General features: G+C 72.1%; 53 protein-coding genes, 2 pseudogenes and 1 riboswitch (1 of these 56 only partly in view). Of the genes and pseudogenes, 21 read left to right on the top strand and 34 right to left on the bottom strand.

What is annotated here, in order from left to right; translation table 11 throughout:
* A pseudogene (locus ACLJQZ_RS22155) lies at window positions 1-183 on the bottom strand (hypothetical protein); the annotation flags it as partial.
* A 68-nt stretch (window positions 184-251) separates the two neighbouring features.
* Between ACLJQZ_RS22155 and ACLJQZ_RS22160 the strand changes: the two are divergent.
* Window positions 252-830, top strand: coding sequence for a cyclase (locus ACLJQZ_RS22160; RefSeq protein ID WP_410621822.1), 579 nt, complete (start codon window positions 252-254; stop codon window positions 828-830).
* A gap of 54 nt (window positions 831-884) precedes the next feature.
* Window positions 885-1397, top strand: a complete 513-nt coding sequence (locus ACLJQZ_RS22165) for a DUF3291 domain-containing protein (protein ID WP_410621823.1) — start codon at window positions 885-887, stop codon at window positions 1395-1397.
* 1 nt (window position 1398) lies between these two features.
* On the opposite strand, the gene ACLJQZ_RS22170 is transcribed toward ACLJQZ_RS22165, so the two are convergent.
* Together ACLJQZ_RS22170 and ACLJQZ_RS22175 are read right to left on the bottom strand one after the other, a co-directional pair.
* On the bottom strand, window positions 1399-2679 hold the full coding sequence (locus ACLJQZ_RS22170; RefSeq protein WP_410621824.1) for an alpha/beta hydrolase family protein: 1281 nt from the start codon (window positions 2677-2679) through the stop codon (window positions 1399-1401).
* Window positions 2680-2768: 89 nt separating this feature from the next.
* The gene (locus ACLJQZ_RS22175; protein WP_410621825.1) at window positions 2769-3347 is read right to left on the bottom strand and encodes an ArsR/SmtB family transcription factor; all 579 of its coding nucleotides are present in this window, start codon (window positions 3345-3347) and stop codon (window positions 2769-2771) included.
* A gap of 101 nt (window positions 3348-3448) precedes the next feature.
* On the opposite strand from ACLJQZ_RS22175, the gene ACLJQZ_RS22180 reads away from it, so the two are divergent.
* Complete coding sequence (locus tag ACLJQZ_RS22180) at window positions 3449-4222, top strand: enoyl-CoA hydratase family protein (protein WP_410621826.1); 774 nt, start codon at window positions 3449-3451, stop codon at window positions 4220-4222.
* Window positions 4223-4274: 52 nt separating this feature from the next.
* On the opposite strand, the gene ACLJQZ_RS22185 is transcribed toward ACLJQZ_RS22180, so the two are convergent.
* Genes ACLJQZ_RS22185 through ACLJQZ_RS22200 form a run of 4 tightly spaced genes read right to left on the bottom strand, consistent with a single transcriptional unit; the run spans window position 4275 to window position 6104 of the window.
* The gene (locus tag ACLJQZ_RS22185) at window positions 4275-5018 is read right to left on the bottom strand and encodes an alpha/beta fold hydrolase (protein WP_410621827.1); all 744 of its coding nucleotides are present in this window, start codon (window positions 5016-5018) and stop codon (window positions 4275-4277) included.
* A 41-nt stretch (window positions 5019-5059) separates the two neighbouring features.
* Window positions 5060-5428 (bottom strand): barstar family protein, encoded by a 369-nt coding sequence (locus ACLJQZ_RS22190; protein ID WP_410621828.1) that lies wholly within the window; start codon window positions 5426-5428, stop codon window positions 5060-5062.
* Complete coding sequence (locus ACLJQZ_RS22195; RefSeq protein WP_326943309.1) at window positions 5425-5889, bottom strand: ribonuclease domain-containing protein; 465 nt, start codon at window positions 5887-5889, stop codon at window positions 5425-5427. The genes ACLJQZ_RS22190 and ACLJQZ_RS22195 overlap by 4 nt, the downstream gene beginning before the upstream one ends.
* Before the next feature lie 11 nt (window positions 5890-5900).
* Window positions 5901-6104 carry a hypothetical protein gene (locus ACLJQZ_RS22200; RefSeq protein ID WP_247055142.1) on the bottom strand — a complete coding sequence of 68 codons (204 nt, stop codon included), beginning with the start codon at window positions 6102-6104 and terminating at the stop codon, window positions 5901-5903.
* Between the two features lie 59 nt (window positions 6105-6163).
* On the opposite strand from ACLJQZ_RS22200, the gene ACLJQZ_RS22205 reads away from it, so the two are divergent.
* The 4 genes and pseudogenes from ACLJQZ_RS22205 (at window position 6164) to ACLJQZ_RS22220 (ending at window position 10740) form a co-directional block, all read left to right on the top strand.
* Window positions 6164-7129 carry a quinone oxidoreductase family protein gene (locus ACLJQZ_RS22205; protein ID WP_410621829.1) on the top strand — a complete coding sequence of 322 codons (966 nt, stop codon included), beginning with the start codon at window positions 6164-6166 and terminating at the stop codon, window positions 7127-7129.
* Window positions 7130-7363: 234 nt separating this feature from the next.
* Window positions 7364-7990: pseudogene (locus tag ACLJQZ_RS22210) on the top strand (quinone oxidoreductase family protein); the annotation flags it as partial.
* Between the two features lie 150 nt (window positions 7991-8140).
* Window positions 8141-9190, top strand: a complete 1050-nt coding sequence (locus ACLJQZ_RS22215) for an alpha/beta fold hydrolase (protein ID WP_410621830.1) — start codon at window positions 8141-8143, stop codon at window positions 9188-9190.
* An 89-nt stretch (window positions 9191-9279) separates the two neighbouring features.
* The gene (locus tag ACLJQZ_RS22220) at window positions 9280-10740 is read left to right on the top strand and encodes an amino acid permease (RefSeq protein WP_410621831.1); all 1461 of its coding nucleotides are present in this window, start codon (window positions 9280-9282) and stop codon (window positions 10738-10740) included.
* On the opposite strand, the gene ACLJQZ_RS22225 is transcribed toward ACLJQZ_RS22220, so the two are convergent.
* Window positions 10737-11786: an NAD(P)H-dependent flavin oxidoreductase gene (locus tag ACLJQZ_RS22225; RefSeq protein WP_410621832.1), complete on the bottom strand. Its 1050-nt coding sequence runs from the start codon at window positions 11784-11786 to the stop codon at window positions 10737-10739. The genes ACLJQZ_RS22220 and ACLJQZ_RS22225 overlap by 4 nt on opposite strands.
* Before the next feature lie 116 nt (window positions 11787-11902).
* Between ACLJQZ_RS22225 and ACLJQZ_RS22230 the strand changes: the two genes are divergently transcribed.
* Complete coding sequence (locus tag ACLJQZ_RS22230; RefSeq protein ID WP_410621833.1) at window positions 11903-13678, top strand: family 20 glycosylhydrolase; 1776 nt, start codon at window positions 11903-11905, stop codon at window positions 13676-13678.
* 111 nt (window positions 13679-13789) lie between these two features.
* Here the strand turns inward: ACLJQZ_RS22230 and ACLJQZ_RS22235 are convergent, their stop codons facing one another.
* Window positions 13790-14335, bottom strand: coding sequence for a hypothetical protein (locus ACLJQZ_RS22235; RefSeq protein WP_410621834.1), 546 nt, complete (start codon window positions 14333-14335; stop codon window positions 13790-13792).
* 95 nt (window positions 14336-14430) lie between these two features.
* Here ACLJQZ_RS22235 and ACLJQZ_RS22240 point away from each other — a divergent pair, with 95 nt between their 5' ends.
* From ACLJQZ_RS22240 to ACLJQZ_RS22250, 3 genes are read left to right on the top strand one after another with little or no spacing between them, the layout of a single operon-like run.
* The gene (locus ACLJQZ_RS22240; protein ID WP_410621835.1) at window positions 14431-14877 is read left to right on the top strand and encodes a pyridoxamine 5'-phosphate oxidase; all 447 of its coding nucleotides are present in this window, start codon (window positions 14431-14433) and stop codon (window positions 14875-14877) included.
* 25 nt (window positions 14878-14902) lie between these two features.
* Window positions 14903-15484, top strand: a complete 582-nt coding sequence (locus tag ACLJQZ_RS22245; protein WP_410621836.1) for a hypothetical protein — start codon at window positions 14903-14905, stop codon at window positions 15482-15484.
* A 20-nt stretch (window positions 15485-15504) separates the two neighbouring features.
* Window positions 15505-16023, top strand: a complete 519-nt coding sequence (locus tag ACLJQZ_RS22250) for a PH domain-containing protein (RefSeq protein ID WP_410621837.1) — start codon at window positions 15505-15507, stop codon at window positions 16021-16023.
* Here the strand turns inward: ACLJQZ_RS22250 and ACLJQZ_RS22255 are convergent.
* Together ACLJQZ_RS22255 and lepA are read right to left on the bottom strand one after the other, a co-directional pair.
* Entirely contained in the window at window positions 16003-16572 is a 570-nt protein-coding gene (locus ACLJQZ_RS22255; RefSeq protein ID WP_410621838.1) for a Uma2 family endonuclease, read from the bottom strand. The genes ACLJQZ_RS22250 and ACLJQZ_RS22255 overlap by 21 nt on opposite strands.
* 132 nt (window positions 16573-16704) lie before the next feature.
* Window positions 16705-18546 (bottom strand): translation elongation factor 4, encoded by a 1842-nt coding sequence (lepA, locus tag ACLJQZ_RS22260; RefSeq protein WP_326959448.1) that lies wholly within the window; start codon window positions 18544-18546, stop codon window positions 16705-16707.
* Between the two features lie 115 nt (window positions 18547-18661).
* Here lepA and ACLJQZ_RS22265 point away from each other — a divergent pair, with 115 nt between their 5' ends.
* Window positions 18662-19282 (top strand): class I SAM-dependent methyltransferase, encoded by a 621-nt coding sequence (locus ACLJQZ_RS22265; RefSeq protein ID WP_410621839.1) that lies wholly within the window; start codon window positions 18662-18664, stop codon window positions 19280-19282.
* On the opposite strand, the gene ACLJQZ_RS22270 is transcribed toward ACLJQZ_RS22265, so the two are convergent.
* The gene (locus tag ACLJQZ_RS22270; protein WP_410621840.1) at window positions 19279-19653 is read right to left on the bottom strand and encodes a VOC family protein; all 375 of its coding nucleotides are present in this window, start codon (window positions 19651-19653) and stop codon (window positions 19279-19281) included. The genes ACLJQZ_RS22265 and ACLJQZ_RS22270 overlap by 4 nt on opposite strands.
* Before the next feature lie 23 nt (window positions 19654-19676).
* Complete coding sequence (locus tag ACLJQZ_RS22275; protein ID WP_410621841.1) at window positions 19677-20558, bottom strand: DMT family transporter; 882 nt, start codon at window positions 20556-20558, stop codon at window positions 19677-19679.
* A gap of 350 nt (window positions 20559-20908) precedes the next feature.
* Here ACLJQZ_RS22275 and rpsT point away from each other — a divergent pair, with 350 nt between their 5' ends.
* The gene (gene rpsT / locus ACLJQZ_RS22280; protein ID WP_247055174.1) at window positions 20909-21169 is read left to right on the top strand and encodes a 30S ribosomal protein S20; all 261 of its coding nucleotides are present in this window, start codon (window positions 20909-20911) and stop codon (window positions 21167-21169) included.
* A 51-nt stretch (window positions 21170-21220) separates the two neighbouring features.
* On the opposite strand, the gene holA is transcribed toward rpsT, so the two are convergent.
* Complete coding sequence (gene holA, locus ACLJQZ_RS22285; protein ID WP_410621842.1) at window positions 21221-22201, bottom strand: DNA polymerase III subunit delta; 981 nt, start codon at window positions 22199-22201, stop codon at window positions 21221-21223.
* 136 nt (window positions 22202-22337) lie between these two features.
* Window positions 22338-22471: riboswitch (SAM riboswitch) on the top strand.
* Between the two features lie 12 nt (window positions 22472-22483).
* Here holA and thrC point away from each other — a divergent pair.
* The gene (gene thrC / locus ACLJQZ_RS22290; protein WP_410621843.1) at window positions 22484-23749 is read left to right on the top strand and encodes a threonine synthase; all 1266 of its coding nucleotides are present in this window, start codon (window positions 22484-22486) and stop codon (window positions 23747-23749) included.
* A 62-nt stretch (window positions 23750-23811) separates the two neighbouring features.
* Here the strand turns inward: thrC and ACLJQZ_RS22295 are convergent, their stop codons facing one another.
* The 7 genes from ACLJQZ_RS22295 to nadD form a co-directional block, all read right to left on the bottom strand.
* Window positions 23812-26187, bottom strand: coding sequence for a ComEC/Rec2 family competence protein (locus ACLJQZ_RS22295; RefSeq protein WP_410621844.1), 2376 nt, complete (start codon window positions 26185-26187; stop codon window positions 23812-23814).
* Window positions 26184-26900 (bottom strand): helix-hairpin-helix domain-containing protein, encoded by a 717-nt coding sequence (locus ACLJQZ_RS22300; RefSeq protein WP_410621845.1) that lies wholly within the window; start codon window positions 26898-26900, stop codon window positions 26184-26186. The genes ACLJQZ_RS22295 and ACLJQZ_RS22300 overlap by 4 nt, the downstream gene beginning before the upstream one ends.
* 142 nt (window positions 26901-27042) lie before the next feature.
* Entirely contained in the window at window positions 27043-27906 is an 864-nt protein-coding gene (locus tag ACLJQZ_RS22305) for a DegV family protein (protein WP_410621846.1), read from the bottom strand.
* A 4-nt stretch (window positions 27907-27910) separates the two neighbouring features.
* Window positions 27911-28639, bottom strand: a complete 729-nt coding sequence (gene octT / locus ACLJQZ_RS22310) for a diglucosylglycerate octanoyltransferase (RefSeq protein ID WP_410621847.1) — start codon at window positions 28637-28639, stop codon at window positions 27911-27913.
* 3 nt (window positions 28640-28642) lie between these two features.
* Entirely contained in the window at window positions 28643-29257 is a 615-nt protein-coding gene (locus ACLJQZ_RS22315; RefSeq protein ID WP_410621848.1) for a histidine phosphatase family protein, read from the bottom strand.
* The gene (gene rsfS, locus ACLJQZ_RS22320; protein WP_247055190.1) at window positions 29254-29649 is read right to left on the bottom strand and encodes a ribosome silencing factor; all 396 of its coding nucleotides are present in this window, start codon (window positions 29647-29649) and stop codon (window positions 29254-29256) included. The genes ACLJQZ_RS22315 and rsfS overlap by 4 nt, the downstream gene beginning before the upstream one ends.
* Window positions 29650-29709: 60 nt before the next feature.
* Complete coding sequence (gene nadD, locus ACLJQZ_RS22325) at window positions 29710-30279, bottom strand: nicotinate-nucleotide adenylyltransferase (protein WP_410622071.1); 570 nt, start codon at window positions 30277-30279, stop codon at window positions 29710-29712.
* A 197-nt stretch (window positions 30280-30476) separates the two neighbouring features.
* Between nadD and ACLJQZ_RS22330 the strand changes: the two genes are divergently transcribed.
* The 4 genes from ACLJQZ_RS22330 to ACLJQZ_RS22345 all read left to right on the top strand — a co-directional run bounded on the left by ACLJQZ_RS22330 (window position 30477) and on the right by ACLJQZ_RS22345 (window position 36545).
* Window positions 30477-32588 (top strand): RecQ family ATP-dependent DNA helicase, encoded by a 2112-nt coding sequence (locus tag ACLJQZ_RS22330; RefSeq protein WP_410621849.1) that lies wholly within the window; start codon window positions 30477-30479, stop codon window positions 32586-32588.
* Window positions 32589-33017: 429 nt separating this feature from the next.
* A complete protein-coding gene (locus tag ACLJQZ_RS22335) occupies window positions 33018-34289 on the top strand; it encodes an MFS transporter (RefSeq protein ID WP_410621850.1) in 1272 nt (423 codons plus the stop codon).
* Window positions 34290-34421: 132 nt separating this feature from the next.
* Window positions 34422-36143, top strand: coding sequence for an arginine--tRNA ligase (gene argS, locus ACLJQZ_RS22340; RefSeq protein WP_410621851.1), 1722 nt, complete (start codon window positions 34422-34424; stop codon window positions 36141-36143).
* Window positions 36144-36155: 12 nt separating this feature from the next.
* Window positions 36156-36545: a PPOX class F420-dependent oxidoreductase gene (locus tag ACLJQZ_RS22345; RefSeq protein ID WP_410621852.1), complete on the top strand. Its 390-nt coding sequence runs from the start codon at window positions 36156-36158 to the stop codon at window positions 36543-36545.
* On the opposite strand, the gene ACLJQZ_RS22350 is transcribed toward ACLJQZ_RS22345, so the two are convergent.
* Window positions 36532-37113, bottom strand: coding sequence for a TetR/AcrR family transcriptional regulator (locus ACLJQZ_RS22350; protein WP_410621853.1), 582 nt, complete (start codon window positions 37111-37113; stop codon window positions 36532-36534). The two genes, ACLJQZ_RS22345 and ACLJQZ_RS22350, sit on opposite strands and share 14 nt — an antisense overlap.
* Window positions 37114-37171: 58 nt before the next feature.
* Between ACLJQZ_RS22350 and ACLJQZ_RS22355 the strand changes: the two genes are divergently transcribed.
* Window positions 37172-37885, top strand: coding sequence for an SDR family oxidoreductase (locus ACLJQZ_RS22355; protein WP_410621854.1), 714 nt, complete (start codon window positions 37172-37174; stop codon window positions 37883-37885).
* Between the two features lie 14 nt (window positions 37886-37899).
* Here ACLJQZ_RS22355 and ACLJQZ_RS22360 read toward each other — a convergent pair whose 3' ends face one another.
* Together ACLJQZ_RS22360 and ACLJQZ_RS22365 are read right to left on the bottom strand one after the other, a co-directional pair.
* A complete protein-coding gene (locus ACLJQZ_RS22360; protein ID WP_410621855.1) occupies window positions 37900-38442 on the bottom strand; it encodes a dihydrofolate reductase family protein in 543 nt (180 codons plus the stop codon).
* Between the two features lie 70 nt (window positions 38443-38512).
* Complete coding sequence (locus ACLJQZ_RS22365) at window positions 38513-41368, bottom strand: BTAD domain-containing putative transcriptional regulator (RefSeq protein ID WP_410621856.1); 2856 nt, start codon at window positions 41366-41368, stop codon at window positions 38513-38515.
* Between the two features lie 95 nt (window positions 41369-41463).
* Here ACLJQZ_RS22365 and ACLJQZ_RS22370 point away from each other — a divergent pair, with 95 nt between their 5' ends.
* The gene (locus ACLJQZ_RS22370) at window positions 41464-41937 is read left to right on the top strand and encodes an SRPBCC family protein (RefSeq protein ID WP_410621857.1); all 474 of its coding nucleotides are present in this window, start codon (window positions 41464-41466) and stop codon (window positions 41935-41937) included.
* Between the two features lie 8 nt (window positions 41938-41945).
* Here the strand turns inward: ACLJQZ_RS22370 and ACLJQZ_RS22375 are convergent, their stop codons facing one another.
* The 6 genes from ACLJQZ_RS22375 to ACLJQZ_RS22400 all read right to left on the bottom strand — a co-directional run bounded on the left by ACLJQZ_RS22375 (window position 41946) and on the right by ACLJQZ_RS22400 (window position 50034).
* Window positions 41946-43421: a class I adenylate-forming enzyme family protein gene (locus tag ACLJQZ_RS22375; RefSeq protein ID WP_410621858.1), complete on the bottom strand. Its 1476-nt coding sequence runs from the start codon at window positions 43419-43421 to the stop codon at window positions 41946-41948.
* Window positions 43422-43471: 50 nt separating this feature from the next.
* Window positions 43472-44581, bottom strand: coding sequence for a glutamate 5-kinase (gene proB / locus ACLJQZ_RS22380; RefSeq protein WP_410621859.1), 1110 nt, complete (start codon window positions 44579-44581; stop codon window positions 43472-43474).
* Entirely contained in the window at window positions 44578-46038 is a 1461-nt protein-coding gene (obgE, locus tag ACLJQZ_RS22385) for a GTPase ObgE (RefSeq protein WP_410621860.1), read from the bottom strand. Before obgE ends, proB begins: the two co-directional genes overlap by 4 nt.
* 109 nt (window positions 46039-46147) lie before the next feature.
* The gene (gene rpmA, locus ACLJQZ_RS22390) at window positions 46148-46408 is read right to left on the bottom strand and encodes a 50S ribosomal protein L27 (protein ID WP_155545674.1); all 261 of its coding nucleotides are present in this window, start codon (window positions 46406-46408) and stop codon (window positions 46148-46150) included.
* A gap of 55 nt (window positions 46409-46463) precedes the next feature.
* Window positions 46464-46778 (bottom strand): 50S ribosomal protein L21, encoded by a 315-nt coding sequence (gene rplU, locus ACLJQZ_RS22395; protein WP_247064489.1) that lies wholly within the window; start codon window positions 46776-46778, stop codon window positions 46464-46466.
* Between the two features lie 163 nt (window positions 46779-46941).
* Complete coding sequence (locus tag ACLJQZ_RS22400; RefSeq protein ID WP_410621861.1) at window positions 46942-50034, bottom strand: translation initiation factor IF-2 N-terminal domain-containing protein; 3093 nt, start codon at window positions 50032-50034, stop codon at window positions 46942-46944.
* A 537-nt stretch (window positions 50035-50571) separates the two neighbouring features.
* Here ACLJQZ_RS22400 and ACLJQZ_RS22405 point away from each other — a divergent pair.
* Entirely contained in the window at window positions 50572-52002 is a 1431-nt protein-coding gene (locus tag ACLJQZ_RS22405) for a S8 family peptidase (protein ID WP_410621862.1), read from the top strand.
* Between the two features lie 21 nt (window positions 52003-52023).
* Here ACLJQZ_RS22405 and ACLJQZ_RS22410 read toward each other — a convergent pair whose 3' ends face one another.
* From ACLJQZ_RS22410 to ACLJQZ_RS22425, 4 genes are all read right to left on the bottom strand, one after another.
* Window positions 52024-52854, bottom strand: a complete 831-nt coding sequence (locus ACLJQZ_RS22410; RefSeq protein WP_326943339.1) for an ABC transporter permease — start codon at window positions 52852-52854, stop codon at window positions 52024-52026.
* Window positions 52854-53660, bottom strand: a complete 807-nt coding sequence (locus ACLJQZ_RS22415) for an ABC transporter permease (RefSeq protein WP_247055223.1) — start codon at window positions 53658-53660, stop codon at window positions 52854-52856. Before ACLJQZ_RS22415 ends, ACLJQZ_RS22410 begins: the two co-directional genes overlap by 1 nt.
* Before the next feature lie 253 nt (window positions 53661-53913).
* Complete coding sequence (locus tag ACLJQZ_RS22420; protein WP_410621863.1) at window positions 53914-54858, bottom strand: ABC transporter ATP-binding protein; 945 nt, start codon at window positions 54856-54858, stop codon at window positions 53914-53916.
* A 41-nt stretch (window positions 54859-54899) separates the two neighbouring features.
* Window positions 54900-55779, bottom strand: partial view of a phosphodiester glycosidase family protein gene (locus ACLJQZ_RS22425; RefSeq protein ID WP_410621864.1) — the 3' end only. 2468 nt of this gene lie beyond the right edge of the window; only the last 880 of its 3348 coding nucleotides appear in the window; its start codon lies beyond the right edge, outside the window — the gene reads right to left on this strand; it ends in the stop codon at window positions 54900-54902.

A 55779-nucleotide genomic window follows, 5' to 3' on the forward strand; every position in this document is an offset into this window, starting at 1 on the left:
CACTCCGGGCGCCGTGTTGGCCACTCCGGGCGCCGTGTTGGCCACTCCGGGCGCCGTGTTGGCCACTCCGGGCGCCGTGTTGGCCACTCCGGGCGCCGTGTTGGCCACTCCGGGCGCCGTGTTGGCCGTTCGTGCACGGCCGCACGACTCCCCGACCGCCAGCACCGCGACCGGAACGGCCAACTCATCGTCCGGAGTGGCCAACACGCTGACCGGAGTGGCCAACACGGCATCCGGCAGCGCCACTCTCGGTGGCGCGGAACGATCATCCGCGAAGATCACCACCGCCAAAAGACGAGTCTTATTCACAGGCCGACGCCCCGATCATCGGGCCGCAGCAGGTCTCGCTGAACCAGGACGCCGACGTCACCGCGCCCGCCACCGTCGCGCCCGGCGCCGCCTTCGACGTCGTCATCGACCCGGCACCGAACGAGGTGCCCGGCGAGGTCGCCGGGAACACCGTGAAGAACATCAACACCTTCGCGCTGAAGTTCCCGATCCCCGCCAACTCCACCTACGTCAGCGCCGACCTGGCCGGTGGCTCCGGCCTCGGTTCCACCGCACCGGCGATCGCCGTCTCCGGCGGCGTCGCGACCTTGAGCTTCCCCGGCCCGATCGCCGGTGGCGCCACCTTCGAGCTGCCGACCATCACCGCGCACCTGACCGCGGGCGCGGCCGGCACCATCGAGACGAAGCTGTCCGGCACCACCTACAGCGACCCCGGCCTGACCTTCAACGCGGTGGCGGGCACCTTCATCGGCGACATCACCGCGCCCACCGCCTGCTTCCCCAACCCCAGCCCGGTCTTCACCACGACGACCATCGGCTGACCACCGCGTGAAAAAGCCACCCTGCGGACGGCTAACCGTCCGTAGGGTGGCCTCATGGGGTACGAACTCGCAGAAGTCAACATCGCCCGGATGAAAGCGCCGATCGACGACCTGTCCTTCAAGGATTTCGTCGACGCGCTCGAGCCCGTCAACGCCCTCGCCGACGCCGCACCGGGATTCGTCTGGCGGCTGCAGACCGAGGACGACAACGCGATCTCGATCCGCGCCTTCGAATGGGACGTGCGCGGCACGTCCGGTCTCCTGATCAACATGTCCTCCTGGACGTCGGTGGCGACCCTGGCCGCCTTCACGTACTCCCCGGGCCACCTGGAGATCCTCAAGCGCCGCCGCGAGTGGTTTCACCACGTCAAGGACGTGATGACCGCGCTGTGGTGGGTGCCGGCCGGCTACCGGCCGACACCCGCCGACGCCGAAGAGAAGATCAAGCACCTGCGCGTCCACGGGCCGACGCCCGAGGCGTTCACGCTGAAGCAGCACTTCCCCGCCCCGGACGCGGCCGTCGTCGAGGCCCGCGAAGGCGACCCGGACTGGCTCTGCCCGGCCTGAGTCAGGGCAGCAGCAGTCCCCAGTAGAGCGCCCACGGCAGGAAAGCGACACCGGCGGCCACCGGAAGCACCCGGCGGCCGGCCGGTTTCGCCACCGTGAAGCCGAACACCACCACCGTCGCGACGGCCAGCGCCTGCAACGCCAGCCACGGCAGCGGACGGCCGAGCAGCACCGGCCCGAAGTCCTTCATCCCCGACGCCTGCGCCCAGCCGAGCAGAGCGAGGAACCCGGCGACGGTCACCAGGCCGAGACCGCCCAGCCAGCGAGCCCGGCGGACCAGCGCGACCACGAACCCGGCGAGCAGCACGAGCAGCACGATTCCCTGCGCCCACACCGATTCCCACCACGCCAGGGGTGCGAGCACCTCGGTCGGGCGCTGGGTGAACGACGGCGTCTCGACGTGCACGCCGTGCCGGTCGGCCAGCCACGCCGCGACGGCCGCGGGGTAGCCGGGCACGACGCTCGGCAGCCGGTCGAACCCGGCGTCGGTGGTCGCATAGAGGTCGGGACCGCCGTCGGCGACGAACCGGATGGTGTGGTCCGGGTTCGCGCGCAGGGCGTCGGCGAAGATCCGCGAGCTCTCCACCGGCGCGTGGCTGACGTCGAGGTCGCCCCACAACGCCAGCATCGGCTGCTTCAGCCGTTCGAGCACCGGCACCGGGTCGTAGTACGCCTCGGGGAACAGCCCGGCGCCGACGGCGAAGCGGGTGCCCTGCACCGGCAACGTCCGCAGCAGCGAACCCGAGATCCCTTGGTGGCGCAGCACATTGCCCCAGTACCACGACGTCTGGCGGCCGCCGCCCATCCCGGCCGAGCCCTCGGTGATCACGTAGGAGACGGCCGGCGAACGCGTGGCGGCCAGAGGCGCGACCCAGCCGCCTTCGCTGACGCCCCAGACGCCGACGTCCGCCGGATCGACCCCCGGCTGGGCGCGCAGCGCGCCGACGGCCGCGATGAGGTCGTCGGCCAGCACGCCGTAGTCGCGGCTGGTCTTCGAGTACCCGGTCGTGCGGCGGTCGTAGACCAGGGTGGTGACGCCGAGGCGGGTGAACATCCCGACCTGCACGCGCAGGTCGTCGCGCACCTGCCAGTCCGAACCGCCCTGCAGGACGATCGCGGACTTCGGCGGGCCGGCCGGGCGGAACACCGTGGCGTGCAACGGGATCCCGCCGGCACCGGTGAAGGTGAGGTCGTTCGGTGGCTGGGCGGACGCCGTCGACGGCGTGACCGCGCCCAGCAGGAGGACCACGGCAGCGAGCCGCGATTTGCCCCAGGGCAGCATGAAGTGTTCTCCTTGCTTCGGGAGATCGTGAGCGGTTTTCCGTTTCCTGGGTGCCGAGTGGCCGCTCGGCACCCAGGGCCTTCCTCGGGTCAGTCCAGGCCGGCCTCCTTCTTCTCGGCCGGCGCGGGGAACGCGAGCAGCCGCGTCTCGACCCGGCGCGCGTCCGGCGGGGTTTCGCCGTCCGGGCGCTGGTAGCGCCGCAGGAGCGCGAAGTAGGCCTCGAAGAAGTCGGCGAGTTCTTCGAGGTTGACGCGGATCGCGCCGCGCGAGTACGGCACGGCGTCGGCCCACTCGCCCAGCTCCGGCCGTTCCCGCTCGAAGCGTTCGTACAGCTCGGTGTCCCCGGCGAGCCAGAGCCGGTGCAGCTCGCCGATCGCGGCCTTCGCCGGATCCTCCTGGTCGCCGGGCGGCGGCAGGCGGATGTCGTGCTCGACCGCGCGCCACCAGCGTTCCCGGCCGTGCGCCCGCTCCGGGATCTCCGCCACGAAACCGTTGTCCGCCAGCACGCGCAGGTTGTAGCTCGTGCCGCCGCTGGTGACGCCGAGCTGCTGGGCGAGCGTCGTCGACGTCGCCGGGCCGCCGGCCGTGAGCAGTTCGAGGATCCGCTGGCGCAAAGAGTTCGCGAGGGCCTTCAACGCCTTGAGATCGGCGGTCCGCGGTTCGGGCATACCGCCACCGTAGCCCTGCACGAGTTTTCGTGCACGTATTTTCGTGCAAGTGCCCGGGCTCACACCGGCCGCACGGCCCGGGGTGTGTAAAGGTGTCGGTCATGGCTGACGAACTGGTGCACTACGACGTGGTGGGCGGCACCGCCACGATCACCTTGGACTCCCCGCACAACCGCAACGCGCTCTCGGCGCAGCTGCGCCGAGAACTGTCGGGCTACTTGGTGAAGGCCGCCGTGGACGACGCCGTGCGCGTGGTCGTGCTGACCCACACCGGGCCGGTGTTCTGCGCGGGGATGGACCTGAAGGAGGCCCGCGGCGCCGGCGCGGGCGACCAGGGCGTCAACGAGTTCCCGAAGATCCTCGAGCAGCTGTGGAGCAGCCCGAAGCCGGTCGTCGCGCGGCTGGCCGGGCCCGCGCGGGCCGGCGGCATCGGCATGGTCGCCGCGTGCGACATCGCCGTGGCCGTGCCGGAAGCGACGTTCGCCTTCTCCGAGGTGCGCATCGGCGTCGTCCCGGCGGTCATCTCGCTGACCGTGCTCCCCCGCCTCAACGCGCGCGCCGCGCACGAGCTGTTCCTCACCGGCGACACGTTCGACGCGCGCCGCGCGGTCGCGATCGGCCTGCTCAACTCCGCCGTCCCGGCCGACGAGTTGGACGGCGAGGTCGCCCGGTTCGTCAAGGCACTGGCCCAGGGCGGCCCGAACGCGCTGGCCGCGACGAAGGCGCTGCTGAGCCGCCCCCGCCCGGCGACGCCGTCGGACGGCTTCGAGGACATGCTCGGCCTCTCGGCCAAGTTCTTCGCGAGCGAGGAAGGCCAGGAGGGCATCCTGGCCTTCGCCCAGAAGCGCAAGCCGAACTGGGTCCCGCAGGACTAGCCGGTGCGGCGTTCGGTGCGGCCACCGCACCGAACGCCGGCCGCGCGAGCCGTCACCCGGCGAGGAACGCGGCGAGGTGCTCCACCACCGCCCGCGGGGCGCTCTCGTCGGGGGCATTGTGATCCGCCCCGTCGAGCAGCTCGACCCGCGCTCGCGGGATCACGCGGCTCAGCGGCTCGAGCACCCCGAGGAGATAGTCCGGGGTCTTGGTGCCGCCGAGCAGCAGTGTCCTCGCCATGACCTCGGCGTACGTCGCGCCATCGGAGTCGTACCGCGCGACCTCGGTCAGCTCCGGTGGCGTCGTGGGCATGAGATCCCGCATCTCGACGCCGCTCTTGCCACCCACCAGGAGAGCGGCGAGCGCGAGGAACACGACTCTCGGGGTCGAGCCGGGCAGCGGAGTCAGGCGCGTCCGGTGCAGGAACAGGGCCATGGCCCGGGTTCGCCGGCCGGCCGCGAGCAGCCGCTCGAAATCGGGCAGGAACGACAGGTCGAACGAGCCGTTCAACGACACCGCCGGCTCGTACACCACCAGCCGGTCGAGGGACCGGTCCGCGCGCGCCGACTGCAGGGCCACCAGGCCGCCGTAGCTGTGGCCGAAGACGAGGTGCGCGTCTTCGGCCTGCTGGACAGCGCGAAGATCCTCGATCTCACGCTCGAGGGTGTAGTCCGGGCCCTGCGGACCGCTGGCCCCGCGCCCCCGGCGGTCGATCACCGAGACGGCGAACCGATCGGCGAGTTCGCCGGCCAGCCGGTCGTAGTTGTGCGCCATCCGGTTGTTGCCAGGGACGATCACGAGCCCCGGCCCGGCACCGCGATGGGCGTAGTCAGGCGCTGTCAGGCGTCCGGCAGTACCACCGTGAGCCGCCACGAGCCGGCGCTCGGGCCGCTCGGCCCGAGCGTGCGCTGCGCGTCCGAGAGCACGCTGCGGATCGCCAGGTAGGTCTTGGGTTCGGCCTTGCGCAAGGCCTCCGAGCCCGGCCAGATGAGCACGTGCTCACCCGGCGGCAGCCACGACAGGTCGGTCAGGCAGTCGTAGAGCGCGTCGAGGTTGTGCCCGAAGTAGTCCGGAAAGGACAGTGCCTCGGCGAACGCGCTCAGCGTGCCGGCCTTGTCCACTGCGGCCTGCGCGTTCACCAGGTGCGGGTACGCGCCCCGCCCGAAGGCCTCTTCCGCGGCGGCTTTCGCCTGCTCCGCGGCGGTCATCGGGCCGGGTCCACGACGACGAACGACGAGTAGTGGTCGCCGGTGTAGAACAGCTCGTGCGCCCGGCCGGAGATCAGCCGGCGGGCGCCGCGGTCGGCACTGCCCGGCGTCTTCACGGTGTACTCGTGGTAGTAGCCGGATTGCTTGCCGGGCAAGCGCTTCTCCCGGTTCTCGAACACGACGTCGTCGTTGCGGGGGTAGGGGTACGGGCCGCCCGCCTTGATCAGCTTCCAGGTGTCGGCGGCCTGCGTCGGCAACGTGGACAACGCCTTGACCGGCAGGCCCGAGTCCGTGCCCGGCACCGCCGAGCCACCCTGGGCGGGCGCGGCGGAACCGGCGCTCGTGGTGGGTGCGGTCGAGGAGTTCGACGAGCCGCCGAGGTTGTCCTTGACCAGCCAGCCCCCCAGCACCAGCACGAGGAGGCCGATCAGCGCGGCGGTGATCCGCCTTCGGTTGAACATGGTTCGCGAGCCTATGCCGAGCGGTCGGGGCGGTCGTCGTCACGCCCCGGGGTGAGTCGTCTGGCGAAGAGGCCGACGACCTTGTCGAGGACCCAGGCGGCGGCCAGGCACAGCGGCACCACGACCACCATCACCAGCACGAACTGGACCGGGAACCACGCCTGGGCGAGCCACAGCTCGACCCCGTCCCACCAGTCGGCAAGCCCGTTGAACACGATGTGAGCCTACGCGCGGTCTCGTGCCGTCGCGTCTCAGGGGCGGTAGGTTCCGGATCATGTTCGCCGTCTACGCGCAAGAACCCAACGCCGAAAGCCCCTTGGACTCGCTCGTCGTCGGCGAGCGCCCCGAACCCGACGTGCCCGACGGCTGGGTCCGCGTGCACGTCAAGGCGGCCAGCCTCAACATGCACGACCTCTGGACGCTGCGCGGCGTCGGGATCAAGCCGGACCAGTTCCCGATGATCCTCGGCTGCGACGGCGCCGGCACGCTCGACGACGGCTCCGAGGTCGTCGTCCACTCGGTGATCAACGCGCCGGGCTGGCAGGGTGACGACACCCTCGACCCGAAGCGCACGCTGCTCACCGAGAAGCACCAGGGCACCTTCGCCGACCAGGTCGTCGTGCCGGCGCGCAACGTCGTCCCGAAGCCGGCCGGGCTGAACTTCGCCGAGGCCGCCACCATGGGCACGGCCTGGCTGACCGCCTACCGGATGCTGTTCGTGAAGTCCGGGCTGCGGCCGGGGCAGACGATGCTCGTGCAGGGCGCGTCCGGCGGCGTCGCGACGGCGCTCGTGCAGCTCGGCCGCGCGGCCGGGTTCCGGGTCTGGGTCACCGGGCGCACCGAGGAGAAGCGCGCGCTCGCCACGAGTCTCGGCGCGCACCAGGCGTTCGAGTCGGGCGCGCGGCTGCCCGAGCGCGTCGACGCGGTGTTCGAGACGGTCGGCAAGGCGACCTGGTCGCACTCGGTGAAGTCGCTCAAGCCGGGCGGGATCATCGTCGTCTCGGGCTCGACGAGCGGCCCCGACGCGAACGCGGAGCTGCAGCGCGTCTTCTTCCTGCAGCTGCGCGTCTCCGGATCGACCATGGGCACCCGTGACGAGCTCGCGGATCTGCTCGCGTACCTCGATCTGACCGGCGTGCGGCCGCAGATCGGCGCGGAACTTCCGTTCGCCGAAGCGGCCAAGGGCTTCCAGGCGATGCTGGACGGAGACACCGCCGGGAAGATCGTCTTCACCCGCTGATCGCCGTGACCTGGGCGAATCCGCCGCGGATCCGCCCAGGTCACCGCTTTTACCGGCTACTTCGTGAATTGTCAACGGACTCTTATCGAGATCTGGTCGTTAGCACCGAAGGTCCACCAGAACTCCACTCCGGCCAGCTAATCTGGAGTCATGACCGCGACGAAGCGGCCCGTTCCGGCTGAACCGGGCGGCCGGCCCAGCAGCGACCCGGACCCCGTCCGGGTCTCCTTCCAGGTCGTCGTGCCGGCGCGCAACGTCGTCCCGAAGCCGGCCGGGCTGAACTTCGCCGAGGCCGCCACCATGGGCACGGCCTGGCTGACCGCCTACCGGATGCTGTTCGTGAAGTCCGGGCTGCGGCCGGGGCAGACGATGCTCGTGCAGGGCGCGTCCGGCGGCGTCGCGACGGCGCTCGTGCAGCTCGGCCGCGCGGCCGGGTTCCGGGTCTGGGTCACCGGGCGCACCGAGGAGAAGCGCGCGCTCGCCACGAGTCTCGGCGCGCACCAGGCGTTCGAGTCGGGCGCGCGGCTGCCCGAGCGCGTCGACGCGGTGTTCGAGACGGTCGGCAAGGCGACCTGGTCGCACTCGGTGAAGTCGCTCAAGCCGGGCGGGATCATCGTCGTCTCGGGCTCGACGAGCGGCCCCGACGCGAACGCGGAGCTGCAGCGCGTCTTCTTCCTGCAGCTGCGCGTCTCCGGATCGACCATGGGCACCCGTGACGAGCTCGCGGATCTGCTCGCGTACCTCGATCTGACCGGCGTGCGGCCGCAGATCGGCGCGGAACTTCCGTTCGCCGAAGCGGCCAAGGGCTTCCAGGCGATGCTGGACGGAGACACCGCCGGGAAGATCGTCTTCACCCGCTGATCGCCGTGACCTGGGCGAATCCGCCGCGGATCCGCCCAGGTCACCGCTTTTACCGGCTACTTCGTGAATTGTCAACGGACTCTTATCGAGATCTGGTCGTTAGCACCGAAGGTCCACCAGAACTCCACTCCGGCCAGCTAATCTGGAGTCATGACCGCGACGAAGCGGCCCGTTCCGGCTGAACCGGGCGGCCGGCCCAGCAGCGACCCGGACCCCGTCCGGGTCTCCTTCCGGCGCTACGCCGGAGTCCGCACCCGCGTCCTCGAGGTCGGCGATCCCGTCCAGGACCCGGAGCAGTCCCCCGCGCGACGCTCGTTGCGCCGCCGGGCCGCCGCTCCGCACGTGCGGCCGTCCGCGCCGAGGCTGGTGCTGCTGCACGGTTACTGCGACAGCGCCGACACCTGGCGCCCCGCCCTGGAGCAGCTCGCGGCCGCCGGGATCCCGGCGATCGCCGTCGACCTCCCCGGGTTCGGGGACGCCCAGCCGTTGCGGCCCGGCCCGATGCTGCCGCAGCTCGACGCGTTCACCACCGCCGTCGTCCGCGAGCAGGCCGTGCTCGGGTCGGTCGTGCTGGCCGGGAACTCCCTCGGCGGCACCATGAGCCTGCGTGCCGCCCAAAATGCCCGGCTGCCGCTCTCCGGCGTCGTCTCGATCGCCGCACCGGGCTTCGTGGACTCGTGGCTGATCCGCACGATGGCGCGCTACCCGCTGCCGCTGCGGCTGTACTCGTCGCTGCCCGTCCCGGTGCCGGGCTTCCTGGTGCGCAAGGTGGCCGAGCAGCTCGTCCCGCGGTTCCTCTACGCCGACGCGCACGCGGCCGACGTCGCCCAGGTGCAGCGTTTCACCGCGCTCTTCCCCGACTACCGCGCGACCAAGAGCCGCCTGGAACAGGCCCGGCAGCTCGTCGCCGAACTGGCCGACGCCTACCGGCTCGACTCCGTCACGGTGCCGCTGCTGGTCGTCGCGTGCGGCAAGGACAAGCTCGTCACCGCCGCGTCCGGGCGTCAGCTGCACACGCTGGTGCCGCACAGCAGGCTGCTGGTCCGCGAGGACTGGGGGCACTGCCCGCAGCTGGACGCCCCGGCGGAGATCGCCGAGCTGCTCACGTTCTTCGCCGCGAGCGCGGTCCGGACCACCCAGGCGAAGCGCGCCGCGGCGAGTGCCGCCGACGGCGTGAGCGAGGACACCGCGGCGGGCTGATCGGTCGCGCTGTAGCCCGGTGGGGTTGCCGGTAGGTTCCCCCGCTGGGTCCGTGATCCGGGCCGTTCACCGACGTTCGGGAGACGATGATGTCCGCTCCAGGAGGCCTGGGCAGCAGCTCCGGCATCTTCCGGCGCAAGCCGATCGACCAGATCCCCGACACCTCCGAAGCCGCGGGCCTCAAACGCACCCTGGGCTTGTGGCAGCTGACCGCCATCGGCATCGGCGGCATCATCGGCGCGGGGATCTTCGCCCTCGCCGGCAGCGTCGCGCACGGCGACGACGCCGCGGGCATCCCCGGCGTCGGCCCGGCCGTGCTCATCTCGTTCCTCATCGCCGGCGTCGCCAGCGCCGCGGCCGCGTTCTCCTACGCCGAGTTCGCCGGCCTGATCCCGAAGGCCGGCTCGGCCTACACCTACGGCTACGCGGTGCTCGGCGAGGTCGTCGGCTGGTTCATCGGCTGGGACCTGCTGCTGGAGTACACCGCGATCGTGTCGGTGGTGGCGATCGGCATCTCCGGCTACTTCAGCTTCCTGCTCGGGCAGCTCGGGCTCGACCTGCCCGTGTGGATGCTGGGCGCGCCCGGCACCGGGCCCGGCCACAAGGTCGACCTGTTCGCCGCGCTGCTGTGCCTGCTGATCGCGTACCTGCTCAACCGCGGCATCCGCAGCGCGGCCCGGTTCGAGACGGTGATGGTCGGGATCAAGGTCCTGATCGTGCTGGTCGTCATCCTGGTGGGCTTCTTCTACGTCAAGACCGGCAACTACACGCCGTTCGCCCCGGCCGGCTTCGGCGGCGCGGTGACCGGCGCCGCGACGGTGTTCTTCGCGGTGTTCGGCTACGACGCGATGTCGACCGCGGCCGAGGAGTCCAAGGACGCGCAGCGGCACATGCCGAAGGCGATCATCTACTCGCTGGCCATCTCGATGGTGCTGTACGTGCTGGCCTGCCTGGTGCTGACCGGCATGCAGAAGTACACCGAGATCGACCCGAAGAGCGGCTTCTCGACGGCGTTCAAGTCGGTCGGCCTCGACGGGCTGGCCACCGTGATCGCGATCGGCGCGATCATCGGCATCCTCACCGTGCTGTTCACGTTCCTGATGGGCGCCACCCGCGTCGGCTACTCGATGAGCCGCGACGGCCTGCTCCCGCCGTGGTTCGGCAAGACGCACCCGAAGACCCAGGTGCCGAGCCGGATGACGTGGATCCTCGGCGGCGCGTCCGCGATCATCGCCGGGGTGCTGCCGATCGGCGAGGCCGCCGAGCTGACGAACATCGGCATCCTGCTCGCGTTCGTCGTCGTCTGCGTCGCGGTGATCGTGCTGCACTACAAGCGGCCGGACCTCAAGCGCACGTTCAAGACGCCGGGCATGCCGGTGGTGCCCGCGGTCGGGGTCGTGTTCTCGATCTGGCTGATCACGTTCCTGCAGCCGGCGACCTGGGTGCGGTTCGCCGTCTGGTTCGTGATCGGCATGGTCATCTACTTCGCCTACAGCAAGCGACACTCCCTGATGAACCGCACGGGCGGCGAGGTCGAGAAGACGGACTAGCGGATCCGGTCGAGGCGTGCGGCGGCCGCGCGCGCCTCGACCTTCAGCCGCTCGACGATCACCGCCGCCGAGGCGTCGTAGCCGAGCGGGTAGGTCTGGCCCGCCCACAGCGAGATGGCCTCCGGGTCGCCGGCCGCCGCCGACGCCTTGCGCACCGGCCCGGCCATGCGGTTGATCTGCGGGTACGCGGCGGGCGCGCCGTCGGACAGCTCGTCCATGAACCGGTTGACCAGCCCGCGCGCCGGCCGTCCGCTGAAGGCGCGGGTGAACGCCGTCTCGCGCTCGGCGACGACCAGGGCCTTGCGGTGCGCCTCGGACGTGCCGGCCTCGTCCGCGCGCAGGAAGACCGTGCCCAGCTGGGCGGCCGCCGCACCGGCGGCGAGCACGGCCGCGACGTCGCCGCCGTGCACCAGGCCACCGGCCGCGACGAGCGGCACGTCCACGCGGGCGGCGACGAGCCGCAGCAGCGCGAGGACGCCGTACTCCGCGCCGCCGCCGGGCCGATCGGCGTCGTCGGTGAACAGCGACCGGTGCCCGCCCGCCTCGAACCCCTGCAGGACCAGGGCGTCGGCGCCGAGGCCCGCGGCCCGGACGGCGGCTTCCGGCGTGGTGACGGTGACGAGCACCTTGCCGCCGGCCTCGTGCAGCCGGACGACGTCCGACGGCGACGGCGGCCCGAACGTGAACGACACCACCGGGACACGCTTCTCGAGCACGACGTCCAGTTTCGCCGGGTACGCGTCGTCGTCCCACTGCGCTTCGCCGAGCTCGACGTCGTAGTCGCGGGCGACGGCGAGCAGGCGTTCGCGGTAGGCCGTGAGGTCGGCGCCGGTGTCCGGCTGCGGGACGAAGAGGTTGACGCCGAACGCGCCGGCGGTCAGCTCGGCGGTCCGGTCGATCTGCGCGGCCAGGGCCGCGGGCGTGAGCATGCCGGCCGAGAGGAAGCCGAAGCCGCCGGCTTCGGTGACCGCGGCGACCAGCTCGGGAGTGGTCGGACCACCGGCCATCGGCGCGGCGATCACCGGGAACGTCAGCTCGTCGAACATGCTCCGAGCGTAGTCCCGCGCAAACCACCCGGATTGGTCTAGACCAGGAAGTCCGGAAATGCGACGATCCGGGCAGGTGCGACGGCGATGTCGTGCCCTTCCCGCCAGGAGGACCGGTGAAGACAGCCCGCACGCGGCGCCTCGGCCGCGCATTCGCCGTAGTGGCCCTGGTCGGCGCCAGTACGACGGCCGCCCAGCTCACCCCGGCCGCGTCGGCCGCCACGCCCGCGCTGCAGTCGATCGTGCCGGTGCCGGTGTCGGTGACCGCGGCGGCCGGCGTCAGCTTCCCCCTGGTCTCGACGACGAAGATCGTCACCGAGGCCGGATCGGCGCCGGCCAAGGACGTCGGCACCTACCTCGGCGGCGTCCTGCGGCCGTCGACCGGCTACGCGCTGCCGGTGTCCGACGCCCCGGCGTCCGTGCCGGCCGACAGCATCGCGCTGCTGCTGAGCGGCGCGCCGTCCTCGGTCGGCGCGCAGGGCTACCAGCTGGTGTCGACGGCGTCGTCGGTCACCGTGCGGGCCCAGACGGCCGACGGGCTCTTCGCCGGCGTCCAGACGTTGCGGCAGATGCTGCCCGGGAGCGTCGAGAGCGCGTCGGCCCAGCCGGGGCCGTGGAGCGTGCCGGGAGCGACGATCGTGGACTACCCGCGGTTCGGCTACCGCGGCGCGATGCTCGACGTCGCCCGGCACTTCCACCCGGTGGCGACGGTCAAGCGCTACATCGACCAGCTGGCCCAGTACAAGATCAACAACCTGCACCTGCACCTCGCGGACGACCAGGGCTGGCGCATCCAGATCGACAGCTGGCCGCGCCTGACGACGTACGGCGGCAGCACCCAGGTCGGCGGCGGCGCGGGCGGTTACTACACGAAGGCGCAGTACACGGACATCGTGAACTACGCGCTCTCGCGGCACATCACGGTCATCCCCGAGATCGACATGCCGGGACACGTCAACGCGGCGCAGGCGTCGTACGCGGAGCTGAACTGCAACGGCGTCGCACCGGCGCTGCGGACGGACACGGCGGTCGGCTACAGCTCGCTGTGCATCTCGAAGGACATCACGTACACGTTCATCGCGGACGTCCTGCGCGAGCTGGCGGCCCTGACCCCGGGCCCGTACCTCCACATCGGCGGCGACGAAGCCTCCTCGACGTCGGCGGCGGACTACGTGACGTTCGTGAACAAGGTGATGCCGTTGGTGGCGGCCACCGGCAAGTCGGCGATCGGCTGGCACGACATCGCGAAGGCTTCCTTGCCCGCGGCTGCGACTCCCCAGTTCTGGGGGACTTCCACCTCGGACGCGGGGGTGTCGACGGCGGTTTCCCGCGGCAGCAAGGTGATCCTGTCGCCGGCGAACAAGGCGTACCTGGACATGAAGTACAACAGCTCGAGCCCGATCGGCCTGTCGTGGGCGGGCTACATCGAGGTCCAGGACGCGTACGACTGGAACCCGGGCGCGTACCTGTCGGGCGTGGGCGAATCGGCGGTCCGCGGCGTGGAATCCCCGCTGTGGGCGGAAACGGTGGTCACCCCGGCGGACATCGACTACCTGGCCTTCCCCCGCTTGGCAGCGCACGCGGAGCTGGGCTGGTCCCCGTGGTCGACGCACGACTGGACCACGTTCCGCACCCGCCTGGGCGCCCAGGCCCCGCGCTGGACAGCGCAGTCGATCAACTTCTACCGCTCGTCGCAGGTGGCATGGGACACGGGCGGCACGACGACCCCGGGCACGTGCACGGACCCGGCGTGGAGCGCGTCGCAGGTGTACACGGGCAGCAACGTGGTCTCCCACAACGGCCACAAGTGGACGGCGAAGTGGTGGACACAAGGCGAGGAGCCGGGGACCACGGGCCAGTGGGGAGTATGGACCGACAACGGCCCCTGCTGAGCCGTCCCGACCCGCCGGCCTGCCCGGTGGTCCGGGCGGGTTTGCGGGCGGGTTTGCGGGCGGGTTTGCGGGCGGGTTTGCGGGCGGGTTTGCGGGCGGCCGAGGTGTACTTCACCCGGCCATGATCGTCGCGGCCAAGGCCATTCGGTGGTCCTTGGTCCAGGGTGGGCCCAGTGCCGCCCGGGGGCCGTGCAGTACCTCGTCGGCCCGTGGGCCGAGGATGGCCGCCGCTTGGCGCTCCACGTCCTTGGCCTCGTAGAGGTGCACCTGCCAGCCGCGGGCGTGGGCTAGTTCGGCCAGGACCTGGCGGTACATGACCGAGTCGGCACGGGCCTCGTACGGGACGCGGCGCTGGACCGCGATGTCGTCGGGGAAATCCGGCGGCCACGACCTGAGCGACACCGACACGATCGGTGCGGGCAGTGCGGCGGCGAGCCGGTCCAGCTCGGCCGACGCCGCCCGGGCCGCCCATGCGCGTACCTGCGCGACCAGTTCGGCCGCGGCGGCGTCGTCGAGGTGCTTGCCGTCGTGGTGGATCGGGGCCGCCGCCACGCCGGGCTCGACCAGCTCGATCCGCCGGCGGTCCACGACCCGGTGGTCGGCCGACGCCGTGACAGCCACTGCCCACCCGAAGTGGTGGGCGATGCCCAGCCGCATGGAACGAGGCTTCCCCGGCCGGTGCGGACAGTCAAGGCCGCACTCCACCCCGTGAAACCGGAACACCCGGCGCCGCGACCGGGTTAGCTTGGGTCATGAGCGTTGATCTCGAGCAGGTTCGCACCCTGTCGCTGCAGGAAAACGGCCTCGCCACCATCTCCACGACGCGTGCCGACGGCACCGTCCACTCCTCCGTCGTCAACGCCGGGGTGTACGAGGACCCGGTGACCGGGGCTCCCGGCGTCGCGTTCGTCGCCCTCGGCCGGGCGCACAAGCTCGCGTTGCTGCGGCTGGCCGGGCACGCCACGGTGACGTTCCGGCGTGGCTGGAACTGGCACTCCGTCACCGGCGCCACTCACCTGATCGGGCCGGACGACCCGGACCCGGCGTTCGACGCAGCCGGGCTGCCGAAGCTGCTTCGCGACGTCTTCATCGCCGCCACCGGCACCCACGACGACTGGGCCGAGTACGACCGCGTGATGGCCGAAGAGCGGCGGGTTGCGGTGTTCGTCAAGGCGGACCGGATAATCGGCAACCGCTGAGCCCGTCCGGCCCCAGGAGCGTCCGTTGTCCGAGTCCCCGCCCCGCGTCACCATCCCGGCGAAGGTCCTCATCGGCCTGCTCGCCGTCATCGACGCGGGCTTCGGCGCGGCCCTCGCCCTGGGGCTGGTGCGCGGCCTGCCCGGCTGGCTGATCGCCGGCGCCTACGCGGCGACCGTGCTCGTCGCGGTGCTGATCTTCCGGGCGTCGCGCGCCCGCGTGCTCAAGCGCGGCTTCGACGGCCTGCGCGACCTCACCCTCGGCGACGAGGGCATCCGCCTGCCCGCGGGCACGATGAGCACCCGGCTGGTGCCGTGGGCCGAGATCGCCGACGTCACCGCCCGCCGCTCGGCCCGCTTCGGCGACGGCTACCTGCGCGACGCGATCTGGCTCGACCTGGTCACCGGCGAGGGCGTCGAGAGCTCGGTGCAGTGCTTCGCGCCGCGCGGCCGTCTCGAACCGGCGCCGACGCGAAGACGGCAGTTCGACCAGACCGCGATCCTCGACCCCGCCCTGTTCAACGCCGTGATCGACCGGCTCCGCCGCGAACTGCGCCACCGCCGGCTGCACGCCGACACCCGCGGCGAACCCCGCCTCCGGCGTCGCTGACGCTCAGGCATACTTCCGCCATGAGCGAATGGCAGCGCATCTCACCTCCCGAGGCGCACCGGCATCTCGCGAAGCGCAACGCCGTTGTCCTCGGCGCCATCGGTCTCGCCCTGATCGGGGTGTCACTCTCCCTCGGTCACGTGCCCCAGGCCATCTTCCTCCTCGTGTTCATCGCCGTCGCCGGCGTCGTGATGGCGCTGAGCGCCCTCTCCGGAATTCAGGCCGGTCCGAGCGGTCTTCGCCTCCGGCGGTTCCTGACCGTCCGTGAGCTGCCGTGGTCCGAAGTCGCCGACGTCACGACCGCGCCCGCGCAGCACCTCGGCGCCGACACGTCCTACACCGCGCTCTGGATCGTCACCGCCGCCGACGAGCGGATCCAGACCCAGGTGGTGCGCTACGACCACCCGCAGCAGGGCGAGCGGGTGAGCACCCGGCGCTGGCTCAAGCTCGGGCCGACCGAGTTCACCGGCGTGGTCCAAGAGCTGCGCGACGTGCGCCAGGCCCAGGAACAGCCGGGCTCAGCCGAGCCGGCCCAGTAGCTCCCGCGGCACGATCCGCACCGGGAACGGCCGCTCGGCCTCGAAGACCTCGTCGCCCGCGGCCTTGGCCACCTGCTGGTAGTTGCCGTCCACGTCCAGCTCGAACACCCTCAACGCGGGCTCGGTCGGGTCGATCACCCAGAAACTGGCGGTACCGAGCCGCTCGTAGATGGCTTTCTTGAGGTTCCAGTCGTAGATCGCCGTGCTGGGCGACAGCACCTCGACAGCCAGCACCGGGGGTGCCGGGAGATCCTTCTCGGTGAAGTCCTGGTCCCTGCCGACCAGGACGTCCGGCTGCAGTTCGATCTTGTCGCCCGAGTGCACCGCGAACGGTGCTCCGACGACGTATAACTCAGCTGGACACACGGACTCGAGCACACCGTAGAGCCGATACCCGATTGTCTGATGTCTGAGACCAGGCGCGGGACTCACGATGAGCACCCCGTCGATGAGCTCGTATCTTCGCCCGTCATCCGGCATCCCCTCGAGGTCCTGCACCGTCAGGGGGCCCGAGTCGGCGGGATGCTCGATGTCTGCCATGACCGTCATGGTGCTCTCCTTTCGCTCTTCGCACCAGAGCACACCAGAGGGCACCGACAGAAACGGCGTCGAACACGGGTTCGGCGCCTGCATTCACACGGAAGCGTGAATACAGGCGCCGGTGTCACATCAGCGGAACACTTACTTCTTGCTCTTCCCGGAGTCCTCAGTGGACAGTGCGGCGACGAAAGCCTCTTGCGGGACCTCGACCCGGCCGACGGTCTTCATCCGCTTCTTGCCTTCCTTCTGCTTCTCCAGCAGCTTGCGCTTACGCGAAATGTCACCGCCGTAGCACTTGGCCAGAACGTCCTTGCGGATCGCGCGAATCGTTTCGCGCGCGATGATCCGGGCGCCGATGGCCGCCTGGATGGGGACCTCGAAGTTCTGCCGCGGGATCAGCTCGCGCAGCCGGTTCACCATGCGGTTGCCGTAGTTGTAGGCGTCGTCCTTGTGCACGATCGCGGAGAACGCGTCCACGCCCTCGCCCTGCAGCAGGATGTCCACCTTGACCAGGTCCGCCGCCTGCGTGCCGGCCTCTTCGTAGTCCAGCGACGCGTAGCCGCGCGTACGCGACTTCAGCGTGTCGAAGAAGTCGAAGATGATCTCGCCCAGCGGCATGTTGTACCGCAGCTCGACCCGGTCCTCGGACAGGTAGTCCATGCCGAGCAGCTGACCGCGCTTGTTCTGGCACAGCTCCATGATCGTGCCGATGAACTCCGACGGCGCCAGGACGCTGACCTTGCTGACCGGCTCCAGCACCTTGTCGATCTTGCTGCCGGTCGGCCAGTCCGACGGGTTGGTGACGTGGATTTCCTTGCCGTCGTCGAGCACCACGTCGTAGACGACGTTCGGTGCCGTGGAGATCAGGTCGAGGCCGAACTCGCGCTCGAGCCGGTCGCGCGTGATCTCCAGGTGCAGCAGGCCGAGGAAGCCGCAGCGGAAGCCGAAGCCCAGCGCCACCGACGTCTCCGGCTCGTAGTCGAGCGCGGCGTCGTTCAGCTGGAGCTTGTCGAGGGCCTCGCGCAGCTCGGGGTAGTCCGAACCGTCCACCGGATACAGCCCGGAGTAGACCATCGGCTTCGGCTCGCGGTACCCGGCCAGCGCGTCCTTGGCGCCGTGGCGTTCGGACGTCACGGTGTCGCCGACCTTGGACTGGCGGACGTCCTTCACGCCGGTGATCAGGTAGCCGACCTCGCCGACGCCGAGCCCCTTGCTGGGCTTGGGTTCCGGCGAGATGATGCCGACTTCCAGCAGCTCGTGGGTGGCGCCGGTGGACATCATCTTGATGCGCTCGCGCGGGGTGATCTTGCCGTCGACCACCCGGATGTAGGTGACGACGCCGCGGTAGGTGTCGTACACCGAGTCGAAGATCATCGCGCGGGCCGGCGCGTCCGCGTCGCCCTGGGGCGCCGGGACCATCTTCACGACCTCGTCGAGCAGCGCGCCGACGCCGATGCCGGTCTTGGCCGAGACCCGCAGCACGTCGTCGGGCTCGCAGCCGATGATGTGGGCCAGCTCACCCGCGTACTTGTCGGGGTCGGCCGAAGGCAGGTCGATCTTGTTGAGCACCGGGATGATCTGGAGGTTGTTCTCCAGCGCGAGGTAGAGGTTGGCCAGGGTCTGGGCCTCGATCCCCTGCGCGGCGTCGACCAGCAGGACCGCGCCTTCGCACGCCTCCAGCGCCCGGGAGACCTCGTAGGTGAAGTCGACGTGGCCCGGGGTGTCGATCATGTGCAGGACGTGGTCCTGCCCGTCGACCTGCCAGGGCAGCCGGACGTTCTGGGCCTTGATCGTGATCCCGCGCTCGCGCTCGATGTCCATCCGGTCGAGGTACTGCGCGCGCATGGCCCGCTCTTCCACGACGCCGGTGAGCTGCAGCATGCGGTCGGCCAGGGTGGACTTGCCGTGGTCGATGTGCGCGATGATGCAGAAGTTCCGGATGAGCTCCGGAGGCGTGAAGGTCGTGTCGGCGAACGTCGTCACTCGAATGAGTCCTCGGAAAGTCGGGGATGGCCACCTCTATGCTCCCATGGCGCTCCGGGTGCGGGTGGGGGTCATCCCCGATGCGAGCCCACGTGATCCGTGGTGCCCTCGAAGTATGAGCACATCGCACCAGCCGGCACCACCTCCCCAGCCCGATCCGGACGGCCTCGCCCGTGTCCTCGACCGTGTCTTCGGTCACCCTTCGGGCCTGCTCGGCCGCCTCGGCGGCCGGCTCATGGCCCGGGGCAACTCCGCCACCGAACACCGCGTCGTCGACCTGGCGAAGCTCGAGCCGGACGAGACCGTCCTGGTCGTCGGCCCCGGCCCCGGCGTCGGGCTCCACGCCGCCGCACAGCTGGCCGGGCGCACGATCGGCGTCGACCCCTCCCCCGCGATGCTGGCCCTGTGCCACGAGCGCTGCGGTGATCAGGCCGAGCTCCGGGAGGGGTCGGCGGCGCACACCGGCGAGCCCGGCGAGTCCGTCGACGTCGTCCTCACCGTGAACAACGTCATGCTCTGGGACGACCGCGCGGCCGGCTTCGCCGAGCTGTTCCGCGTCCTGCGCCCGGGTGGCCGGCTGCTGCTGTCCGCGCACGAGAAGTGGCTGCCCGTGAGCAGGCACGTGCTGGCCGACGAAGCCGCCGAAGCGGGCTTCGCCGACCTGCAGACGTGGACCTGGGAACCGCCCGGCTTCACCGCGCTCGCCGCGCAGCTGCGGGCCGTCAAGCCCGCCTAGCGGGTGTCCGTGCGGATCGGGTGTCCTTCCGGCACCTCGACCAGCACGATGCGCGTGCCGTCCGGATCGGCGATCCAGGCCTCGTCCAGGCCCCAGGGCTCGCGCTGGGCGTCCCGCACCGGTGTCAGGCCCTTCGCCTTCAGCTCGGCCAGCTCGCCGGCCAGGTCGCGGACCTGCACCCAGAGCACGAGATCGGGCGACGCGCCCGCCTCGCCCGAGCCGGACACCTCCAGGGAGCCGTGCCCCAGGAAGAACACGGTGCCACCGGGGAACTCACGCTCCACGGCCAGGCCGAGGGTGTCGCGGTAGAACGCGGTCGACGCCGCGGCGTCGCGCGGGCGGATCAGCAGCCTGCTCTTCAGGACTTCCATCCGACCATCCCTACCGGAGGTCCTCAGGCCGCCGCAATCGCGACGATGCCGGACAGCACGATCACGGAACCGGCGAGCCGCCGCACGGCGTCGCGCTCGCCCAGCACCAGCCACGCGGCGAGACCGCCCAGCACGATGCTCAGCTCCCGGGCGGGCGCCACCAGGCTGACCGGCGCCATCGTCAGGGCGAACAGCACGAGGATGTAGGCGACGGGCGACAGCAGCCCGACGATCAGCACCTCGCGCCGCTGCTCGCGCCAGAGCCGCGTCACCTCGGACCGGCCCGCCCGCGCGCTCGGCAGGAGCACGGCGCTCTGGATGAGCGTGCCGAGGCCGAGGTACACGATCGGCGGCATGCCGATGCCGGTCACCGAGTGCGCGTCCCAGAGCGTGTAGCCGGCGATGACGGCCCCGGTCAGGACGCCGTAGAAGATCCCGGCACGCCGGGCCTTGGCGGCGGCCGGGTCGTCGGCGGCGGCGCCCCGGCGGCCGGTGCTGATCACGAGCACCCCGGTGATCACCAGGAACGCGCCGAGCAGGCCCAGCCAGCCGGGCCGTTCGCCGAGGACGAGGACGGCGGCCAGCACCGACAGCAGCGGCCCGGTGCCCCGCGCGACGGGGTAGACGACGGAGAGGTCGCCGACGCGGTAGCCGCGCTGCAGGACGATGCCGTAGGCGACGTGCAGCACCGACGTGCCCGCCGCGGCCAGCAGCCAGCTCCACTGTGGACGTTGCGGCTCGACGGCCACCAGCACGACCGTCACCGGCAGCAGGGCGACGGCGGAAACCGTGTAGTAGAGCCAGACGAACTGGGTGCCGCCGGAGCGGACCCGCTTGGCGGCGAGGTTCCACGCGGCGTGCACGACGGCCGCGACGACGACGAAGGACAGTGCGGTGGTGTTCACAGGACCCCTTACGGGTTTTCGCGCGCGCGAAAACCGGGTCCTCCAGGCTTTTTCCCCGTCAGATGAACGGCGGGCCTTCCGGACCCGCCGATGGTGCCGCTCGGACCAGACCCACCGGATCCTGGTTGTCCTGCTGGCTGGGGGGACCGGTGACGGAACCCTAGGCACTACCGCCGTCCACCGTACTCCCGGTGATCCACGCCTGGCCGGACGCGCTCGCGGCGGGCCGGGGCCGGGCTGTTAAAGTTGCTGCTCGTTGCCGTGCGGCATTCCGTCATGGAGGAAACCCGCTTCAGCGGGGCCACACCAGCGCGGCGGCGAATCTCACCGAGTGAAAGCAGGAGCGCCTCATGGCCAACATCAAGTCGCAGATCAAGCGCATCACCACGAACGAGAAGGCGCGTCAGCGCAACCAGGCGATCCGGTCCTCGGTGAAGACCGCGATCCGCAAGGTCCGCGAAGCCGCTGACTCCGGTGACAAGGCCAAGGCCGTCGAGCTGCAGCGCGACGCCGCCCAGAAGCTGGACAAGGCCGTCTCGAAGGGCGTCATCCACGCCAACCAGGCCGCCAACAAGAAGTCGGCGCTCGCGAAGCGCGTCAACTCGCTCTGAGCAAGCTGATCTCTGGAGAAGCCCCGGCCCCGGCCGGGGCTTTCTTCATGCTCAGCGGTCGCCCTTGGCCGCCGCCACCTGCAGGACCGCGCGTTCCAGCGCGTAACCCGGGTCCGCCGCGACGCCCTTGACCTCGGCGTTCAGCCGGGCGACCACCCGCATCGCCGTGGCGAGGCCGTCCTGGTTCCAGCCGCGGGACTGGCCCTGGGCCTTGCGGACCTTCCACGGCGGCATGCCCAGCTCCCCGGCCAGCTGGTTCGGGTTGCCGCGGCCCGCGCCGGAGACGCGGGCGATCGTGCGGACCGCGTCGGCCAGTGCGTCGGCGACCAGGACGTAAGGGACGCCGAGCTGCATCGCCCAGCGCAGCGACTCCAGGGCGGCCGCGCGGTCACCGCTCACCGCCTTCTCCGCCACCGCGAACCCGGTCACGTCGGCGCGGCCGCGGTGGTAGCGGTGGACCGCGTCCGCGTCGACCACCCCGCCGGCGTCCGCGACGAGCTGCATCGCGGCCGAGGAGAGTTCCCGCAGGTCGGAGCCCACGGCGTCGATGAGCGCCGCGACCCCGGCCGGGTCGATCTTGCCGCCCGCCCGGCGCACCTCGTGGCGCACGAACTGCTCCCGCTCGGCGGGCTTGGTCAGCTTCGGGCACTCCGTCACCTCGGCGCCGGCCTTCTTCAGCACCGCCGGGAACGTCTTGCCCGCCTTGCTGCGCCCGCCGCCGGTGTGCACGACGACGAGCACGATCCCGGCCGCCGGGTCCTTCAGGTACGACGTCACGGCGTCGGCCAGCTCCTGCGAGATGTCCTGCGCCGACTCGAGGACGATCACCCGGCCTTCGCTGAACAGCGACGGGCTGACGAGTTCGGCCAGCTCGGGAGCTGTGAGATCGGACACCCGGGCCCGCGTCAGCTCGGCCGTCGCGTCGATCGCGCGGGACGCGGCCAGCGTCTCGCGGACGGCCCGCTCGATCAGCAGTTCTTCCTCACCCAGGACCAGGTGGAGCGGGGCCGGGGCGGTGGCTTGCGCGGTCACCCGGGAATCTTCTCACTTGCTGCATCGTGCGCCCGCTCCGGTGATGTCGAGCGGCCACCATGGCACGGCTCGAGTGCCATGTCGTACGGTGTCCTGGAGGCGGCGCGCTTTCTCGCGCGCTCCGACAACTGAATACCGCTCATCCAGAGGGGCAGAGGGAACGGCCCGACGAAGCCCCGGCAACCGGCGTACAGCCTGTCATCCCGCGATCGCGGGATAGCTGACGACCACGGTGCCAATTCCGGCCCGCTTCGGCGGGGCAGATGAGGAAGGAACCTCGCGATGACCGCAACCCTCGGCACGACCTCCACCACCAAGACCCCGGATCTCGGACCGGCCGTCGAACTGGTGTCGAAGGAAGAGGGCCACCGGCAGCCGCTCGCCCCCGAGTTCGTCTCCGCCGAAGACTTCTCGCCGCTCGAGGTCGCCTACGACTTCGGCCGCGTCCGCCGCGAAGACATCGAGGCCGGCCCCAAGAACATCTGGCGCTACAAGAAGCTCCTCCCGGTTCCGTCCAACATCGAAGAGATCCCGAACACCGAGCCCGGCGCGACGCGGCTGATCCGCGCCGACCGCCTGGCCAAGGAGCTCGGCCTCAAGCGCCTGTGGGTCAAGGACGACACCGGCAACCCGACGCACTCCTTCAAGGACCGCGTGGTCGCCGTCGCGCTGGCCGCGGCCCGCGAGTTCGGCTTCGAGGTGCTCGCCTGTCCCTCGACCGGCAACCTGGCCAACGCCGTCGCCGCCGCGGCGGCGCGCGCGGGCTGGAAGTCGGTCGTGCTGATCCCCAAGTCTCTCGAGCGCGCCAAGATCCTCACCACCGCGGTGTACGACGGCGACCTGATCGCCGTCGACGGCAACTACGACGACGTCAACCGGCTCGCCACCGAGCTGGCCGGTGAGCACCCGAGCTGGGCCTTCGTGAACGTCAACGTCCGCCCGTACTACTCCGAGGGCTCGAAGACACTCGCCTTCGAGGTCGCCGAGCAGCTCGGCTGGCGGATCCCGCCGCAGATCGTCGTGCCGATCGCCTCCGGTTCACAGCTCACCAAGGTGGACAAGGGTTTCCGCGAGCTGGGCCAGCTCGGCCTGGTGGACGCCAGCCCGTACAAGGTGTTCGGCGCCCAGGCCACCGGCTGCTCGCCGGTCTCGGCCGCGTTCCGCGCCGGCCAGGACGTCGTCCAGCCGGTGAAGCCGGACACCATCGCCCGCTCGCTGGCGATCGGCAACCCGGCCGACGGCCCGTACGTGCTCGACATCGTCAACCGCACCGGCGGCTCGATCGAGGACGTCACCGACGAAGAGGTCGTCGAAGGCATCCGGCTGCTGGCCCGCACCGAGGGCATCTTCACCGAGACGGCCGGCGGGGTCACCGTCGCCACGGCGAAGAAGCTGATCGAGACGGGCAAGCTGGACCCGGACGCCGAGACCGTCCTCCTCATCACCGGCGACGGCCTCAAGACCCTCGACGCCATCGAGAACCATGTCGGCCCCAAGGCGACCGTGCCGGCTTCGGCCGCGGCCGTGAACAAGGCCCTCGGCTACTGACGTCTCCCCGCCGGGGCGAGCCACGCTTGCCCCGGCGGGAACTCGTTGCCGGGCAACGGAAGTCAGCGGCGGGGCGGGCCGCGTGGCTCGCCTCGGCGGGCTATCGCCGGGCCCGACGGGTCCGGGACCACAGCGGTGTCGCCGTCGACGTCGGTCCGGGTCACCAGGGCACCCAGCGCCGTCAGAGTGTCTACTGTGGACTTGCTCGGGTGGCCGTAGGTGTTGCCCGCGCCGACGCTGATGAGCGCCGCGCGCGGGGCCACCGCGGCGAGGAAGGCCGGCAGCGAGTACCGCGAGCCGTGGTGGGGCACCTTGAGCACCTCCGCTTTCAGGTCTCCGACATCGGCCAGCAGGTCCGACTGGGCCGCCAGTTCGACGTCACCCGTCATCAGCACCCGGCCAGCGGCCGTTTCCGCCCGCAGGACGACCGAGCTGTTGTTGATCGTCGTGCCGTCCTGCAGGCCGGCCGAGCGCGACGGCACGTACCGCGGCCCGAGCACGTCGAGCGCCAGCCCGGGCAGGTCGACCCGCTCTCCCGGGCTCAGCTCCACCAATGGCACGCCGCGACGGGACGCCTCCGCGGCGACCTGCCGCCACGCCCACTCCGGCGTGCGCCCCGGCCCGACGGCGATCCCGCCGACCGACCGGCCGTCGAAGACCGACGCGAGCCCGCCGATGTGGTCGGCGTGCAGGTGGCTCAGCACCAGCAACGGGATGCGGTCGACCGACAGCCGGTGCAGGCACTCGTCGACCGGCCCCGGCTCGGGCCCGGTGTCCACCACCACGGCCCGCCCCGGCTCGGCCGTCGCCAGCACGACCGCGTCACCCTGGCCGACGTCGCACTCGACCATCGCCCAGTTCCGCGGCGGCCACGCGGGCGCGAGCACCCGCACCGGCACGAACACCAGCAACGCGCCGACGATCAGCACCGCCAGGAGCAGCCGGACCCGCCGGTACCGCGCGGCGAACACGAGCACCGCGAGGACGGCCGCCGCGAGCAGCGCGCCCGCCCAGCCGCCGGGCCAGGGAACGACCGCGCCCGGGGCTCGCGCGCCGTGCCGCGCCACGAAGATCAGCCACTCGGCCTCCGGGCCGGCCAGGTGCACCAGGAACGTCCCGGCGCCCGGCCACCACGGCCCGACGACCGTCGCCAGCACCCCGAGCACCGTCGCCGGCGCGACGACGGGCGCGGCGAGGACATTGGTCACCACCGACACCAGGCTCACCGTGCCCGCCATCCCGGCCAGCACCGGCGCCGTCACCACGAAGGCGGCGAGCGGGATCGCCAGCCCTTCGGCGAAGCCCGGCGGGACGCCGCGGCGGACCAGCACGCCCGCCCAGCGCGGAGCCAGCAGGACGAGCCCGGCGGTGGCGAAGACCGACAACGCGAACCCGAAGTCCGTGGCCATCGCCGGATCCGCCACGACCAGCACGCAGACCGCGAAGGCCAGCGCGGGCAGCGCCGAGCCCCGCCGGCCCAGTGCCAGGGCCAGCAACGCGACCGCCGCCATGACCCCGGCACGCAGCACACTCGGTTCGGGACCGACCAGGACCAGGAACCCGGCCAGGCACAGGCCCGCCGCGACGGCCGACAACCGCGGGCCCAGTCGAAGCACTCGCAGCAGAAGCAGGACCGCGCCGCACGCGACCGCGAGGTTTCCCCCGCTGACCGCCGTCAGGTGAGCGAGCCCCGCCGTGACGAACTCCTGCTCGACCCGAGGGGACAATCCGCTCGTGTCGCCCAGGACCAGGCCCGGTAGCAAGCCCGCGGGTTCCTCCGGCAGGGTCTGGCTCAGGTCGTGCAGGCCGGCTCGCAGTCCGGCCGCGGCCTCCTGCCACCACGGCGCCGGGCCCGGCTCACCCGGCGGGCCACGCACGGACAGCACCGCCACGGTCAGGTCCGCGCCACGCGGCGGCATCAGCAGGCCAGCCACCGAAACATCCTGGCCTGGCAGCACGCCCGCCCAGTCCGCGACCGGCGCGAGCAGCAGGACCCGCCCGGACGAGACGACCGGCCGGCCGTCGACAGACGCGGTGCGCACGTCGGCGGACAGGACCACGGACCGGGCGCCCGCCTGCCGATCGGCGTACCCCGCGCTCCGCACCGGCTTCGGCCGCTCCGCGACGACCACCCTGAGCGTCGCGGGCAGTCCCTGGGCCGCGGCCGCACGCAGGCCGTCCCGCTCGGCGTCGTGGATCCGCCAGGCGATCGGACCGGCGGCGACCAGGCCGAGCACCAGCAGCGCCGCCGCCGCGCCGCGCACCCGGCCACGCGCCCGCCAGAGCAGCACCCCGGCCGGCACGGCCGCGGCGAGACCGACGGCGACCGCCGTCCACCAGCCGAGCAGCAGCCCGGCCAGGGCGGCGAGCCAGCACGCGAGCGCCGCCGGGACCAGCCGCATGTCCTGCCGGGTGTCGGTCGTGGGAATGGTGCTCATCCGACCGTCACCTGCTCGCGGAGCTTCTCGAACTTGCTTTCGCCGATGCCGTCGACGTCGCGCAGTTGCTCGACTTTCGTGAAGCCGCCGTGCTCCGCGCGCCACTGGACGATCCGCTTGGCCATCACCTCGCCGACGCCGGGCAGGGTGTCCAGCTGGTCCGGGCTCGCCGCGTTGAGGTCGACCTTCCCGCCGCCGCCTTCGGGGGCACCGGGCGGTGCGACGGGCGCCGGGATCCCGACCGCGAGCTGCTCGCCGTCGGTCACCTTGCGGGCGAGGTTCACGGCGCTGAGGTCCGCGCCGGGGTCGGTTCCCCCGGCGGCGCGCAGCACGTCGGCGACGCGGGATCCCTGGGGCACGGTGACCAGGCCGGGCGACCGGACACGGCCGATCACGCTGACGACGAGACCGGCCTTCGGTGCGGCCGGAGCTTCGGCCGCGGGTTTCGCGCTGGGCAGCGGAGGCGGTGGCTCGGGCGCCGGACGGCCGCCCAGCAGCGCGACCGAGCCGAGGACGAGCACCACGACGGCCACGAAGACACCGGCGAACGCCCAGCGGCGCCGGCCCGCGCCGGTCGCTCCGCCCGGCAGCCAGCGCCGGACCAACCGACCGCCGGGCCCGACCGTGCTCGCGTCGGGCGAGAGCTGGTCGGCCAGCCAGGCGAGCCGGTCGTTGACGGGGAGGCCCGGATCCCGGGCGGGCTGCTCGAACACACGATCGACGTTAGGGGCCGCGGGGAGGCGGGCGACAGGGGTGGCGCCGCGTCCTGTGGACAACTGGGGTGTTGTGGACGGATGCCGCCGGCCGGGCCCGGGAACGGCGGTTTTCGTCGTACCCGGATGAGATGCTGGAGGGTCAGGCCTCCGGCCGGGCCGGCACCGTGCGCTGCACGACCACGCCCAGCACTCCGGGCCCGGTGTGCGCGCCGATCACCGCGCCCAGCTCCGAGACCACGCAGCCCGCCGACCGCGGCACGGCTTCTTCCAGCCGGTTCGCCAGCTCGACCGCCCGGTCCGGCGACGCGAGGTGGTGGACGGCGAGCTCGACGTCGTCGTCGTCCGCGGCCCGGGCCGCCAGTTCGACCAGCCGCGCGATCGCCCGGTTCATGGTCCGGACCTTCTCCAGCGGCAGGATCCGGCCGTCGGACATGTGCAGCACCGGCTTCACCGCCAGCGCCGTCCCGAGCAGCGCCGCCGCCGGGCCGATCCGGCCCCCGCGGCGCAGGTACTCCAGGGTTTCCACGACGAACAACGTCGACGAGCACTTGGCCGCGGTCATCGCCGCCGCCTCGACCGCCTTCGGATCCGCGCCGGCCGCCGCGGCGTCCGCGGCGTGCAGCGCGGCGAACCCGAGGCCCATCGCGGTCGTGCGCGAGTCGACCACGCGCACCCGGTCCGGCCCGACCTCCTGGGCCGCCAGTACCGCCGCTTCCCAGGTGCCCGACAGCTCACGGGAGAGGTGGATGGAGACGATCGCGTCCGCGCCGTCGGCGAGCGCCGCGCGGAACTCCTTCGCGAACTCGGCCGGGGTCGGCCGGGACGTCGTGACGATCTTGCGCTGGCTCATCGCCTCGGCGACCGCCGCCGGGCCGGTTTCCACGCCGTCGAGCGACACCACGCCGTCGACCAGGACGTGCAGCGGCACCACCCGGACCTCGTGCCGTTCGGCGAACCCCTCCGGCAGGTGGGCGGTGGAATCCGTGACTACGGCGACCGACACGCCGTCAGCCTACGTGGCCGGGGGTCGCCACCGGGGCCAGCAACACGGACATCGCCTCGCCCACGGCGGCGTGCCCGGCCCAGCCCCAGTGCATGCCGTCCGGGTTGCCCTCGCCGCTCAGGACGTGCTCGCCGACGACCTCTTTCAGGTCCAGCAACGGTACGCCGGCGCGCGCGCCCCAGGCCCTCATCGCGGCCTCGGCAGCCGGCCGCGCGGTGTGCACACCGCCGTAGGCCGCGGCCCGGTGCACCGACGGCAGCATCCCGAAGATCGGCAGCTCGGGACGCAGGACACGCAACGCTTCCACGGCGGTGTCGAGGTACTGCACGGTCAGCTTCACCGGCAGCACCCGCGGACGGCCGCGGAACGCGACCGACAACCGCGGCTGCGCGGCGAGATAAGCCCTGCGCGCCACCCGTCGCACCGAATCGGGGCGCAGGTACTTCAGCCCGCCGCGCAAGTAGGTCGGCAACGGCGAAGGCAGCGTGTCCATGCTCCCGATCGCCAGCACGACGGCGTCGACGTGGTGCAGGTCGGCCCAGACGCGCGGATCTCCGGTGAGCGACCACCAGACGTCGCGGGCGGTCCAGCCGATCCCGGCGACCAGGTCGGCGGTGCCGCCGAGGGCCGCCGCCGCGATGTTCGGCCACAGCCGCGGTTCGTCCGCGGCGCAGGGCCCCTCGGGGCCGTGAAAGCTCAGCGAATCGCCGAACACCAACAGGTGTGGGGCCATCGGCTAGCCGGTCATCCCCGCGTTGTAGGCGTGCAGCCGCCACTTGCCGTCGCGCAGGCCGAGCTCGACCCAGTGGCAGTTGGCGATCCCGCCGAGGGACGGCCAGATCTCGACCGGCAGCTTCAGCAGCCCCGCTGTGAGGGCGATGATCAGCCCGCCGTGCGCGGCCAGCAGCACGGTGTCGCCGACGTCGGAGTTGGCCTGCTGCAGGTCGGACACGACCTCGCCGGCGCGCTCGGCGACGTCGAGCCGGTTCTCGCCGCCCGGCGGGGCCCAGGTCGCGTCGGTGCGCCAGCGGGCGCGTTCACCGGGGTACTCGGCGTCGACCTCGGCGCCGGTCTTCCCCTGCCACTCGCCCAGGTGCGTCTCGCGCAGCCGCTTGTCGATGCGCAGCGGGACGCCGATGGCTTCGGTGAGCACGGTCGCCGTGTCGGTCGCGCGACGCAGGTCGGACGCGATCACGAGGTCCGGGGAGAACCGGGCCAGCGCGGGGACGGCGAAGCGAGCCTGGTTCCAGCCGACCGGGGTCAGCGCCGAGTCCAGGTGACCCTGCATCCGCCCGGCGGCGTTGTAGTCCGTCTCGCCGTGGCGCCAGAGCACCAGCCGCCGCGGGCTCACCGGGCGTCCGCGTCCTCATCGGCGGGCGGCTCCTCGAGACCGGCCACCTCGATCCGCGGGCAGTCCTTCCACAGCCGTTCGAGGCCGTAGAAGCTGCGCTCCTCGACGTGCTGGACGTGCACGACGACGTCGACGTAGTCGAGCAGGACCCAGCGGCCCTCGCGGGCGCCTTCGCGGCGGACCGGCTTGTGCCCGGCCACCCGCAGCTGCTCCTCGACGTTGTCGACGATCGCGCCGACCAGGCGCTCGTTGGGCGCGGAGGCGATGACGAAGGCGTCGGTGATGACGAGCTGCTCGGACACGTCCAGCACGACGACGTCGCTGGCCTTCTTGTCCGCCGCCGCGTGTGCGGCCGCTACGGCCAGCTCTCGTGCCTCGGACGTGGCTGTCACGGTGCTCCTTTTCCGGATCGGGTTCGCCCGAGAAGAGTACCCGCCGCGACCAGCGGTGCTTCAGTCGCTCTTCCGGTAGAGATCCTTCTTGGTGATGTAGCGGACGACGCCGTCGGGAACGAGGTACCAGACCGGCTCCCCGCGCTCGACGCGGTCGCGGCAGCCGGTGGACGAAATCGCCATCGCGGTGACCTCGACGAGACTCACCTTCCCGCTGGGCAGGTGGTGCGAATTGAGCCGGTAGCCGGGCCGCGTGACGCCGATGAAGTGCGCGAAGTCGAACAGCTCGTCGGCCTTGTGCCAGGTGAGGATCTGCTCGAGCGCGTCGGCGCCGGTGATGAAGTAGAGCTGGTCGTCGGGGTACTCGGCGTGGAGGTCGCGCAGGGTGTCGACGGTGTAGGTCTGGCCGGCGCGGTCGATGTCCACGCGGCTGACCGAGAAGACCGGGTTGGACGCGGTCGCGATGACCGTCATCAGGTAGCGGTCCTCGGCCTTGGTGACCTTGCGGTCGGTCTTCTGCCAGGGCTGCCCGGTGGGCACGAAGATCACTTCGTCGAGCCCGAACCGGGACTGGACCTCGCTCGCCGCGACGAGGTGGCCGTGGTGCACGGGGTCGAAAGTGCCGCCCATGACCCCGATCCGCCGTGGTGACATGGGACCCGAGCCTATACACCGGACCCGTGGGCCGTCCGGTCCAGCAGCACACCTCGCCCGACCGTGCAGGAACTGTGATTCAGCTCACATTACGGCCGGTATTCGACACGAACGGTCCGTTCGCGCCGCCGCCGATTCCCGGTTCGTCGGTGCCATGGGGTAGACGTGGGGACGTGGACACCACCAGCACCACCCCAGCACTCCGCGACCGCGCCGAGACCCTTCTCCGGGCGCTCGCCGGCGACTCGGCGAAGCTGCGCGAAGACCAGTGGACGGCCATCGAGGCCTTGGTCGCGGAGCGGCGTCGCGCGCTCGTCGTGCAACGCACCGGGTGGGGCAAGTCGGCGGTCTACTTCCTGGCCACGGCTCTGCTGCGCGAACAGGGCAGCGGGCCGACGGTGATCGTCTCGCCGCTGCTGGCCCTGATGCGCAACCAGATCTCGGCGGCGGCGAAGGCCGGGATCCACGCGGCGACGATGAACTCCGCGAACCCGCAGGAGTGGGAGCACGTCCAGGCGTCGGTCGCGGCCGGCGAGATCGACGTCCTGCTCGTCAGCCCCGAACGGCTGAACAACCCGGACTTCCGCGACAACGTGCTGCCGAAGCTGACCGCGAGCACCGGCCTGCTGGTGGTCGACGAAGCGCACTGCATCTCCGACTGGGGCCATGACTTCCGGCCGGACTACCGGCGGCTGCGCACGCTGCTGGGCGACCTGCCCGACGGCGTGCCGGTGCTGGCGACCACCGCGACGGCGAACGACCGCGTCGTCACCGACGTCGCCGAGCAGCTGGGCATGGGCAGCGGCGGCGACACGCTCGTGCTGCGCGGCAGCCTCGACCGCGAGAGCCTGCGGCTGTCGGTCTGCCGGCTGCCGACGTCGCAGGCGCGGCTCGCGTGGCTCGCGGAGCACCTGGCCGAGCTGCCGGGGTCGGGGATCATCTACACACTGACGGTCGCGGCGGCGCACGACGTCGCCTCCCTGCTGAAGGACCGCGGCTACCCGGTGGCGGCCTACACCGGGAAGACCGACCCGGCCGACCGGCAGGCGGCCGAGGACGACCTGCTCGGCAACCGCGTCAAGGCGCTGGTCGCGACGTCGGCGCTGGGCATGGGGTTCGACAAACCGGACCTCGGGTTCGTCGTGCACCTCGGGGCGCCGTCGTCGCCGATCGCGTACTACCAGCAGGTCGGCCGCGCCGGGCGCGGTGTGGAGCGCGCGGAGGTCGTCCTGCTGCCCGGCGAGGAGGACCGGGCGATCTGGGCGTACTTCGGGTCGCTGGCGTTCCCCGACGAGCTGCGGGTGACGCAGGTGCTGAACTCGCTCGCCTACGCCGACCGTCCACTTTCGACGGCCGCGCTCGAGCCGTCGGTGGAGCTTTCCCGCTCCCGCCTGGAAATGGTGCTCAAGGTGCTGGACGTCGACGGCGCGGTCCGGCGCGTGAAGGGCGGCTGGGAGAGCACGGGCGAAGACTGGCAGTACGACCGCAGCCGCTACCAGCGCGTCGCGGAAGCGCGTGACCGCGAGCAGGAAGCGATGCTCGGTTACCTGGCGACCGGCAGCTGCCGGATGGAGTACCTGCGGCGTCAGCTCGACGACCCCGACGCGGCGCCGTGCGGGCGGTGCGACAACTGCACCGGGCAGCACTGGGACACGTCGGTGACCGACGAGGTCGTCAACGCGACGCGGGAACGCCTGCAGCGTCCGGGCGTCGAGGTCGCGCCGCGGAAGCAGTGGCCCACCGGGATGTCCTCTTTGGACGTTCCGGTCTCCGGCCGGATCGGCGCCGACGACCAGGCCGAACCGGGGCAGGTCCTCGGGCGGCTGACGGACGTCGGCTGGGGCAACCGGCTGCGGGAGCTCGTCGGCCCGACGGCGCAGGACGCGGACGTGCCGGACTCGGTGTTCAAGGCGTGCGTACAGGTGCTGGCCGGGTGGCAGTGGTCGGAGCGGCCGGTGGCGGTGGTCGCGGTGCCGTCGTCGTCGCGACCGCGGCTGGTCTACAGCCTCGCGACGCGGCTGGCGGACATCGGCAAGCTCGACTTCCTCGGGGCGCTCGACGCGGACGGCCCGCCGCCGCGCCAGGCGAACAGCGCGCAACGGCTCGCCGACCTGTGGCGGCGGCTGAGCATGCCGGCCGACCTGGCCGCGGCGTTGCCCACGGGGCCGATCCTGCTGGTCGACGACGTCATCGACACCGGCTGGACGATGACGTTGGCGACACGGCTGCTGCGGCGGGCCGGGGCGCCCGCGGTGCTGCCGTTCGCGCTGGCCAGCACGGCCTGATCCCGAGGCGCCTGGCGGATTCTGCTGAGGAGGCGTACTGGCGGGCGGGCCGACGCGCGTGCTTGAGCCCCGATTTCGCGTGACCGGCGGCGGAACTCGCGTGATTGCGCGCGGATCTCGCGTTTTCGAAGGCGGTTCTCGCGTGTTCGGGCGGGCATCGCGCGTGATTGGGGAGGCATCACGCGTGATCAGAGGGACGACACGCGTACCCAGACAGCGAACTCGCGTACCTGAGCGGTCGGCTCGCGTACCTGGAGGGTCGGGTCGCGTACCTGGAGGGTCGGGTTGGGGAGGTGGCCGACAAGGCGCTGAGCTGGGCCGTCGAGCAGACGGCGGGTTCCGCCGACTGAATCGGGCGGTCGGGATCTTTCGTACTGCGGGGGGATGTGGCAAAGTCGCGTTCCACCTTCGGGGGACGTGGAGGCTGCCATGACCGTGCGGGTCCAGCACCGGCTGCCGGTGCGCAAGCTGTTCGCGGCGAGCGCGGGCAACGCGCTGGAGTGGTTCGACTGGACGATCTACGCGACGTTCAGCATCTACTTCGCCGGCGCGTTCTTCCCGTCCGGCAACGACACGCTCGCCCTGATCAACACGTTCGCCACCTACGCGCTCGCGTTCTTCTTCCGCCCGCTCGGCGGTGTCCTGCTCGGGCGCTTCGCCGACACCCGCGGCCGCAAGCCCGCCATGATCCTCACCATCGTGCTCATGGCGGGCGGCTCGGTCGCGATCGGCGTGCTGCCGACGTTCGCGCAGGTCGGCTGGCTCGCGCCGCTCCTGCTGCTGCTCGCCCGGATCGCGCAGGGGCTCTCGCTCGGCGGTGAGGTGTCGAACGCGTCGGCCTACCTGGGCGAGATCGCGCCGGCCGCGCGGCGGGGCCGGTACTCGGCGTTCTTCTACATCTCGACCGGCTCCGCGGTGCTCGTCGCGACCGTGCTCGGGTTCGTGCTGTCGCGGACGCTCGACAAGGCGCAGCTCGCGTCCTGGGGCTGGCGGCTGCCGTTCCTGCTGGGCGGCGTCTTCGGCATGGTCGGACTGTGGCTGCGCCGCAGCCTCGCCGAGACCGAGCTGTTCGAGCAGACGAAGACCAAGGCGCGCAAGCTCGAGCGGCCGCTGCTGACCACGCTGACGCACCACCCGAAGGCCGTCGGCCGGCTCGTCGGGTTCTCCATGCTCTCGACGCTCTGCTACTACACGTTCTTCAGCGCGCTCACGTCGTTCGCGGTGAAGAACCGGCACGCCGACGCCGGCGCCGTGTTCCTCGCGCTGTCCGTCGGCACGGTGCTGTTCATCGCGCTGCAGTACCCGATGGGCGCGCTCGCGGACCGGGTCGGGCGGAAGCCGCAGCTGCTCGTGTGGTCCGCGGCGACCGCCGTCGTGATCGTGCCACTGTCCACTTTGATCGGTCCGGACGTCGGCGGCCTGCTCGTCGTGTTCTGCGTCGGGCTCGGGCTGTACACGGCGATGACGTCGATCGCGCCCGCGATCATGAGCGAGCTGTTCCCCACCGAGCTGCGCGGGCTGGGGATCGGCGCCTGGTACAACCTGACCGTCGCCGTCTTCGGCGGGACCGCTCCCCTGCTCATCACGGTGTTCGGCGCGATCTCGCCGACGCTCTACTTCTGGTATGTCGCCGCCGGTGCCGCGATCGCGTTCGCCGTGATCCTGACCCTGCCGGAGACGAAGGGCAGCGAGCTGGGGTAATCCCTTCGTCGCCGGTCGGTCGCGCTCGCTAGGCTGTGACATCCGGGGCTCCGCCCCGTGCCGGGGGCTTCGCCACACTGACCCCCTCAAGCAGTTGAGGCTTCCGCTGACCGAGCCCGAAGGAGGGACACCGTGCACACCGCCGACGTTACCGAGGAGCTGGCGCGCCGCGTGGTGGCCGCCGCCGGCCGGGCCCTGGACGTGGAACTGACGCCGGAGCAGGCGCTGGTCCAGGCGTCGCCGCGTGACGGCGTCGACTACCAGGCCAACCTCGCGATGAGCCTCGGCAAGAAGCTCGGCCGGCCGCCGCGCGAGGTCGCGACGCTGATCGCCGGCGCCGTGGAGCTGGACGGGATCGCGGAGCCGCCCGAAATCGCCGGGCCGGGCTTCCTCAACTTCGTGCTGCGCAAGGACTGGCTGGAATCGCGCACGGCCGCGGTGCTCGGCGACGCGCGGCTCGGCGTGCCGAAGACGGCCGGGCCGCGCACGATCGCGCTCGACTACAGCAGCCCGAACGTCGCGAAGGAGATGCACGTCGGGCACCTGCGCTCGTCCGTGATCGGCGACGCCCTCGCGCGCCTGCTGCGCTTCGCGGGCCACGAAGTGTTGCCGCACAACCACCTCGGCGACTGGGGTACGCCGTTCGGCATGCTCATCGAGCACCTGCTCGACGTCCCGTCCGAGCAGCGCGCGATCGCCGACCTCGACGCGTTCTACCGCGAAGCGCGCCGGAAGTTCGACAGCGACGAAGCATTCGCGACGCGGGCGCGCACCCGCGTCGTGCTGCTGCAGAGCGGCGACGAAGACACCCTCGCCGTGTGGCAGACCCTCGTCGACGAGTCGACCCGGCACTTCGACGAGGTCTACGCCCTGCTCGGGATCTCCTTGACGGACAAGGACATCTACGGCGAGAGCTTCTACAACCCGTACCTCGCCGCGGTCGTCGACGATCTCGAAGCGGCCGGGCTGACCGAACTCAGCGACGGCGCCGTCTGCGTGTTCCCGGAGGGGTTCCGCAACCGGGAAGGCGACCGGCTGCCGCTGATCGTCCGCAAGCGCGACGGCGGCTACGGCTACGCCGCCACGGACCTGGCCACCGTCCGGTACTGGACGACCGAGCGCGGCGCGACCGACCTGCTCTACGTCGTCGGGACTCCGCAGGCGCAGCACTTCGCGATGGTCTTCTCCATCTGCCGCACGGCGGGCTGGCTGACCGGGCACGCCGAGCACGTCGGCTTCGGCACCGTGCTGGGCGCGGACGGCAAGACGATGCGGACGCGGGCCGGCGAGACGATCAAGCTGGTCGACCTGCTCACCGAAGCCGTGACGCAGGCCGCCGTGGTCGTCGCCGAACGCAGTGAGCTCGACGCGGCCGGGCAGGCCGCGGTCGCCCGCGCGGTGGGCATCGGCGCGGTCAAGTACGCCGACCTCTCCGGCGACCGCGAGCGCGACTACGTCTTCGCCTGGGACCGCATGCTCGCCAAGGAGGGCAACACCTCGGTGTACCTCCAATACGCACACGCGCGGACGCGCTCGATCCTGCGCAAGGCGGGCGGCGAACCCGAAGGCACGCGGATCCTGCTGGACGAGCCGGCGGAACGGGCGCTCGCGCTGAAGCTGCTGCGGTTCGGCGAAGCCCTCCAGGCCGCGACGAGCGCGTACGCTCCGCACAAGCTCTGCACGTACCTTTACGAGACCGCGGTCTCGTTTTCCCGGTTCTACGACGATTGTCCGGTCCTCAAGGCACCGACCCCCGAGCTGCGCGCGTCCCGGCTGCGGTTGACTACGCTGACGGCGCACACGCTCGCGCTCGGGCTTTCCCTGCTCGGCATCGACGCGCCCGACCAGCTCTAGCGGGAGACCACTGTGGAACTGCCCGGCGACCTGCTCGCCCTGCTGCGCGAGCCCAGCCTCTGCTTCCTGGCGACGTCGATGCCGGACGGCTCGCCGCAGCTCACCCAGACCTGGGTGGACACCGACGGCACGCACGTCCTGGTGAACACCGTGCTGGGCCACCAGAAGCAGCGCAACATCGAGCGTGACCCGCGGGTGGCGCTCAACGTCGCCGACCGCGAGCGGCCGTCGCGCTACTACGCGATCCGCGGCCAGGTCGTCGAAATGACCGAAGACGGCGCCGTCGAGCACATCGAGAAGCTGGCGCAGCGGTACCTCGGCGGGCCGTACCCCTGGTGGGGCGGGCGCGACCAGACGCGGCTGCTGCTGACGATCAAGCCGGACCGGATCAGCGGGACGTAGGCGCCAGCAGCGCCACCAGTTCGTCGGCCAGGCCGGGGCCGATCGGCTCGAGGGTCGCCAGGAGCCGGTACCAGAGCGTGCCGAACACGACGTCGATCACCGTGCCGGGGGTGACCCCGGGCGGGAGTTCGGCGCGCCCGCGGGCGCGCTCGACGATCTCGCCGAGCGCGTCGCGGCGGCGGACCAGGAAGTCTTCGCGGAAGCGCTTGCCGAACTCCGGGTCGATCTGCGCCTGCGCCATCAGCGCCCGCAGGGTGTCCGCGACCTGCGACTTCGTGTCCAGCGCGTAGGTGCGGTCGAGGAAGAGCGCGAGGTCGGCGCGGAACGACCCCTCGTCGGGGATCGGGACCTGCAGGTCCGCCTTCGTCGCGAGCGCGTCCAGGAGCACGTCGGCCTTCGACGGCCACCAGCGGTAGATCGTCTGCTTGCCGACGCCCGAACGCGCGGCGATGCCTTCGACGGTCAGCGCGCCGTAACCCGACTCGGCGACCAGTTCGAGCGTCGCGACGAGGATCGCCAGCTTGCTCTGCTCACTGCGCTTGCGGCCGGGACGGGACTGGTCGGTCATGGGATCCGATGGTACCGTCAATTTCGAAACGAGACGTACCGGTTCGAAATGAGGAAGCATGAGTATCGCTCTTGTCGCCGGCGGCACCTCGGGCATCGGCCTGGCGACCGCGCGACGGCTGCACGACCAGGGTTACGACGTCCACATCACCGGGCGGGGCAAGGAACGCCTCGACGACGTCGCCGCGAGCGACCCGCGGCTGACCGGGCACCGGGCCGACGGCGGCGATGCCGCGGCCATGGCCGCGCTGGCCGGGTCGCTCGGCACCATCGACGTACTGGTGGTGAGCCTGTCCGGCACCGAAGGCCTGGGGCCGATCGCCGAGCTGGACCTGGCGATGCTGCGCCGCGCCTTCGACGCGAAGTTCTGGGCGCACCTGACGACGATCCAGGCCGTCCTGCCGCACCTGGCCGAGGCCGGCTCGATCACCCTGCTCGGCGCGATCAGCGCCCGGGCCTCGATGCCCGGCACGGCCGGGATCGGCGCGCTCAACGCGGCGGTCGAAGCCCTGGTCAAGCCCCTGGCCGTCGAGCTGGCGCCGCGCCGCGTCAACGCCGTCTCCCCCGGCGTCGTCGACACGGCGTGGTGGAGCGGGTTCCCGGCCGAGATGCGGGCCGGGTTCTTCGCCCAGACGGCCGCGCAGGTGCCGGTGCGGCGGGTCGCGACCGCCGACGACGTGGCCGAGGTGGTCGCCCTGGCGGCGACCAACCCCAACCTCAGCGGCACCGTGCTGGAAGCCGACGGCGGCGCCCACCTGGTGTCCGTCGGCTGACGCACCCCAAGCCGTCAGCTCCGGGGCTCGGACAGGACGAGGACCACCGTGCCGCTCGCGAACGTGCGGGTCTCGACCTTGCCGAACATCCCGGTGACGCCCGCGCCGAAGAGCTGCTCGCCGGCGCCGCGCAGCACCGGGTGGATCCACAGCCGCAGCTCGTCGAGCAGCCCGTGCGTGACGAGCGTGCGGGCGACGGGACCGTAGCCGTACACCAGGATGTCCGCGCCCGGTGCCTGCTTCAGCTCCCGCACGGCATCGGGCAGGTCACCGGTCAGCACGGTCGTGTTGTTCCACTCCGGCGAGGTCAGGGTGGTCGAGGCGACGTACTTGGCCATCTTGTTCATGGTGTCGCTGAACTCGTCACCGCTGCGGGCCGGCCACGCTTCGGCGAAGCTGTGGTAGGTGGCCCGGCCCATCAGCAGGGCGTCGCTGGCGCGCAGCTGGTCGAGCGCGAACGCGCCGGCGGCCTCGTCGAAGTAGTCCAGGGACCACAGGTGCGGCTCGGAGACGACGCCGTCGAGGGTCACGTAGGTCGAGTTGACGATCTTGCGCATCGGAGTCTCCCGGGTTCGGTTGCAGGGCCCCGAGATTCGGCGGCAACGCTTCCGGTGGGCTATCGACGCGCTATCGGCCGCCGCTCGCGTGCTGCGCGACGTCGGCGAGGAGCAGCTCGGCCTGGCGAGCGTGCTCCGCGGCCGTCACGGCGTCCCCGGCCAGCTCGCCGAGCCGCCGGTGCGCCCGCGCCTGCAGGTGCCGGTCGCCGGTCACGCCGGCCACGGTGACCGCCTCGGTGAACCGGGCGGTGGCCGTGACGGCGTCTCCCGCCGCGACGGCGACCCGGCCCTGACCGAACAACGCGTACCCGACGCCGATCCGGTCCCCCAGACCGGAAGCGATCTCCAGGACCCGGTCCACCGCCACCCCGGCGGCGCCGACCCGGCCGGCGGCGAGGTCGACGTCGGCGCTGCGGTAGAGGATCTGCGCTTCGGTGCGTGACGCACCCGCGTCCCGCGCGAGCCGCAGCGCCTCGGCCACCTGGCCGGCGGCGTCACCGAGCGCGCGAGCGTCGAGGTCGAGGCGGGCGAGTTCGGACCGCGCGTGTGCTTCGCCGCTGCGGTCGCCGGCCGCGTGCAGGAGCGGCAACGCCTCGGTGGCGCAGGCCCGGGCCGCGGCGAGGTCGCCGTTCAGCCGCCGGACCGTGGCCAGCTGCCGGAGCGTCGCGCCGACGCCGTGGCCGATCCCGGCGGCGCGGAACCCAGCCAGCGCGGGTTCGAGGAGCCGGGCGGCGTCGTCGGGGCGGCCCTGGTGGACGAGCAGGGCGCCCAGCGAATAGCGGGCCGCGGCGGCGCCGACCGCGTCACCTGCCCGGTCCGCCGACGTGATCGCGAGCTGCGCGATCTCCCGCCAGTCGTCGAAGTAGCCGCGGATCTCGAACAGCGCCGCGGCCGTGACGGCCAGCTCCCAGCACAGGTCGTCCCACTCCGCGGCCGCCGCTTCCCGCACGGCCGTGACGAGCGCGAAGCGCTCTTCGTCGACCCACTGCAACGGCGCCCGGCGGACGGCGGCCGTCGCCGAGGCCGGCGGCTCCCGGCGGGGCGCGGTCCCGCGCAGGTCGAGGCGATCGCCGAACTCGGGGCGCTGGGCCTGCTCGGCGAGGCCGAGCCAGCCGGAGCCGAGGCGGCGCAGGGCCGCCGCGTGCTCGGCGACGCTGTCCTCGGCCGCCGCGCGCTCGGTCGCGAAGACGCGCACGAGGTCGTGGAACCGCCAGCGCCGGGACAACGCCGAGGGCGGGGCGCCGTCGGCGATCAGGTTGGCTTCGAGCAGTTCCGCGAGCGCGTCTTCGGCCGCGACGTGCGGGAGGTCCAGCAGCGCGCCCGGCGCCCAGTGTGGCAGGTCGGGGTGCCGTGGGGTGGCCATCCGGCGGAACAGGGACCGGGCCGGGTCGCTCAAGCCGTGGTAGGACAACGCGATCGTCGACCGCAGCTGGACCCCGCGGAAGGACAGCTCGTCCAGCCGCCGTTTCTCGTCGGTCAGCCGGTCCAGCAGGTCGCCGAGCGCCCAGTGGTCGCGGGACGCGAGCTTCGCCCCGGCGATGCTCAGCGCGAGCGGCAGCCGGTCGCACGCGGCGACGAGCGCCTCGGCCGCCTCCGGTTCGGCGCTCAGCCGTTCGTCGCCGACGAACGTCGCGAGCAGCCGCAGCGCGACGTCCTCCTCGAGCACGTCGAGCTGGACGCCGGCCGCGCCGGGCAGGCCGGTGAGCCGCGCCCGTGACGTCGTGAGGACCGCGCAGCCGGCCGAGCCGGGCAGCAACGGCAGGACGTCCGCCTCCCGCCGGACGCCGTCGAGCACGACGAGGACCCGCCGGTCGGCCAGCCGCGTGCGGTACAGCTCGGCGCGTTCGCGCGGATCGCGGGGCAGCAGCTCCTCGGCCATGCCCAGAGCGCGCAGGAAACTGCCGAGCACCCGCGCCGACCAGGTCGTGCTGTCCTCGGCCGAGTCGTCGTGCAGGTCGGCGTAGAGCTGCCCGTCCGGGAACTGCGCGGCGAGCTCGTGCGCGGCCCGCACCGCCAGCGCCGACTTGCCCACGCCGCCGGCGCCGGAGATCCCGACGACCCGGACCGCGAACGGCGTCTGCGGGTCGGCGGGACCGCACAACCGCGCGCTGATGGCGCGCAACGCGGCGTCGCGGCCGGTGAAGTTGGTGGCGGGCGCGGGCAGCTGACGCGGCACGGGCGGCGCGACGACGTCCCGCACGGCCGGCCGCTCCCCGGCCAGGATCGCGGCCTGCAGGTCACGCAGCTCCGGGCCCGGTTCGACGCCGAGCTCGTCGACCAGGACGTCCCGCGCCCGCCGGAACGCGGTCAGCGCGTCGGCCCGGCGGCCGTCGCGGTGCAGCGCCCGCATGAGCAGCAGGTGCAGGTGCTCCCGCAGCGGGTGCTCGTCGACCAGGGCGGTGAGCTCGGGCAGGACGTCGTCGCCGCGCTCGAGCCGGGCCCGGACGCGCTGCTCGACCAGGTCCAGCCGGCGTTCCGCGAGCCGGGTGGCCGCGCGGGTCAGCGCATCGCTGTCCAGGCCGGCGAACGCGGGACCGCGCCACAACGCGAGCGCCGCTTCGCAGGCGTCGTCGTCCGTCCGGGCCCGCACGGCCAGCTCCGCGAACCGCGTCAGATCGAGGTCTCCGGCGGCGACGTCGAGCCGGTAGCCCGGCGCGCGGGTGGTGATCGTCGCGAACCCGCCGGCATCCCGCAGCCGGCGGCGCAGCGCGGACACGCAGATCTGGACCTGCGATCGGGCCGTCGCCGGCGGCTGCTCGCCCCAGAGCGCGTCGACCAGCCGGTCGGCCCCGACCTCGCGGTTGGCGTCGAGCGCGAGCACGGCGAGCACGACCGACTCGCGTGGGCTGCCCACGGGCGTGGCCGGGGACCCGAGCTCGGCGGGTCCGAGCAGGCGGAGTCGCGGCGGCGTGGCGGGCTCGGTCATCGCCACCAGTGTCGTCCATAGCGGATCGATAGCGGCCGGATGGGCCGTCCGGCGAAGGTGGCTCCGGTAACCGAAGAACCTGAGGAGTGGTCCGGATGTCCGAAATGGAAACAGTGGAAACTGTGGAAACGCCGCACGAGCTGGTGCTCACCGACACCTTCCCGGTGTCCCGCGACGAGGTGTGGGCGGCGTGGACCGACCCTGCGCGGTTCGCGAGCTGGTGGGTCGGCCCCGGCTTCCGCACCCACGACCTGGTCATGGAGGTCGAGCCGCGCGGCCGGTTCGCCGCGAAGCAGTCGTCCGAGGCCGGCGACTTCACCATGCCGTTCGCCGGGTTCTACGTCGACGTCGTCCCGGGTGAACGGCTGGTGCTCGGGCTCAGCGACGACCCGTCGCCGGACGAGCCGATGCGCACCGAGATGACCGTGACGCTGACGGAGGTCGACGGCGGCACCCGCCAGGAGTTCCGGCAGACCGGCGTGGTGACCGACGAGCACTTCGCGGCGCTGGAAGCCGGGACGCGGGTCTTCTTCGACCAGCTCGGCGCGCAGCTGGCCGGCCGGGGCTGAGCGCGGTCTCACAGCCCGGCCAGCTCGCGCCGCTTGATCTTCCCCGACGGTGTCGCGGGCAGCCGGTCGACGAACCGGACCAGCCGCGGCCGCTTGTACGGGGCGAGGTGCGGGGTCGTGAACGCGATCAGCTCGTCGGCCGTGGCGGTCTCGCCGGGGCGCAGGACGACGTACGCGCAGGCCAGCTCCCCCTTGACGGCGTCCGGCACCGGCCCGGCGGCGACCATCGCGACGGCCGGGTGCCCGGCGAGCACCCGCTCGATCTCGGCCGGGTAGACGTTGTAGCCGCCGGTGATGATCAGGTCCTTCTTGCGGTCGACGACGAACAGGTGGCCGGTGGGGTCCCGGTAGCCGAGGTCGCCGGTGCGCAGCCAGCCGTCCGCGTCGATCGTCTCGGCGGTGGCTTCGGGCCGGTCGTGGTACCCGAGCATCACGACGGGCCCGCGCACCATCAGCTCGCCGCGGACGCCGTCCGGCGCGTCGCGGGCCGGATCGTCGAGGTCGGCGACGCGGATCTGCACGCCGGGGTAGGCGACGCCGATGGAGCCGAGGACCTCGGGCGCGTGCGGGCTGTGCGTGGTGGCGTGCCCGGACAGTTCGGTCATCCCCCAGACCTGCAGCAGCGGCGCGCCACTGCGCTCTTGCCAGGCCCGCATGGTCGTGACGGCGATCGTCTGGCCGCCGACCGTGCTGCGGGTCAGCGACGAGAGGTCCGCGCGCGCGAGGGCCGGGTCGGCGAGCAGCATCGCGTACATCGCGGGCACGCCTTCGAAGATGGTCGCGCGGTGCTCTTCGATCGCGGCGAAGACGTCTCCGGGTGAGAACCGTTCGCGCAGCACCACGGTTCCGCCGGCGCAGAACGTGCTGTGCACGGCGACGTTGCCGTAGACGTGCGGGAGCGGCAACGCGGTGACGACGACGTCGTCTTCACGGCGGGCGTGCATCGTGGCGGTGAGCGCGCAGTTGACCAGGACGCCGTAGTGGCTCTGCACCGCGCCTTTCGGGTGGCCGGTGGTGCCGGAGGTGTAGGCGATGGTGCACGGACCGTCCACGTCGACCGGTTCCCGGGGGGCCGCTTCGAGCAGGTCCGCGAACGGGACGGCGTCTTCGCCGTTGTCGAGGTCCACGACGAGCTCGACGCCGGTGACCCGCTCGCGCAGCGCGCTGGTCGTGATCACGGCCGCGGCCCGGCAGTCCTGGGTGACGTAGCCGAGTTCTTCGGCGGTGAGCAGGGCGTTGGCCGGGTTGACGAGCGCGCCGGCCCGCAGGACGCCGTGGTAGGCGGCCAGCCATTCCCAGCGGTTGGGCGCGTAGAGCGTCACGACGTCGCCGGGGGTGATGCCGCGGTCACGCAGGCCGCCGGCCACGGCCGCCGCGGCCGCGTCCAGCTCGCGATAGGTCAGCGTGCGCGTCGCGGTGACGAGCGCGGTCCGGTCGGGGTGGCGCCGCGCGGCGGTGCGGAGGATGTCGGCGGGGCCGGTCATGCGCGGAGCCTAGAACGGGGCGTTCGGGACAGGTCCCCGATCAGCGGCTTTCAGCGGCGCAGCGGGACGAGGTCGTCGGCGTGCACGACCTCGCGTCGTTGCTCCGGCGGCAGCTCGGGGGTCGAGCGGCCGATCAGGTCCGGCAGCTCGGCCGCGTCGAACGCCACCACTCCACGCGCCACCGCGCGGTCCTTCGTGTCGACCAGGTCGACGACGTCGCCGGCCTGGAAGTCGCCCTCGACGCCGACGATGCCGGCCGCCAGCAGGGACCTGCGGCGGCGGACCACCGCCGTCACCGCGCCGTCGTCGATGCGGAGCTTGCCCGTGGTATCCGCCGCGTAGCCCAGCCAGAAGCGGCGGGCCGACAGGCGGGTGTCCGCCGGCGCGAACGCGGTTCCCGGCGACGCCGTCGTCAAGGCCGGGGACGCCTCCGACGCCGCCGCGAGCAGGACCGGGATGCCCGCCCCCGCCGCGGTGCGGGCCGCAGCCAGTTTGGACACCATGCCGCCCGTGCCCAGCCCGGAGCTGGACATGCCGACCGAGATACCGTCCACATCGGACTCCGAGAGCACCTCGGCGAGCTTGCGGGTGGCGCCCTCGCGCGGGTCGCCGTCGTACAGACCGTCCACATCGGACAGCAGGATCAGGGCGTCGGCGCCGATCAGGTGCGCCACCAGGGCGGCGAGCCGGTCGTTGTCGCCGAAGCGGATTTCCTCGGTGGCCACCGTGTCGTTCTCGTTGACCACCGGAACCGCGCCGAGCGCCAGCAGCCGCGAGAACGTCCGCTGCGCGTTGCGGTAGTGCGAACGGCGCACGACGTCGTCGGAGGTGAGCAGCACCTGCCCGACCGTGAGTGAATACCGCCCGAACGACTCGGCGTAGGCGTGCGCCAAGGCGAGCTGCCCGACGCTCGCCGCCGCCTGCTGGGTGGCGAGGTCCTTCGGCCGCTTGCCGAGCGAAAGCGGCGCCAGGCCGGCGCCGATCGCGCCGGAGGAGACCAGCACGATCTGCGTGTCCCGGCCGACCCGCTCGGCGATCGCGTCGACCAGCGCGTCGAGCCGGGCCGCGTCGAGGCCGCTGCCCGCGGTGGTCAGCGCCGAGGAACCGACCTTGACCACCAGCCGCCGGGCGGCGGCGATCGCCTCCCGCGTGCCGCTCACGCGTCCAGGTCCCCGTCGGCGCCTTCCGGCTCGTCCGGGCCGTCACGCCGGATCCGGCGGGCTTCCTTGCGCTCGGACGCGCCGATCCGGTCGTGGTTCTCGAGCCGGACGTCGGTGCCGCGGCCGGACAGGTGCATCGCGACGCTCGGTGTCGACGGCTGCCACTCGAACTGGACGTCGCCGATCGTGACCGGGCTGCCCGGGCGCGCGCCGAGCTTCGCCAGCTTGTCCTCGACGCCGAGGCGGTTGAGGCGGTCGGCGAGGTAGCCGACGGCTTCGTCGTTGCCGAAGCTCGTCTGGCGGATCCACCGCTCCGGGCGCGAGCCGCGCACGATGAAGGCGCCCTCTTCTTCCGGATCGACCTCGACGGTGAACCCTTCGTCGTTGACGGCGAGGGGCCGCAGCACGATCGTCTCCGGCTCCAGCACCGGCTGCATCTCGCGGTACTCCTCGACCACCTTGGCGAGCGCGAAGGTCAGCTCACGCAGGCCCTTGCGCGACGCCGTGGAGATCTCGAACACCTGGAGACCACGGGCTTCGAACTCCGGCCGGACGAACTCGGCGAGCTCGGCGGCTTCCGGGACGTCGATCTTGTTGAGGACGACCACGCGCGGGCGCTCTTCGAGCTTCCCGCCGAGGCCCGGCGTGTACTTCGAGAGCTCCAGCTCCAGCGCGTCCACATCGGACACCGGGTCGCGGCCGGGCTCCAGCGTCGCGCAGTCGACGACGTGCACCAGCACCGCGCAGCGCTCGATGTGGCGCAGGAAGTCGAGCCCGAGGCCCTTGCCTTCGGACGCGCCGGGGATCAGGCCGGGGACGTCGGCCATCGTGAAGACGGTGTCGCCACCGGTGATCACGCCGAGGTTCGGCACGAGCGTGGTGAACGGGTAGTCGGCGATCTTCGGCTTGGCCGCGGACAGCACCGAGATCAGCGAAGACTTGCCGGCGGACGGGAAGCCGAGCAGGCCAACGTCGGCGACCGAACGCAGCTCCAGCACGAGGTTGCGGGCTTCGCCCGGCTCGCCCAGCAGCGCGAACCCGGGCGCCTTGCGCGCCTTCGACGACAGCGCGCGGTTGCCGAGGCCACCGCGGCCGCCCTGCGCCGCGACGAACGTGGTGCCCGGGCCGATCAGGTCGGCGACCATCTCGCCGTCTTCGGTGAACACGACGGTGCCGGACGGCACCTTCATCACCAGGGTCTCCCCCGCCGCACCCGCGCGGTCGCCGCCCTGACCCAGCTTGCCGCTGCCCGCCTTGGCGTGCGGGCGGAAGTGGAAGTCGAGCAGGGTGTGCACGTTCGGGTCGACGACCAGCAGGACGTCACCGCCGTTGCCGCCGTTGCCGCCGTCCGGGCCACCGAGGGGCTTGAACTTCTCGCGGTGCACCGAGGCGCAGCCGTTCCCACCGTCACCGGCGGTCAGGTGGATCACCGCGCGGTCCACGAAACGGGACGCCATGACTTGCCTCTTTCATTCGCGAGCAGGGGATACACAAAACAAACGAGGGGTGGCACCGGATATTCCGGTCCCACCCCTCGTTCGAGGTCTAGCGTCGAGAACCGAAGACTCAGGCCTCGACTGGCACGACGATGTTGATCGTCTTGCGACCACGCTTCTCGCCGAACTGGACCGCACCGGCGGCCAGGGCGAACAGCGTGTCGTCGCCGCCACGGCCGACGTTCACGCCGGGGTGGAACTTGGTGCCACGCTGGCGGATCAGGATCTCGCCGGCGTTGACTTCCTGGCCGCCGAAGCGCTTGACGCCGAGGCGCTGCGCGTTCGAGTCACGACCGTTGCGGGAGCTGGACGCACCCTTCTTGTGTGCCATGGCGAATGCCCTTCTTTGAAGATCGCAGTCAGTCTTGCGAAGATCCGGAAAGTCCTCAGATGGAGATGGCGGTGACCTCGACGCGGGTCAGCTTCTGCCGGTGACCCTGACGCTTGTGGTAGCCCGTCTTGTTCTTGAACTTGTGGATCCGGATCTTCGGACCCTTGGTCTGCTCGACGACCTTGCCGGTGACCGAGACCTTCGCCAGCGCGTCCACGTCCGTGGTGACATCGCCACCGTCTACGTACAACACGGCGGGGAGAATGTGCTCGGTGCCCGGCTCGCCCTCGAGCTTCTCGACCTCGACCACGTCGCCGACGGCAACCTTGTACTGCTTGCCGCCGGTCTTGACGATCGCGTACGCCGACACGGAAGTCTCCTGCATTACTCGACAATGGGTGGGGGCCCCGCGCGATCGGCCCGCCTCCGGGAAGGCGGTCCTGCACTCACGCAGGCGGCCTACTCTGGTGGTAGGCCGTACTACAGGTTACGTGGGGTGCCCCGGTGCGTTACCACCGGGGTCCCCCTGGTGTTCAGTTAGCGCTCTGCTCCGAGGCTTTCACCGGCGGCCCGGCCGGGCGTGACGCGGCCCGGCGCGGACGGCGCCGGGTGGAGCGCACGGCCGGTTCGGGCACGCTGACCTCGGGTTCGGCGACCGGCTCAGCGGCCTCCGAAGACTCTGTGACGGGCTCTTCCGCCGGCTCGGGCGCCGACGAACGCTCGACGGCCGGCGGCTCCTCGAGCGGCGCCGGCGTCTCGTCCGCCTCGGTGGTCACCGGGACGTCCGCGACCTCGGTCGCCGGCTCCGGGGCCACCACGGCCTCGTCCGGCGTCTCGGTGGCCTGACCGGCCTCCGCCGTGTCGGTCACCTCCGGGACGGGCCCGTTGCCGTTGAGGGCACCGTGCTCGTGCGGCTGCTCCTTGGCGGCCTTGGACGCGTTGGCCATCGCCGCCACCGCGGACGCGATCGACTCGCGCTTCTCCGGCGGCGGGACGGCGTGCACCTCGGCCTTGGCGGCCTCGGCCTGCTCCTTGGCGGCTTCCTCGCCCTTGCCACCGCGGCCGCGCGACCGGCGGGAGCTCTTCTCCCCGCCGCCGTTGCCGCCGTTGCTGCCACCGCCACCGTTGCCGCTGTTGCCGCCGTTGCCCCCGTTGCCGCTGGGAGAGTGGGCGGCGGTGCCGCCGGCCGTGCGCTGCGGCTCGGTCGAGACGACCACGCCGCGGCCCTTGCAGTGCTCGCACGGCGTCGAGAACGCCTCGAGCAGCCCGGTGCCGATCTTCTTGCGGGTCATCTGCACCAGGCCCAGCGAGGTGACCTCGGCGACCTGGTGGCGGGTGCGGTCGCGGCCGAGGCACTCGGTGAGGCGGCGCAGCACCAGCTCACGGTTGGACTCGAGCACCATGTCGATGAAGTCGATCACGATGATGCCGCCGATGTCCCGCAGCCGCAGCTGGCGGACGATCTCCTCCGCCGACTCCAGGTTGTTGCGGGTCACCGTCTCCTCGAGGTTGCCGCCCGAGCCGGTGAACTTGCCGGTGTTGACGTCGATGACCGTCATCGCCTCGGTGCGGTCGATGACCAGGTACCCGCCCGAGGGCAGCCAGACCTTGCGGTCGAGGGCCTTGGTGATCTGCTCGTCGATCCGGTGGTCGGCGAAGGCGTCGCCGGTGCCGGTGTAGCGCTTGAGGCGCTCGCCCAGCTCCGGCGCGACGTGCCGGACGTAGTCGTCGATGGTGTCCCAGGACCGGTTGCCCTGGATCTCCAGCTTGGTGAAGTCCTCGGTGAAGAGGTCACGCACGACCTTGACCAGCAGGTCCGGCTCTTCGTAGAGCATGGTCGGCGCGCCGCCCTTGCGGCCGGAGCCGGCGTCGGCCTTCTCTTTGATGATGTCCCACTGGGCCTTCAGGCGGTCGACGTCGCGGCCGAGCTCCTCCTCGCCGATGCCCTCGGAGGCGGTGCGGATGATCACACCCGCGTCCTCCGGGACGATCCGCTTGAGGATGTCCTTGAGCCGGCGGCGCTCGTTCTCCGGCAGCTTGCGGGAGATGCCGGTGGCGCCGCCCGCGGGGACGTACACCAGGAAGCGGCCGGGCAGCGAGATCTGCGTGGTCAGCCGGGCGCCCTTGTGCCCGACCGGGTCCTTGGTCACCTGGACCAGCACGGAGTCGCCGGTGGACAGCGCCTGCTCGATCTTGCGGGCCTTGCCCTCCAGGCCGGCGGCGTCCCAGTCGACCTCACCGGCGTAGAGCACGGCGTTGCGGCCGCGGCCGATGTCGATGAACGCGGCCTCCATGCTCGGCAGCACGTTCTGGACGCGGCCGAGGTAGACGTTGCCGACGATCGAGCCGGAGCCCGACTGCGTCACGAAGTGCTCGACCAGCACGCCGTCCTCGAGCACGGCGATCTGCGTGGAGTCGCCCTTCTCGAGGACGACCATCGTGCGCTCGACCGCCTCGCGGCGGGCGAGGAACTCGGCCTCGGACAGGATCGGGGCGCGGCGGCGGCCGGCCTCGCGGCCGTCACGGCGGCGCTGGCGCTTGGCCTCGAGCCGGGTCGAGCCGCGGACGCTGCGCACCTCGTCGCGTGCCGCCGGGCGCTCACGCTCGGCGCGTTCGGCCTGCTCGGCCTTGGCCTGGCGGACGTGGGTGACGGTGTTGGGCGGGTCGTCGGTGCCGGTGTCCCCGGCGTCGTCGCCGTCCGAGCCCTTGCGGCGGCGACGGCGACGACGGCGCTTGCTGCCGCCTTCACCGTCACTGTCGCCGTCGTTGTCGGAGTCGTCGCCCTCGGGCTCTTCCGCGACGTCCGACTCGTCCTTCGCGGGCTTTTCGTCCGTGTTGCCATTGCGGGAGCGGCGACGCGCGGGCGGCGGCGGCTGCTCCTCTTCGGCCTGAGCGTCGTCGCCCTCGTTCTCGTCGCTGCCGTCGGCGCCCTTGCCCCGGCCACGGCCGCGGCGGCCACGGCGGCGGCGGCGACGGCTGTTGGCGTCGTCACCGTCGTCGTCGGAGTCGATGGCCGACGTGGTGTCCTCGGCCTCTTCTTCCTCGACGATCTCGGGCTCGGGCTGCTGGCGCTTCTGCTTCACCGGGGCCGGAGCCGGGGGCTCCGCGAACGGGTCGGCCGGCTTGCGCGCCGGCTTGGTCGCGGCGGGTTCCGGCGGCAGGAAGACCGGCGACGGCGCGGCGAACACCGGCAGGTGCGCGCGGCTCTTCTGCCGCGGGCGCGGCTTCTCGGTCTCGGCGGGTGCCGGCTCGGGTTCCGGCTTGCGCCGGGTCCGCCCGGTGGGCGCGACCTCGACGTCACCGCCCGAGGTGGGGGCCACCTCGACGTCGCCACCGGAAGCGGGCGCCGCTTCGACGTCACCGCCGGAAGCCGGCGCGACCTCGACGTCGCCGCCGGAGAACGCCTCGGCGACCTTGAGGGCCACTTCCCGGGTCACGCTCGACTGCGCGCTGCGGACGCTTTCGCCCAGTTCGGCCAGCTTCGCGAGGACGTCCCGGCTGTGCGACTCGAGCAGCTTGGCCAGCGCGTGCACCCGGATCCGGGCGGGCAGGTCGGCCAGCGGGCCGGTCGTGGGTGTGGCGGGATTCCCGCCGGTGTGCTCGGCGGGTGTTTCCGCGTTCGACATGTGTCTCCTCCGCCCCCGGGCGCGTCTGCCGGTTCAACCCGGCAGGGACGCGGCCGCGCAGGGGCCCCTTTCTGTTCGTTCCGCCGTGGTGGTCACCAGCGGCGGGAATCCTTGCCCGACGACCGGGCGCCGCACCACCGACTCCCGATGGCGCGCAACCCGGTCAAAGGTCTGCTCGGCGGGTGCCTGCCCAAGCCTCGCGGCCCCCGGGCCGCCTGCCACGTCGTCCAGCCGCCCGGCTTGCGGGCGGCGACGCGCGTGGTGCTGGTTCATGCACTTCACCGGGCCACAATGCCGCAGGCAGCACCTCTCACGTGCGCCCCGCGGCCCAGCGGCCACCCCGAGTATCCCACACCCGGTGACCGCACCGGTGTACTCGGTACCTCACGCAGGCCGCCCGGGCGTGCCGCGGCGCACCGGCCGGGCGAACTTGGCCACAGAGCTTGTCCGCCGGGCGCGGGGTGGCTAGCGTGCGGCTCGGGGTGACCGGGCGCACGCGCGCCGGCACCCGCGTTCCGGCGTCCGGTGGGAGGTCAAGTGTCCCTGCTGGCGCGGCCGCTGCGGGCGGCCGTGTGCACCGTGCTGGTGCTTTCGGGATGCGTCACCGCCGGTCCGGCGGCGGCCGGCGAGCCGTCCTGCGCCCACGGGCGGACCCTGCGTTACGTCGTCACCTTCGACCGCGGCACCGCCGAGTCCGCCGCCCGGGCGCAGATTTCCGGCGCCTGTGGCGCCACGACCGTGTACTACCCGCAGATCGCCGTCGCCGTGGCCACGTCCGGCGATCCGGGGTTCGGTCCGCGGATCGGCCTCGACCGGACGTTCAGCGCCCAGGGCGAGCGGCTGGCCGCGCAGCGCGCGACCGACCCGGTCAAGCCCCAGCCCGCGCGGGCGACGCTGGCCGCGACCGACCCGGCCCGGGTGCCCGGCACGGACCTGAGCTCCCGGCAGTGGGACATGCAGGCGATCAACGCGGGCTGGGCGCACCGGGTGTCCGAGGGCAGCCGCGACGTCGTGGTCGGCGTGCTCGACTCGGGGATCGACCCGGCCCACCCGGACCTGGCCGCGGCCCTCGACCGCGACGACTCCGCCGGCTGCCTCACCGGCGCCCCCGACCAGGACCGCGGCGCGTGGGCGCCGACGACGTCGGTGCACGGCACGCACGTGGCCGGCATCATCGCGGCGGCCGATGACGGCCACGGCGTCACCGGCGTGGCGCCCGGCGTGCGCGTCGCCTCGGTGAAGGTGATCGACGACCGCGGGTACGCCGACCCCGAGGCCGCGGTGTGCGGGCTGATGTGGGCGGCGTCACGGCACATGCAGCTGACGAACAGCAGCTACTTCGTCAACCCGTGGTCGCTGTCGTGCATCCGCGGCGACGACCGCGGCGTCGTGCACGAGGTGCTGGCCAGAGCGGTGGAGTACAGCACGTCGGCGGGCACGTTGAACGTCGCGGCGGCGACCAACGAGGCCGTCGGCCTGACGCCGTCCGCGCGGTCGGGCGCGCCCGGCGCGGGCACCGGGTGCGAGGCCCTGCCGGCCGGGCTGCGGGACGTCGTCGCGGTGTCGGCGGTGGGGGCGGACCGGGTGAAGGCGGGCTACAGCTCGTACGGGCTGGGTGTGATCGACGTCACCGCGCCCGGCGGCGAGACGGGCCGGTGCGTGCTCTCGACGGTCCCGGGCGGGTACGCGCCGCTGTGCGGGACGTCGATGGCGGCGCCGCACGTCGCCGGGGTGCTCGCGCTGCTGGCGTCCCAGCACCCGGGCGCCGGGCCGCGCCGGCTGCGGCGGTCGCTGGACGAGCAGGCGACGCCGATGGCGTGCCCGGCCGACTACGACCTGACCGGGGACGGCATCCAGGACGCGTACTGCGCGGGGTACGAGGGGTTCAACGGCTTCTACGGCCACGGGATGGTGGACGCGATGGCGGCGGTGGCGCCGCGGACCGGGCGGCCGGACCCGGCCCGCTGAGCCGCGTCACGTCACGTCACGTCACGTCAGCAGGAGTTTCGCGATGCGGCGGGTCGAGGCCCACAGGCCAACGCCGCCGAGGACCAGCAGGTAGGCGAGGTTGCCCAGCATGCCCGGCGACAGGATGCCCGTCGCGAGGCCGCGCATCAGCTCGATCGCGTGGTAGAGCGGGAAGCAGCGGACCACCCACTGCACCGGCTCCGGGTACACCGACAGCGGGAAGAACGTCGTCGAGAACAGGAACATCGGGGTCAGCACGAGCTGGATGTAGTCGAACTGGGCCGTCGACTTCACGAACGTCACCAGCGCCATGCCGACCGCCGAGAACGCCAGGCCCACCAGCAGCGCCGCCGGGACCATCAGCAGCGCCCACCACGACGTCAGCAGGCCCATCGCCGCCGCGATGCCGAGGAACGCCACCGCGTAGAAGCCGCCGCGCAGGACCGCCCAGCCGATCTCGCCGAGCGCGACGTCCAGCGGGCCGATCGGGGTGGCCAGCATCGCGTCGTACAGCTTCGCGTAGCGCAGCTTGAAGAACAGGTTGTACGTCGACTCGAAGACGGCGCCGTTCATCGCCGACATCGCCAGCAGCGCCGGGGCGACGAAGGCGACGTAGCTCATCGGGCGCCCGTCCGGACCCGCGACCTCGGTGACCAGCTTGCCGAAGCCCAGCTGGAACGCCATCAGGTAGAGGAACGGTTCGATCGCGCCGGACAGGAAGATCAGCCAGCTGTTCCGGTAGACCATGGCCGCGCGCTCGATCAGCGCGCTCGCCCGGCCGGCGTAGAGCCCGGGCGGGAGGATCCGCAGCAGCAGCCCGCCGCGGGCCGGCGGAGCCTGGACGCTCACCATCAGACCACCAGCCTCTTGTAGAAGGCCCGGTGCGCGAGCGCCCACCCGGCCGCGAACAACGCCGCGAGCACGGCGAAGTGGCCGAGCATCGCCCAGCCGCCGACCCCGCCGACGCTCACGCCGCGGGCCAGCTGGGTGCCGTGCCACAGCGGGGAGATCCAGGCCAGCCACCGGATCGCGGCGGGCAGCTGGGCGATCGGGAAGAACGTGCCGGAGAACAACGTCATCGGCATCACGACGAACCGGAAGATCAGCCCGAAGCGCTGGCCCTCGTCGTGGGTGCTCGCCGCCAGCGCGGCCATCGGCGTGGTGCAGGCGAGCCCGGTGACCGTGCCGGCCAGGATCACCAGCAGGACGCCGGGGCCGGTCCAGGAACCGAAGAACAACGCGACGAACGCGTAGATCGCGCCGGCCAGGGTCAGCCGCAGCGCCGACCAGATCAGGTGACCGCCGAACACCTGGCCGGGCGACACCGGCGTGGCGGTGACGGCCAGGTAGTCCTTCTGCCACTTGAACCCGGAGAGAACGGGATAGCTCGACTCGCCGATCGCCTGCTGTGCGGCACCGGCCGCGAGCAGCGCGGGCGCGATGTACTGCAGGTAGGAGAGGCCGCCGGTGACCGTGCCGGGCCGCACTTGCGACCCGAAGCCGAGGCCCATCGCGGCGAGGAACAGCACCGGCTGCAGGCCGGTGGAGTACAAAGTGGACAGCCAGTGCCGGCGGTACCAGGTCCAGTGCCCTTCGACGCGCAGCCAGGCCCCGTGCCAGCGGCCGACCACCCGGCCGGTGGATTCGACGGTGGTCATGGCCGATCCTTCCGGCGGAGGTGCGATCGCCGGGTCTCCCGGCCGGGGTGCGCGCGTGGGGTGCGGGAGCTACGCCCCCGCGGGTCCCCCCGGCGAGGGGCATCGGCCGGATCCCGGCGGAGTCGTGGCCGGGGTAGCCGGGCCAGGGCCACCATCGCGACCGGAACGGCCAACACAACGCCCGGAGTGGCCGACTCGCCGGGACGACGAAGGGGCGCGGGACAGCGGTGTGCGCCAAGAGAACCTGAGCCCATCAGTCCACCAGCGTTCGGCCGGTCAGCCTGAGGAACACGTCCTCCAGGGAACTGCGGCGCACCAGGCTCGACAGCGGGCGGACGCCTCGGGCGTGGGTGCGTTCCAGGGCCTCCTCGCCGTCGTTGCTGTAGAGCAGGACCCGGTCCGGGAGCACCTCCACCCGCTCCGCCAGGCCCGCCACCTGCGCGGCCGCCGACTCCTGCTCCCCCGACGCGAACCGCAGCTCGACGACTTCGCGCGTCGAGTAGCGGCTGATCAGCTCGGCCGGTGAGCCTTCCGCGGCGATGCGGCCGTGGTCCATCACCACCAGTCTGTCGCACAGCTGTTCCGCCTCGTCCATGTAGTGCGTGGTGACGATCAGCGTCGTGCCCTGGGCCTTGAGCCGGAACAAGCGATCCCACAGCAGGTGCCGGGCCTGCGGGTCGAGGCCTGTCGTCGGCTCGTCGAGCAGCAGCAGTTCCGGGTCGTTGACCAGCGACCGCGCGATCGTCAAGCGCCGCTTCATGCCGCCCGACAAGGGGTCCACCTTGTCGTCGGCCCGGTCCGTCAGCTGGGCGAACTCCAGCAGCTCGGCCGCTTTGCGTTTCGCCACCGCCCGCGACAGCCCGAAGTACCGGGCGTACACGATCAGGTTCTCCCGGACGGTCAGCTCGACGTCCAGGTTGTCCAGCTGCGGCACGACGCCGAGGCGCGCGCGGATCCGCGGGCCGACCGCGTCCGGGTCCAGGCCGAGCACCCGCAGGTCGCCGTCGGTCCGCGGTGACACGCACGCGATCATCCGCATGGTCGACGACTTCCCGGCGCCGTTGGGGCCGAGGAAGCCGAACGCCTCGCCGCGCCGCACCTCGACGTCGATCCCGCGCACGGCTTCGAACTCGCCGAACCGCTTCACCAGTGCCTTGGCCTGCACCAGCGCCGGCTCTCGCTCCTCCGTTTGGTCCACACCCGAACCCTAGGACCCGCCACCGACAAAAACCGAACGGTTTAGCCGCGAACGGTCGATACCAGCGTTTTCGTCACCCCGTTGACCGTCACCGACAGCCGCGCGACGCCCGGGCGCAGCGCCGTCAGCACCCCGGTCGACGGGTCGAACGACGCGACGTCCCACGGCGCGGGCGGCCACCCGGACGAGGCGATGTGCGTGCCCCACGCGCCGGTCCAGTCCGCGCTGACCGGGTACGACACCGGGACGTCGCGAGTGCCTTGCCGCAGCGTCGCGCGCACGTCGGCGTGGGCACCACGGAACAGCTCGGCCGGGCCCGCGAGAGTCAGCGCGTCGACGTTCGGGCGGGTCTCGAACCGCACCGGCTGGGCGCGGTCGGCCGGGTCGACGCGCAGCAACGTCCAGCCGACGAACCCGCCGTCGCCCGGTGCGGCCGCGGGCGCCTTGCCGGAGTTGCCGTTGACCAGGTACGGCACACCGTCCACACGGGACAGTGAGAACACGCCGGCGTGCGCGGCGACGGCGGCCGCGGGCTTGCCGGACGTCTGCTCGAACCCGGTCAGCCAGCCGGTCAGCAGCGCCGCTTCCTTCGGGTCGGCGAGCTGGGAGTTCCCGGCCGGGCTCGGATCCTTCACCGGGTGGTGCATCGCGACGACGACCCCGCGCACGTTCCGGTCGGCGGCCGCCGAGTCGAGGGCCGAGCGCAGCATCCGCACCTGGTCGAACCCGCCGGCCCGCAGCGAGCCGCGCGAGGAGTCCAGCAGCACCAGCCGGATCCCGCGCAGGTCGACGACGCGGTGGGTGTCCCCGAAGACCGCTTGGAAGTTGGCGAGGCCGTTGCCACCCTCGGCTTCGTGGTTGCCCGGCACGTAGTACCAGGGCGCCTTGCCGTCCAGTTCCTCGGAAATCACCTGCCGCGCC

Origin of the sequence: Amycolatopsis sp. cmx-8-4 (genome assembly GCF_046548675.1) — a bacterium.
Taxonomy (GTDB): Bacteria; Actinomycetota; Actinomycetes; order Mycobacteriales; family Pseudonocardiaceae; genus Amycolatopsis.

Excerpts from the sequence above, each read along its gene's own strand:
- ACLJQZ_RS22170 (WP_410621824.1), bottom strand. The coding sequence starts at position 2,679 with ATGCTGCCCTGGGGCAAATCGCGGCTCGCTGCCGTGGTCCTCCTGCTG.
- ACLJQZ_RS22215 (WP_410621830.1), top strand. The coding sequence starts at position 8,141 with ATGACCGCGACGAAGCGGCCCGTTCCGGCTGAACCGGGCGGCCGGCCC.
- ACLJQZ_RS22180 (WP_410621826.1), top strand. The coding sequence starts at position 3,449 with ATGGCTGACGAACTGGTGCACTACGACGTGGTGGGCGGCACCGCCACG.
- ACLJQZ_RS22365 (WP_410621856.1), bottom strand. The coding sequence starts at position 41,368 with ATGACCGAGCCCGCCACGCCGCCGCGACTCCGCCTGCTCGGACCCGCC.
- ACLJQZ_RS22350 (WP_410621853.1), bottom strand. The coding sequence starts at position 37,113 with ATGACCGACCAGTCCCGTCCCGGCCGCAAGCGCAGTGAGCAGAGCAAG.
- ACLJQZ_RS22225 (WP_410621832.1), bottom strand. The coding sequence starts at position 11,786 with ATGTTCGACGAGCTGACGTTCCCGGTGATCGCCGCGCCGATGGCCGGT.
- ACLJQZ_RS22270 (WP_410621840.1), bottom strand. The coding sequence starts at position 19,653 with ATGGAAGTCCTGAAGAGCAGGCTGCTGATCCGCCCGCGCGACGCCGCG.
- ACLJQZ_RS22165 (WP_410621823.1), top strand. The coding sequence starts at position 885 with ATGGGGTACGAACTCGCAGAAGTCAACATCGCCCGGATGAAAGCGCCG.
- ACLJQZ_RS22190 (WP_410621828.1), bottom strand. The coding sequence starts at position 5,428 with ATGACCGCCGCGGAGCAGGCGAAAGCCGCCGCGGAAGAGGCCTTCGGG.
- ACLJQZ_RS22295 (WP_410621844.1), bottom strand. The coding sequence starts at position 26,187 with ATGAGCACCATTCCCACGACCGACACCCGGCAGGACATGCGGCTGGTC.
- ACLJQZ_RS22265 (WP_410621839.1), top strand. The coding sequence starts at position 18,662 with ATGAGCACATCGCACCAGCCGGCACCACCTCCCCAGCCCGATCCGGAC.
- ACLJQZ_RS22400 (WP_410621861.1), bottom strand. The coding sequence starts at position 50,034 with ATGTCGAACGCGGAAACACCCGCCGAGCACACCGGCGGGAATCCCGCC.
- rpmA (WP_155545674.1), bottom strand. The coding sequence starts at position 46,408 with ATGGCACACAAGAAGGGTGCGTCCAGCTCCCGCAACGGTCGTGACTCG.
- ACLJQZ_RS22235 (WP_410621834.1), bottom strand. The coding sequence starts at position 14,335 with ATGCGGCTGGGCATCGCCCACCACTTCGGGTGGGCAGTGGCTGTCACG.
- ACLJQZ_RS22195 (WP_326943309.1), bottom strand. The coding sequence starts at position 5,889 with ATGTTCAACCGAAGGCGGATCACCGCCGCGCTGATCGGCCTCCTCGTG.
- ACLJQZ_RS22370 (WP_410621857.1), top strand. The coding sequence starts at position 41,464 with ATGTCCGAAATGGAAACAGTGGAAACTGTGGAAACGCCGCACGAGCTG.
- ACLJQZ_RS22415 (WP_247055223.1), bottom strand. The coding sequence starts at position 53,660 with ATGACCACCGTCGAATCCACCGGCCGGGTGGTCGGCCGCTGGCACGGG.
- ACLJQZ_RS22220 (WP_410621831.1), top strand. The coding sequence starts at position 9,280 with ATGTCCGCTCCAGGAGGCCTGGGCAGCAGCTCCGGCATCTTCCGGCGC.
- ACLJQZ_RS22355 (WP_410621854.1), top strand. The coding sequence starts at position 37,172 with ATGAGTATCGCTCTTGTCGCCGGCGGCACCTCGGGCATCGGCCTGGCG.
- ACLJQZ_RS22205 (WP_410621829.1), top strand. The coding sequence starts at position 6,164 with ATGTTCGCCGTCTACGCGCAAGAACCCAACGCCGAAAGCCCCTTGGAC.
- ACLJQZ_RS22175 (WP_410621825.1), bottom strand. The coding sequence starts at position 3,347 with ATGCCCGAACCGCGGACCGCCGATCTCAAGGCGTTGAAGGCCCTCGCG.
- ACLJQZ_RS22250 (WP_410621837.1), top strand. The coding sequence starts at position 15,505 with ATGAGCGAATGGCAGCGCATCTCACCTCCCGAGGCGCACCGGCATCTC.
- rpsT (WP_247055174.1), top strand. The coding sequence starts at position 20,909 with ATGGCCAACATCAAGTCGCAGATCAAGCGCATCACCACGAACGAGAAG.
- ACLJQZ_RS22375 (WP_410621858.1), bottom strand. The coding sequence starts at position 43,421 with ATGACCGGCCCCGCCGACATCCTCCGCACCGCCGCGCGGCGCCACCCC.
- ACLJQZ_RS22255 (WP_410621838.1), bottom strand. The coding sequence starts at position 16,572 with ATGACGGTCATGGCAGACATCGAGCATCCCGCCGACTCGGGCCCCCTG.
- ACLJQZ_RS22410 (WP_326943339.1), bottom strand. The coding sequence starts at position 52,854 with ATGGTGAGCGTCCAGGCTCCGCCGGCCCGCGGCGGGCTGCTGCTGCGG.
- thrC (WP_410621843.1), top strand. The coding sequence starts at position 22,484 with ATGACCGCAACCCTCGGCACGACCTCCACCACCAAGACCCCGGATCTC.
- nadD (WP_410622071.1), bottom strand. The coding sequence starts at position 30,279 with ATGGGCGGCACTTTCGACCCCGTGCACCACGGCCACCTCGTCGCGGCG.
- octT (WP_410621847.1), bottom strand. The coding sequence starts at position 28,639 with ATGGCCCCACACCTGTTGGTGTTCGGCGATTCGCTGAGCTTTCACGGC.
- ACLJQZ_RS22335 (WP_410621850.1), top strand. The coding sequence starts at position 33,018 with ATGACCGTGCGGGTCCAGCACCGGCTGCCGGTGCGCAAGCTGTTCGCG.
- ACLJQZ_RS22240 (WP_410621835.1), top strand. The coding sequence starts at position 14,431 with ATGAGCGTTGATCTCGAGCAGGTTCGCACCCTGTCGCTGCAGGAAAAC.
- obgE (WP_410621860.1), bottom strand. The coding sequence starts at position 46,038 with ATGGCGTCCCGTTTCGTGGACCGCGCGGTGATCCACCTGACCGCCGGT.
- ACLJQZ_RS22360 (WP_410621855.1), bottom strand. The coding sequence starts at position 38,442 with ATGCGCAAGATCGTCAACTCGACCTACGTGACCCTCGACGGCGTCGTC.